Source organism: Paraburkholderia sp. J10-1 (assembly GCF_905220165.1).
GTDB lineage: Bacteria > Pseudomonadota > Gammaproteobacteria > Burkholderiales > Burkholderiaceae > Paraburkholderia.
Genome location: NZ_CAJMYW010000009.1, coordinates 57,672 through 115,342, shown reverse-complemented (window position 1 = coordinate 115,342; position 57,671 = coordinate 57,672). Strand labels below are relative to the sequence as shown.

Sequence of the window (57,671 nt, the reverse complement as noted above, 5' to 3'; positions counted from 1 at the left end):
ACATGGGTGCGTTCGCATAGGCGCGTGTGCTTTTGCGGTGGGCGAGAACCGTCATCAGAGGGGCGCCGCCGTCGAGGTGAGGGCGCGGAAGGCTGATGAACTCCTGCGCCTCGCCGCTCGCGGGGGCGGGCGGCAGCAACGGCGCGGGTTCGTATTCGATGCGTTGAAGCTCGGTCATGGTGTGCTCCAGTCGTTCAGGTTCACGCGGGGCGTACAGCGGCGAGGTCATCGGCATTCGCGCGGGCCGGCGCGCCGGTCGGCAGCACGCTGCGGCCGTGGGTTTCGTTAATGATCTCCGCCGCGGAAAGGTAGAACGCGACGAGTGCTGTAAAGAGCCCGGCATAACCCCCTGTGTGATGGATCAGGAGCGAGCCTGTCCATTCGCTCGCGGCCAGCAGGAAGAACGTGATCCACAGCGCGAGGAAGAGGAGTTGCAGGACCCGAGAGGCGCGCCAGGTGGCAATCCACATGTAAAGGGTGAATACACCCCAGAGCAGCAGATACCAGCCGACAAAAGCCGGCACGACGTGCTCGTGCAGGTACATGAGATACAGCGCCAGCGACCACCAGAACGCGCCATAGGCGATGAAGGCCGTGGCGCCGAACGTATTGCCGCGCGGAATCTCGATCAGGCCCGCTATGGCCTGCGCGCTGCCGCCGAACGCCAGGGCGCAGGCAAGCACGAGACCAAGCGCTTCGCCGCCAAACCATCCGGCATTGATCATGCTGAGCAGCCACGTCGTGAGGGCGAACCCGGCAAGGCCGAGCGCAGCGGGGTTGGGTGCGGAAGTTTTCATGATGAGTGTCTCCTGTTTACGCAGCCTTGCCGAACTGGGCAATGACGCCGGGGTTTTCGACGGTTGAAGTGTCCTGCTCGATGGCTTCGCCCTTCGCGACGGAGCGCAGCAGGCGGCGAACGATCTTGCCGGAGCGCGTTTTCGGCATGGCGTCGCCGAAGCGGATTTCCCGCGGCTTGGCAATCGGGCCGATTTCGTGGCCGATCCAGGCGCGTAAGGTATCGGCAACGCGCTGCGCCTCTTCCTCAACCGGACGCGGGCCCTTGAGCACAACGAAGGCGACGATCGCTTCGCCCGTGGTCGCGTCGGGACGCCCTACCACGGCAGCCTCCGAGACAAGCGGGTGCGCAGCCAGCGCGGACTCGATTTCCATGGTGCCCATACGGTGACCGGAGACGTTGAGCACGTCGTCCACGCGGCCCGTGATCGTGAAATAGCCGGTTTGCGTGTCGCGTATTGCGCCGTCACCGGCGAGATAGAGCTTGCCGCCCAGTTCTTCCGGGAAGTAGCCGGCACGATAGCGTGCGGGGTTACCCCAGATCGTGCGCAGCATCGAGGGCCAGGGCCGCTTGATGACAAGCAGGCCGCCTTGGCCGTTTGGCACATCGTGTCCCGATTCGTCGACGATAGCCGCCTCGATGCCAGGCAGTGGCAGGGTACACGAGCCGGCTACCAGCGGCGTGACGCCAGGGAGCGGCGCGATCATGTGGCCGCCGGTCTCGGTTTGCCAGAACGTATCCAGAACGGGGCAGCGGCCCGCGCCCACATTTTGCGCGAACCAGCGCCACGCCTCCGGATTGATTGGTTCGCCCACAGTGCCGAGCAGGCGCAGTGTGCTGAGGTCGTAGCGAGAAGGATGCACGTCAGGTTCGGCGTCCGCCGCCTTGATGAGCGAGCGGATGGCGGTGGGCGCCGTGTAGAAAATCGAGACCTTGTGGCGCTCGATCATCTGCCAGAAGCGGCCGGCGTCAGGCCATGTCGGCACGCCTTCGAAGATTACCTGTGTGGCGCCTGCCGCGGTTGGGCCGTAGCAGATATAGCTATGGCCCGTAATCCAGCCGATGTCTGCCGTGCACCAGAACACGTCGGACGCCCGGATATCGAAAGTCCACTTCATCGTGAGTGCTGCCCACAGCAGATAGCCGCCCGTGCTGTGCTGCACGCCTTTGGGTGTGCCCGTGGAGCCCGAGGTGTAGAGAATGAAAAGCGGATGCTCAGCGTCGACCCATTCGGGCTCGCATTCGGCTGACTGCGCCTGCTCCAGTTCATGCAGCCAGACGTCGCGCTGCGTGTTCCACGGAATCGGGCCTCCCGTGCGGCGATACACGATCACAGTGTGCACGTTTGCAGCGCCTCCCATCTCGAGCGCCTCGTCCGCGATCGTCTTGAGCGGCAAATGGCGACCGCCGCGCACCTGCTCGTCGGCGGTGATGAGCACACACGCGCCGACGTCGGCCATGCGTTCATGCAGGGACTTGGCGGAGAAACCACCGAACACGACAGAATGCGGCGCGCCAATGCGAGCGCACGCCTGCATCGCAACCACGCCTTCGATCGACATGGGCAGGTAGATCATCACGCGGTCGCCGCGCCGCACGCCGCGCGCACGCAGCGCGTTTGCGACGCGGCATACGCGCGCGTGCAATCCGGCATAGGTGAGCGTCGTGACCTTGCCATCGTCCGCCTCGAAAATCAGTGCGGTGCGCTCGCCAGAACCGTTCGCGAGATGGCGGTCCAGGCAGTTGTACGAGGCATTGAGCAGACCGTCGTCGAACCACTTGAAGAACGGCGCGTTCGACGCATCGAGTGTGCGTGTGAACGGGCGTTTCCAGTCGAGGTGCTCGCGCGCGAGACGTGCCCAGAACGAGTCGGGGTCGCGCTGAGCTTCATCGACGAGCGCGCGATACGCCGACATGCCGTCGATGGTGGCGCCCTTCAGCAAGGGAATAGGGGTCGGCGCGATGCCGTCGAGCGTCGGGTCGGATTGGGACATGGTCTCCTCGCATGCGTAATTCAGGGGCAAGCACGGCACGCCTCTGCGTGTCGTGAGGCTTCAGTCTCGCCGTCCTGTCCCGGCGGGCGATTGACTCAGATCAAGCAGAGTTTGGTTCGAACCAAGGGAGGCGCGTTTGCGCTTTGGATTCGAAATCAATTGACGGAGATCAGGCGACGCCGGGGCAGCCTGCGTATGTTGATAAATGGTGCTTGATTCGAAAGAGCATTTAGACCGTGCACCAGGGAGACCGTCAAATGTCAAAGCCCACCTATGGAACGATTCTTCTGGCAGTCGACGGTAGCGGCTCTGCGCGCCGCGCCACACAGGAGGCTCTCGCTCTCGCGGTGCTCGCTCATGCGCGCGTGCATGCTGTCTACGTCGTGCACAAATGGGGACTTGCACCTTACTCCGGCTATTACGACCCCGAAGCGCTCGGCAGGGTACTCAACGAGGACGGTCGCCTCGCGCTCGACGAGGTCCGGCGGGCAATGAACGCGCAGGAAGTCCGGCTCTCCGTCGAGATCTGCGAGACGCTTGGGAAATCCGACTCGATTGCAGAATGCCTGCAGCGTTGCGCGAAAACTCAGGAAGCTGATCTCATCGTAATGGGTACCCATGGCAGGCATGGAGTGAGTAGGGCGGTGCTGGGCAGCGTCGCAGAGGGTGTGCTTCGATTTTCATCCTGTCCGGTGCTGGTTGTGCACGGTTAGCGCAAGGGTCCCCACTGTTCGCGCGACTCGAAGGCTGCGTACATCCAGGAAGGCGCTGACGTAGTTGCGAGACTCCTTTCGCCGAGATGAGGATACTGTCGCTCAGACAACGTGCGGCATTGATGTGTGGAGGCTGTGAATGCAAGCAATGGTTTTCGACGGCGAGAATCCGCGGCTGCGCGAAGCCGATTTGTTGGACCCGGTGCCCGGCGCCGGCGAACTGCTGATCGATGTCCGTGCGTGCGGCGTGTGTCGCACCGACCTGCATGTCGTCGACGGCGATCTCGAGCACCCGAAAAAGCCCGTCATTCCCGGCCACGAGATCGTCGGCACGGTCGCGGCGCTCGGAGCCGGCGCGGCGGGTTTCGCGCTGGGCGACCGCGTGGGCGTGCCGTGGCTCGGCCATACCTGCGGCCACTGCCGCTTCTGCGCCGAAGGGCGCGAGAACCTCTGCGACGCGCCCGGCTTCACGGGCTACACAATCGACGGCGGCTATGCCACGCGCACCGTCGCCGACGCCCGCTACTGCTTCCATCTGCCGCGCCAGTACAGCGATGTCGAAGCCGCGCCGCTGCTCTGCGCGGGACTCATCGGCTATCGCTCGCTCGCGATGGCAGGCGATGCGCGGCGCATCGGCATTTACGGCTTTGGCGCGGCGGCGCATATCGTCGCGCAGGTCGCGCGTCACCAGGGGCGCACGGTCTACGCGTTCACGCGTCCCGGCGATACCGCGGCGCAGCAGTTCGCGCGGAGGCTCGGCGCGGCCTGGGCCGGCGGCAGCGACGAGCGCGCGCCCGAGGAACTCGACGCGGCGCTGCTGTTCGCGCCGGTCGGCGCGCTCGTGCCCGCCGCGCTGCGCTCGCTGACAAGGGGCGGCACAGTCGTGTGCGGCGGCATCCACATGAGCGACATTCCCTCGTTTCCTTACGCATGGCTATGGGAGGAGCGGCGCATTGTCTCGGTGGCGAATCTCACGCGCGAGGACGGCGCGACTTTCATGGCGATTGCCGCGCGCCACAAGCTCGAAATCGAGACCACGCCGTACCCGCTCGCGCGCGCGAACGAGGCACTGGCCGATTTGCGTGAAGGGCGGCTGAGCGGCGCTGCAGTATTGACAATGACGTGATACCCGCCTCGCCTGAACCGCTGGAGCGTCGCGCTCCCGACAACGGGCTCAGTGCGCGGCAAGACGTTGACACATTGCCGGCGTCGTCCGCGCGGGCGGAAACACGCACCACGAGCCGTCGTTGTGGCGGAAGAAGACTATTGTGAGTGTGCCACTCGAGGTGCGGCCTTCGATCCGCACGAAGCGGCTACGAGTGGCCAGCAAGCGACCCACTTGTGCCACGCGCGCAGGCGCTGAAAAAGTGGGAGCCAGCCACTTGTCCACGAGTGATCGAAGGGTAATTTCGCTGCCGTTCATCGCTTTCTCCCGATTCCGATCGCACTGCGCCGAAGGGGGCGCGCGTCGAGTACATGAAACCATTATTGTTTGCGTTCTGGGGAGGCGAAATCAGTGCGGGCTGAAAGTGTCGTAGTCGTATGTGCGATGTTGTAGGGATTTGCCTACATGCCGCGCTGACGTATTGGTCCGCTTCGATTGATGCACATCAAGAGTCAGCGTGCTCCCGCGCCGAGAATTCAATTGCATGCAATGCCGTGCCCTGACGGCCGGAGACAGGAGACATCAGATGCGTTCGATATTGTTGGGTGCGCCCGGCGCGGGCAAGGGTACTCAGGCTCGCTTCATCGGCGAAAAATTTGGGGTACCTCAGATTTCCACCGGAGACATGCTGCGGGCGGCAGTGAAGGCCGGCACGCCTTGCGGTGTCCAGGCGAAGCGCTACATGGATTCGGGCGAACTCGTGCCCGATGAACTCATCATCAATTTAGTCAAGGAACGCCTGCGCGAGCCCGATTGCAAGAACGGCTATCTGTTCGATGGATTTCCGCGCACGCTGCCGCAAGCCGAGGCGATGAAGCAGGCCGGCGTCACGATCGATCACGTCCTCGAACTCGACGTGCCGTTCGATCAGATCATCGTCCGTATGAGCGGCCGCCGCTTCCATCCGGCATCGGGCCGCACGTATCACGTGAAGTTCAATCCGCCGAAGGTCGAAGGAAAGGATGACTTGACGGGAGAACCGTTGATCCAGCGAGATGACGACACGGAAGAAACGGTCAGGAAGCGCCTCCAGGTCTACGTCGCGCAGACCAGGCCGTTGATCGACTACTACACCGAATGGATGCGGCGCGGCGCCGAGCATGGCCTGACAGCGCCGCAATACCGGCGCGTCTCGGGCCTCGGCAGCGTCGAGGAAATCCGTGCACGCGTACTCGACGCATTGGAGTAAGCCCGCGCGTGCTGGCGAGACCGCAGGCTCTCGTCAGTCACGCGGCCAGTTCTTCTCGATTCGGAGCAGCCGACGTGTTTCCAGCCTATATTTCCCACCCCGATTGCGAGCGTCATGAGATGGGGTACATGCACCCGGAGTCGCCCGATCGTATTGGCGCCATCCATGACATGCTGCTCATGAAGGGGCTCCTCGACTACATGCGGACCTACGACGCGCCGCTTGCCACCGAGCAGCAGCTCGCCCAGGTACACTCCGTCGCGTACATCCGCAGCCTGGTGAGCATGACGCCGATTGAAGGGTATGTGCATGTCGATCCCGACACCAGCATGAATCCTTGTACCTATATCGCTGCGTTGCGCGCGGCAGGGGCTGCTGTGCTCGCAGCCGACCTTGTGATCGGCGGCGAGTGCGATTCGGCATTCTGCAACGTGCGGCCCCCAGGGCACCATGCTGCGATTGCTGCAGCTGGAGGGTTCTGCTTTTTCAACAATGTCGCGGTGGGGATTCGTCACGCACTGAACGTGCACGGTCTCTCCCGCGTGGCACTCGTCGACTTCGACGTGCATCACGCGAACGGCAGCGAAGACATCTTTCATGACGACGATCGCGTCCTCATGTGCTCGATTTTCGGGGATCAGCTTTACCCATATTCGGGACACCTTGCGCGGGGCAGAAACATGGTGAATGTTCCGCTGCCGCCGCGCTCAGGCGGAGAAGCACTTCAGGCCGCGGTCATCGACAAGTGGCTCCCTGCGCTGAACGCCTTCAAGCCAGAGATGATTTTCATCTCGGCGGGCTTCGACGGGCATCGTGAAGACGACATGGGCAACCTCTGTCTGACTGAGCGCGACTATGCATGGGTTACGCAGCGCATCGTCGAAGTCGCCGGGCAACATGCGGCGGGACGTGTTGTTTCGTGTCTGGAGGGTGGCTACGCACTGTCGTCACTGGGGCGAAGCGCCGCCGCGCACGTGAAGGCACTGGCTGGCGTCGATGTTGCCCTTGAGTGCTCCTGAGTCCGGCTCGAGTGGGCGCCTCGCAGTTCAAACATGGGGGAACGCGTATGGAAACGCGAATTCAGCAAGCCTCGCTCATGTCGAGAATCATGCCCGCTGCTGCTGCGGCGAAATTGATTCAACCGGGTATGACGGTAGGCATGAGCGGGTTCACCGGATCAGGGTATCCGAAGGCCGTGCCGCTCGAGCTCGCGCGGCTGATCGAGGGCGCACATGCCCGGGGCGAACGGTTCGCCATTCGCGTGCTGACTGGCGCATCCACCGCGCCGGAACTCGACGGGGCGCTTGCCAAAGTGGGAGCGATCGATTTTCGGCTGCCTTACCAGAGCGACCCCGAACTGCGTGCGCGCATCAATCGCGGCGAGATCGAGTACATGGACATCCACCTCGGGCAGGTGGCACAGTACGCCTGGTTCGGCTTTCTCGGCCCGATCGACATGGCGGTGATCGAGGTGGCCGGTATTCTGCCTGACGGACGCCTGATTCCTTCGACTTCCGTGGGCAACAACAAGACGTGGCTCGATCTGGCGAGCCAGGTGATCCTCGAGGTGAACTCGAATCAGCCCGCAGGACTCGACGGTATGCACGACATCTACTACGGCACTGCGCTGCCGCCGGGGCGTAAGCCGATTCCACTCGTCGCGCCCGGCGACCGCATTGGCGAGCCATATTTGCGCGTCGATCCCTCTAAAGTGGTGGCGGTCGTCGAGACACACGCGCCCGACCGACTCGGCCGCTTCGCAGCACCCGACGCGATCAGCGCGCGCATCGCCGGACATCTCGTCGAATTCTTCCGGCACGAGATCGCGCACGGACGGCTCAGGCCTGAACTCCTGCCGCTGCAGTCGGGCGTGGGCAACATCGCCAATGCCGTACTCAGTGGGTTGCGCGACGGCGGCTTCGAAGGCCTCAGCGCATTCACCGAAGTGATCCAGGATGCAATGTTGGATCTGATCCGTACCGACGCGCTGCGTGTGGCCTCAGCCACGGCGCTCTCGCTGAGCCCGGAGGGTGTCGAGGAATTCCAGCGCAATATCGACCATTACCGCAGCCGTATCGTGCTGCGTCCGCAGGAAATCTCGAACCACGCCGAACTGGTGAGGCGTCTGGGCTGCATCGCCATCAACGGTATGGTGGAGGCGGACATATACGGCAACGTCAACTCCACTCACGTCGCGGGTACGTCAATCATCAATGGCATTGGCGGGTCGGGCGATTTTGCGCGCAACGGCTTCCTGTCGTGCTTCGTGACCCCGAGCACTGCTAAGAACGGCGCCATTTCGTGCATCGTGCCCATGGCAAGCCACGTTGACCACACCGAGCATGACGTGACCGTGATCGTGACCGAGCAGGGGCTCGCGGATCTGCGCGGCCTCTCGCCCAAGCAGCGCGCACGCGCCATCATCTCCCAGTGCGCGCATCCCGATTACCGTCCGCTGCTCGAAGACTACTTCGAGCGCTCCTGCCGCGAGAGCGTCGGCAAGCACACGCCGCATCTTCTCGGCGAAGCGTTGTCGTGGCATCGGCGCTTCGTGGAGAATGGACGCATGCGGTAAGCAGATCGCCGTTCGTGTGCTCCTGGACCAGCATTCGCGTTGATCGACGCGGCATCGTCCGCCAATCAGCAGTCGCTCAACGCAAGGTAACGCCTCGTTCTCGCGCGGGCGGCAGTCATCGAGCGTCGTGCATACAGATCGACTGTAAGCGATCGATCAGGGACGTCCTCCTGGATTCGAGGCTGCTGCTTCAATGCTTTGGACAATCTACACCCGCCATCCTGGCGGCCGGCGAGGCCTTTCGTTGGCCAGCAACGTACTGGTACTGGTGTACGGGCGTGACAACGGATAGTACCGTCGCGGCCGTTTGCCATAGGACTGGCTCATGAAAATGGCACTGTCCCTGAACGGTCAAAGGAAGTGACTACCGCTTCACCAGCGTTTTAGGGTTAGCCCATTTCGCGAGTCTCAATGAGGACAGGGCATGGCGACCTTTCGATGACTATTCCGCAGGTTGACGGATTGGCTCAGTGGCGTAGCCCTGATAGGTGATGATGTCCCATCACAATGACTTCCGCGTTCAGCAGCCGAGCCTGATCGAGGACGATATCGGCAGGATTCCCGGCGCGGAAGTGCTGTTCCACCGTAAGATTCCGGTCGGCAAGTTGGGAGGCTGCGGCCGTCGGAATTGAGTGTACGTTAGATGTCTGCGCGTTTGCGTAGGTGTAGGTCAGGCCATATGGCGTGACACCGTTCTCGCAACCGGGAGGCAGCGCGTAGGGTGGGTCGACAACGCAAAGAAGACGTACGGTCGCTGTACCTTTCGCCGTCGCGCGGCTGGACAGATTGATAACGTGCGCACTCTGAGGCGAGCCGTCCAGGGGAGCGAGGAGGATATTGAACATGATGCGAGATGCCTGTCGAAGATGCAATTGACGTGCAGCATGTCGTCGCCAGCGGGAGACGTTCTTGCACGATGCGAATCTTCACGCGACGTGCCTCCGCCACATGACCGCAAGCAGGTGGCACGAGTGCGGGTTCTGTCGCGCTAACGCGGTGGAGTAGAATCGCTCGAACCAAAACGCATGACGAGCATGATGGCGAAGACGAAGATGCCACGCAAGACGCTGCCTACCGGCATTGGCAAGGTACTGAAGCGACTGCACTATCCGCTGGATGTAATCCTGTTGTGCGTGCGCTGGTATGTGGCGTATTCGCTGAGCCTGCGCAACCTCGAGGAAATGATGGCCGAGCGGGGGATCGAGGTGGATCATTCGAGCGTGCACCGTTGGGTTATCAAGCTGTTGCCGGTGTTCGAAAAGGCATTTCGCCGTCACAAGCTCCCGGTGGGTAGGAGCTGGCGCGTCGACGAGACCTACGTCAAGATCAAGGGCCAATGGAAATATCTGTATCGCGCCGTCGACAAGGCGGGCAATACGGTCGATTGCCTGCTGCGCGCCCATCGCGACAAGACCGCAGCCCGGCGTTACTTCGAAAAGGCGATTGACCGGAATGGCGAGCCAGAAACGATCACGGTGGACAAGAGCGGCGCTAATCTGGCGGCGCCTTGAGGCGCTCAACGCTGAGCGGCCAACGCCGATCAAGATCCGGCAAAGCAAATACCTGAACAATGTCGTCGAGCAGGACCACCGCGCCATCAAGCGCATCATCAAACCGATGATGGGGTTCAAGGACTTCCGCTGTGCGCGCATCATCCTGTCCGGCATCGAGATTACGCACATGATCCGCAAGGGACAAATGTGTGACGATGGCGTTGCATCGACTGCTGCCGAGAAATTCTATTCTCTCGCGATGTAAGTAATCCTCTACATCACGTGTGCTTGCTTACCCCATCACCCTTAACGCGACACAACCCTGCTTAGGCGTCAGTTCAGCGAGCGGAAGAAATCGCGGACATCCGTGATGATAGTCTGCGGCTCTTCCCACGCCGCGAAGTGTCCACCGCTGGAGTGATACCGCCTCTGCTTGAGGTTGTAGTACCGCTCGGCCCAGCGGCGTGGGGCGCAGCATATCTCTTCTGGCAACACCGAAATGCCGACTGGAGCCTCGACTACGGGCACGCGGTCGTGCACCGGCGCCCACGGATCGTGTGCAGCCTCGTAGTAGTAGCGAGCCGATGTGCCGTAGCTCTGCGTGATCCAATAGATCATGATCGTGGTCAGCAGATCGTCCTTGTTGAACCGGGTTTCAACGTCGCCGTTACAATCGCTCCAGCTGCGTTGCTTTTCGAGTATCCACGACGCCAGCCCCGCAGGTGAATCGTTGAGCGCTGCGGCGATGGTCTGCGGCTTGGTGCTTTGCAGCGCCGAGTAGGCCGACTCGGTGGCGAAGAAGTTCTGCAAGCGTGCGGACAACGGCGCTTCGTCTGCGTCGTAGTCTTCGGGCGCCGGCACTCCGCCGCTGAACAGATCCAACGGTAGCGTCATCGGGAAGTGGACACCCATCACGCGCTCGGGATAGCGATGACCCAGGTCGGCCGTGATAAGCGCACCCCAATCGGCGCCGTGTGCAGCAAAACGCGGATAGCCCAGCCGCTCCATAAGCGTCACCCAAAGTCCGGAAGTGCGCCAGAAATTGACGCCAGGCTTGCGCAGCGGCGTGGAGAACCCGTAGCCAGGCAAAGACGGCACCACGAGGTCGAAGGCATCGGCGGGATCGCCACCGTGTGAGCCGGGGTCGCTGAGAGGACCGATCACTTTGTGGTATTCCCAGAATGTCCAGGGCCAGCCGTGGGAGAGGATCAGCGGCTTGGGGTGAGGACCGTTGCCGCGCACGTGGATGAAGTGGATCGGCACTCCATCAATCTCAGTGCGGAACTGCGGATAAGCATTGATCGCGCGCTCGTGCTCGCGCCAGTCGTAGCTCGTGATCCAGTAAGAGACCAGATCCTTGAGGTAGGCGGTGTTGGTGCCATACTGCCAGCTTTCGTTTGCGAAGTCGTCGGTCCAGCGCGTGAGCTTGAGACGTGTCAGTAGATCATTCAGCACATCGTCGGGTACTTCGACGCGAAACGGTTCCATGTTGTCTCTTTCCTGTGGTCGAGTGGGCGGATGCTCCGGAGGCTCCACAGACGATGCTTCTTCCATGGAGCTTCCTCGTGCTGATTAGGCGCGCAGCGGCCTGAAGCCCGCGCGGACCTCTTCCGAGAAGATCGCTGGTTGTTCCCAGGCCGCGAAGTGGCCACCGCGGTCGACCTTGTTGTAGTGGATAAGCTTGGGGAACGCCCGCTCCGCCCAACTCCGCGGCGTCGGATAGAGCTCGTCAGGAAAGACACTCACGGCAACCGGGATCGTGACGCCCTTGACACCGAAATACGTGAGCTTGTTCTCCCAGTAGAGCCGGGCCGAAGAAAGCGCCGTGTCTGTCAGCCAGGCGAGCGTGATGTTGTCGAGGATGTCATCCCGGGTGAGACCGGCGGCCTGCCCCGCGAAGACCCGAGAGATCAGCCGATAGCTGCGCTGGTCGTGGTCGAGGAAATAGGCGGCCAGACCGACCGGCGAATCCGCCAGAGCGTACAGGGTCTGCGGGCGCAGCCCCATCTGGTAGCCGTAGCCGATGCCCTTCTGGTAGACAAATTGCAGGCGCTCGTAAGCGAGCTTCTCGTCGGCCGAGAGATCGGATGGCGCTGGCGCACCTGAGAACGCCGCCTTGTCGATGCCCACAGGAACCGAGCCGGGCATGTTGGTATGAATGCCCAGCAACTCCGGAGCCGCCTGAACACCCATCTGCTCGGTGATGACCGCACCCCAGTCGCCCCCTTGAGCCACGAATTTTGTGTACCCAAGACGCTTCATGAGGACGACCCATGCGCGCGCAATGTGTTGGGGGTCCCAGCCAGTGTCAGTCGGTTTACCTGAAAAACCGTAGCCCGGTATCGACGGGATTACCAGGTGAAACGCATCCGATGCGCTGCCGCCATGTGCGGTGGGATTGGTAAGGGGTTCGATAATTTTCATCTGTTCGATGATCGATCCGGGCCACCCGTGCGTGACAATGAGCGGCAATGCGTTCTCATGCGTCGAACGAACGTGGATGAAGTGAATGTCCAGTCCGTCGATTTCGGTCACAAACTGTGGCACAGCGTTCAGCCGCGCCTCGACCTTGCGCCAGTCGTAGTCCGTTCCCCAATAGCGCGCGAGTGCCTGAATCGTGGCGAGCTGAACGCCTTGCGAGTCGTCCGTAACCGTTTCCCGTTCGGGCCACTTTGTCGCGTTGATGCGTCGGCGCAATTCGTTAAGATTCGACTCCGGAATACTGACGTGAAACGGACGGATGGCAACTCCGTCGGTACCCATCTGTTGTGCAGCTTGACTCATGGCACGACTCCTATCTGAAAAACTGAGAAAACCTAGCGTGCTTGCAGCGGCTACCGCTGCAGCTCCGAAAAAGAGACGACGGCGACCGAAGTCTGGCGTCTGTTGCATGGCGAACTCCTTGGCAACGGGTGGTTGCACTCGGGTGTGACCGCAAATGTTCACAACCCGGGAGTGAGAATGCCGGACACCGTCGTTGGCTTGTATTGCGCCGTGGTCGAGCGGGTTGCCCTCTTTGGTATCGACGCGCAGGGATACCGGGACGGAAACGCGGGTGGTCTTAAACCAGAGGGCTGAGAGCCTGCGCACATGGCTGGGTGCACTGAACGTTGGTTTAGCAGAGAGCCGGCAAGACGCTTGATCAGCTGACGAGAGGCAGGAGTGCGTCCCGAGCGGTACTCCACCCGTTGACGCAGCAGGCTATAAATTGGACGGTGAGCGCCACCGCGGGCGAGCTCAACAACAGGCGGTCGACTTGCGGGCTGCGAGCGACTCCGGTCAGGCACCAGGAGCAGAAATGCTCGCAGTTGTTGCGAAGTACATCGTAGGCGTCTTCGCCTATGCGAGAGCAGGCACGCGCTACGATTTCCATGCCGGAGTACGTCACGTCCACATCACTGTGCAGACACACCGGGTAGCCATTGGAGAACTCGGCGAGGCTAACCTTCGCGACGGGACCGCGGCGCAGTGACGAAGACAGGCCGTCGTAGTGAACGACCTGGCCCGCTCCGACGTAGATGCCGTGATGCGTGTACCAGCGGCGAGGCGTCACGATGTGCGCGCCGAGCGGAAAATGCTCGTCTTGCGCAACGGTCGGAGCAGTCGTCGCGTTGGTCGTGTGGGTTTCGCGAAATATCGGTTGGGGGTCGCGGCCTGCGTTTGCTCTCACTTCGACCGCGTTCGCCGACGGCGTCTGTTGCATGGCCAACTCCTCGGCAACCTATGGTTGCGTTCGGTTGTGACTGCAAATGTTCACAGCCCGGGAGTCAGGATGTGCCGCGCGGCGGTTGGCTTGTATTGCGCCGTGGTCGATTGCTTTTGAGCTCCTGGTATCGACGCATGTGATAGCAGCAGGCGAAACGCAGGTGGTCTTGAACCTGCGAGCCGAGAGCCTGCGCACATGGTTGGCCGCTCTAAACCTTGGTTCAGGAGAGGGCAGGTAGCGTGAATTTGAAAGCCGCGCCGCGCGGCCGATGGGCGTCCGCCCACAGTTTTCCGCCGTGGGCGTCGATGATGGAGCGGCAGATTGCGAGGCCGATTCCCACTCCGCCAGCCTTGGTGGTGTAGAAGGATTCGAAAACCCGCTCGCGATCCTCCGGTGTGATGCCGGGGCCTGAGTCCCCGACCGTGACGAGCAGGCCCCGCGACGGACTCAATTCGGTGCAAATCACCAGTTTCCGCGCCTCGGCATCGACGCCGGCCATGGCCTCGATCGCGTTGAGGATCAGATTCAGCATCACTTGCTGCAATTGAACTCGATCTCCGCGAACAGACGGCAGTCCCTCCGCTAGTTGCATCTGGACCGTCACGCAATTCTTCGACAACTCGCCTCGCACGAGCGCAATCACATTGCCGATGGCATCGTTCAGGTCGACGCTCTCCTGGCGGGGAGGTACTTTTCTGACTTGATCGCGGATTCTGCTAATGATGTCGCCAGCCCGGTAGGTATCGGTGACCACGCATTCGAGCGCTTCACTGACTTCCGCCAGGTCTGGTGGCTCTCTCTCGAGAAAGCGCAGCGCCGCATGAGCGTTATTGCGTGCTGCGCCGATCGGCTGGTTGATTTCGTGGGCGATGGAAGCCGCGAGCTGTCCCATGGTGGCCAGGCGGTTCGCGTGCGCCAGTTCCGCCTGCACCTCGCGCATGGCGTCCGCAGCGCTCTTGCGCTCAGTCAGGTCGAGCACGAATGCTACACCTTGGTGCACATCCCCTTCGAAAGTCGCGGCCCCGATCAGGACAGGGACGCGGCCACCGTCCTTGCGGAAGAACTCCTTCTCATAAGGCTGCACTCGACCCGTCGCCTTCAGTTCTGGATCGAAGGTTTGATCATCACGATCCCGCCACTCCGGCGGCGTCAGTTCCGTCAAGCGGATACGCCCTGAAGAGACGTCATCACGGTCGTATCCCAGCATGCGAAGAAAGGCGCTGTTTGCCTCGAGAATCCTGCCGTTGAGATCCCAGAAAAAGATCCCGATGATGTTGGCATCCACGAGGCGCCGGATTCTGCCCTCGCGTTCGGCAAGGTCACAGTACAGGCGCGCGTTCTCCATCGAGATGGTGGCCTCCGATGCCAGCAGCTTGAGGACTGCCATTCGAGCGGGTGTAAAGGCACCGACCGTCAGATTGTTTTCCAGGTACAGCACCCCTAGCAGCCTCGTCTGCTTCAGTATCGGCAGGCAGAGTACCGACCTCGTGCGGTGCTCCCGAGTGTAGTCATCGTCGGAGAATGGATTCTGGGCCGAGGCATCATGCAGCAGCACGCTTTCCTTGGTACGCAGGACGTAACGGAAAACGGATTCGGGCAGATCTGCTGCGGTGAGGTTCGTTCGTGGGAGATGGACCTCCATCTTGTCACCGCTGGTCGTGACTTCCGCTTCTATCCAATATCTATCGCCTCCCGGAAGAATGAGTACACCTCGTTCGGCACCGGCATGCTCGACGGCCGTACGCGCCAGCGTGCCGATCAGGTTCTCCAGGACGATCTCGCCAGAGAGCGCTTCCGAGACCTTGATCACAGTCGCAAGATCCAGGTGCTCGACAGGTGCCACCATCGTGCTCGTGATGTCGGTAGTCGGCTTGTCCATCCTGAGCTGTGGATACAACTGTTCGAGCTGTTGAACCTTTCCGTCAGCTCCCCAACGAAGGTAGCAGTTTCTTGCGTCGCGCAGGTAGGTGTTTGCAATCCTTTCGAAGCCACGCGCCGCGTAAAAGCGCCCCGCGAGTTCATTGGCGATCGCTTCGTTGTGGACAAAGCCGTGCATTTGGGCCGACCGGGCGGCCTTCTCAAAGAGCGCCTCGGCTTCCAGCGCGCGACCCTCGATTCGCGCGATTTCGGCGCCAACGCTTGCTGTGCGGTTCTCGAAGGTTACCGGGTTAAGCTTTGCCCATGCTTCGAGCTGTTTGTGGTGGGCTGTCAGCGCTTCGAAGTGCACCTTCTTCTGGTCGGAGGAAGCCTGATCCCAAGCTGCGGCGCGTGCAAGCGCACCATAGAAATGAAATTCCGCACTTTCAAAATTCAGCGTCGATGTCCAGAGCAGACGCTGCGCGTTGCGCGCGGCATCAACAGCCGATGCATAGTCTCCCGCAAAAAACCGTGCCTGCAATTTACGGCACCAATAATAGAATTCGGCGAGCGCCAGATTAGGATTGCTGGCCAGATGATGTTCGGTCGCGAGCTCACTCTCTTCGTCGTGATCCATCTGTCCGAATGCCGCAGTCAGACCACGGAGGGTTCGGATCAGCCCAAGGTGCGCACTGCAGGCGGCACTGACAAGACCCAAACGTGCCTTGCTGGAAAACGCAACACCTTCTTCGGCCACCTGTTGCGTATCTGCGAGATGATCTCCTACCGCCAGACAAATGGTGATCGACGTGTTCCAGCTATAGCCGGAATAGGTAACGTCGCCAAGCCGACTGGATGCGTCGAATGCTCGGCGCATCAGCTCGCGCCCACTGGCTGGGTGGTGCGTCCATGGCATCACAAGAGCGCCGACACACAGGTAGGTTCGCGCCTGATAGCGCTGCAGGCCGCGCTTCTCAACCAGGTCGTAGCCCAGTTGGCCAAACCGGAAGCCGTCGCGGTAGTTGCCAAAACGCGGTCCGGCGACAATCGCCATCCAGACATAGGCGAAGCACGACGCATCGCAGTTGCCGTGTTCGAGGCTGAGAGTCACCATGCGGCACACGATAAGTGATGACAGGTGCTCGTCGAAGAAATTGGATGTCGCGACTGCTTCCGTGAAGACGTCCAGAGTGTCAAGAACATCCGGGTCCGTTGCCAGTGGCAGTTCGACCAATTCTTCAATTGTCCGACTGCCGAGCAGCAGCCAGATTCGTTCGTATTCGCGCGTCGCATCCTGGCGGGTCGGATGTTTCGGCCACACGGTTCCTTCACGGCGTAGCCACTCTAAAAAGACCTCCAGACCTCGATCGCTCTGGTCCAGCGCGGTGTAGAGCCTGATCTGCAAAATTGTCGCAGCGCAGAAGTCGTGGCGGCCTTTTGCCCGCTCGGCCAGGCGCGCAAGCCGAGTCTCGGCGAGCGACATATCTCCCGTCAACATTTCGCACTCGGCCATCAGGTACTCGATGGAGAACATGAGCGTGTAGTTGCGCTCCCACGTCTGCTCGGCAAGGAGGACGCTACCCGCCTTCAGGTACTTGAGTGCCGAGACATAGGCGGTCGATATCTTTGCGTGCCGACCAGCGATCAGGTTGAGTTCGGCAACTTTCTCCCACTCATCGACCGACGTGATGAGGTGGGAACCGCGGTTCAGTTGATTGACGATCTCGAATATGGCCTCGTCCCGCCTCCCCACCGGCATGTGCTCGGCCAGATGCATGCCAAGGCGCAGATGCGTCTCGGCGCGCATGTTTTGCGGGATCAGTGAATAGGCAGCCTCCTGCACGCGGTCGTGCAGAAAGCGGTACTCGTCGTTCGAGCGAACGATCAAACCAGCGCGAGCGGCCTCCCACAGGTGATCGTGCAATACCTCGATCGGTTCCTGACAAGCCATCTGCAGCAAGTCGAATTCGGCGCTGTTTCCCAGACAGGCGAACTGACGCAGCACCTCCTGTGTTGCCAACGGCAAGCGGCTCAATTTTCCGACCATCAACTCCACGACGTTGTCCGTATAGCCCTTGGCATCGATGAGGTTCAGGTCCCATGACCATCGCCCTTCACCGTAGTCAAAGGCGAGCGCCCCTTCGTCTACCAGCATGGAAATGAACTGGATCGCGAAAAATGGATTGCCAGACGTCTTCTCGTCGATCAATTGCGCCAACGGAACGACGTGCTCTGGATCGCAACGAAGAGAGTCCGCCAGCAGTTGCACCAGGTCGTCGCGAGCCAACGGGGCGAGGACGATTTCCCGCAATGCCACTCCGGCTTGGCGAAGGGCTACCAGCTTGCGTACCAATGGGTGGGTGGCGGTGACCTCAATGTCGCGATAAGCGCCGATCAGCAAGAGGTGCTTCAGATCAGAGCGTGTGAGCAAGTCCTCTAGCAGGTCGAGCGTGGCTGCGTCCAGCCACTGCAGATCGTCGAGGAAGAGCGCGAGCGGATGCTCAGGCCGCGCTAATACGCCGATGAATCGCCGTAATACCAACTGAAAGCGCGCCTGCGCATCCTGCGGAGGAAGCTCAGGCACCGGGGGCTGTTCCCCGATGATGTGCTTCAGTTCGGGGACGAGCTCGACCATGAGGAGTCCATTCGGAAACAGCGCTTCGCGAAGCGCGTCACGCCATCTGCTCAAGTCTTCTTCGTTTTTACTCAGGAGCGGACGGATCAGTCCCCGGAGCGCCTGCGCCAGCGTGGCATACGGAATGTCACGCTTGTACTGGTCGAACTTGCCTGACGCGAACAACCCGCGAGAGGGAACTAGCAGCTTCTGGAGCTCGTTGACGACAGCGGATTTGCCGATGCCCGAGTATCCGGAGACGAGCACCAGCTCGGCCATGCCTCCAGCAACGATGCGATCGAACGCGGCGAGAAGCGTGTCGACCTCCGAGCTGCGCCCGTAGAGTCTCTCGGGGATCATTAGGCGGTCTGGCGTGTCATGTTCGCCTGGCGCGAAGTCGTGGATGCGGCCGGTCGCGTTCCATTCGGTGAAGCAGTGCCGAAGGTCGCTCTCGACACCCGCCGCCGTTTGATATCGCTCCTCGACGGTCTTGGCGAGCAGCTTCATCGTGATCGCCGAGATGGCGAGCGGAATACTCGCCAGTCGCTCGCTGGGGTTTGTTGGCTGTCGCGCGATGTGACAGTGCACCCATTCCATCGGCTCGGATGCCGTGAACGGAAGACCGCCTGTCAGCATTTCGTAGAATGTGACGCCAAGCGAGTACAGGTCGCTTCGCGAATCAATCGAGCGGTTCATCCGTCCGGTTTGCTCGGGCGCCATATAAGCGAACGTTCCGGCGATGAACTCAGGGGGTTCGAGCGACTGGCGCTCGCGCGGGAGGCGGGATGCAATGCCGAAGCCGGTGAGCCAGACGCGCTCCGTTTCCGAATCCACAATCACATTGGAAGGCTTGATGTCCTTGTGTATCAGCCCGCCTCCGTGAAGCCGACTGAGTGTGGATGCCATGGCTGGTGCCAGGCGGAGAAACCGATCGATTTCCATGGGCTGACGGATAAGGCGATCGAGCGGGATGCCTCCGGAAAACTCGACGAATAGCGATGTCTGTCCCTGCTCCTGCACGAGTTCAACGGGCCGCAACGCCCACTCCGCGTCGAGAGAGTCCCTGAGTTCGTATTCGTGCTTCAGGCGGCGGGATACGTCGAGCATGGCCTGCCCGTCGTCGGAGCGCGTTGGCATGAAAGCATATCGATCACCTTCGGCATCAATACGCCTAAGTCTGTAGAAGACGCGCTCGGCGTCCTCCCACAGCACTTCGGGAGAGTCATTGTCCAAATCGCCGTCGAGCGTATTCATGGTGCGACTCGTGGCACCTTGCCGCGCGCGAAGGCGCGGCGGAGGCAATCGATCAGGACGGCCTCGTCCAATGGCTTGTGCAGGTAGCCGCCGACTCCCAGACTCAACATGCGTTGCCGGACGCTATCTTCCGGATAGGCCGTGATCAGGATCGTTGGGATGGCGTGCCCGGTTGCGGTCAGATGCTCGTAAAGCTCAGCACCCGTCATCGCGGGCATGTGTATGTCAGCGACGAGGCAGGCGGTTGCGAGCAGTTGGGTAGACGCGAGGAATTCGGCCGCGGACGTGAACACCGCGACGGTGTAGCCGTGCGACTTGAGCAGTCTTCGCATGGAGTCGCGAAAAGACTGGTCGTCATCGACAATGGAAATCAAGGATGGCTCGGGCACGGCAGTTTCCGGTGCGTCACTTGCAGCCTCGACGACGAGCCCAACCAACAGCTCGACCGAGTACTGCTCTGCTGACAAGAGTACTCCCGCAGCGAGGCTGGATCTCTAAGCCTTGGTTTAGGTGTGACCGGGCGGGCACCCGGAGAAACGCCCCCCCGAGATCCCGGCGACTACGAGCGCTCAGCTCTCTTCGGCAGAAGGTTGAGTCTGTCCGCCATCCGGCAGAGTTCAGGGAGCGATGCGGCCTCGATCTTGTGCATCATGTTACTTCGATGAACCTTCACCGTGGTTTCGGTGATACCCATATCGTCGGCGATCTGCTTATTCAGCCGACCCTGCACGACCTGGAGGAGAATCGCGCGTTCACGCGGCGTGAGTTCTTCGAATCGGGCCCTGAGCGCGCTCAGCGATTCTTCGTTCTCGCGGCGTGCGCGGTCTCGAGCGAGCCCTACGTTCACGGCATCCAGAAGATCCTGATCCCGGAACGGCTTCGTCAGAAACTCGATGGCACCCGCCTTCATCGCCTGCACGGTCATCGGAATGTCACCATGCCCGGTGATGAAGATAATCGGAAGCGCTGAGCCTGCCGCGGCAAGATCGCGCTGAAACTCCAGACCGCTCCTTCCTGGCATTCTCACATCCAGAACGAGACAGGTAGGACAATCAGGCGGCCCGGATTTCACAAACTCGGCTATCGAATCAAACCCTTGCGCGCGCAGACCGGCCGACCGCAAGAGGCGTTCGAGCGATTCTCGAAACTGCGTGTCGTCGTCGATGACCACAACGCATGTATCTGAATTCGGCACCACTTTGGTCGGCGATTGAAGGTTCATCGGAATGAATTTCATGATATTCCGCAAGCCATGGGCGGTCAACGTCCCCTCTGCGGGATGAAGGGCCGAGTGGTAGCGCGAGCCGGCTACGTTGCTCTCGCTTTCCTTCATCGTCGCTCCTCGAGTCAGGCCGCAAGGCGATGTAGGGCGCAGAGCTTGTTGCCATCTGGGTCGCGCAGATAGGCGAGATACAGGCTGCAAAACGGGGCTTCGCGCACGCCGGGCGGAGCCTCGGCAGATTGGCCGCCATGTGCGACCCCGGTGGCGTGCCAGAGATCGACCTGGCTGGCCGACTGGCTGATAAAGCCGACTGTTCCTCCATTGGCGTGGGTAGCTGGCTGACCATCGAGCGGCTCGGTAATGATGAAAAATCCCATGTCCGCGCGATATACATAGCGCCGGCGCCGCTCGTTGTCATCGCTGACACCTTCGCCATAGCCGAGCGCGCCTAGCACGGCATCGTAGAAGCGCTTTGCTTTTTCAAGGTCGTTGGTGCCGACCACCACGTGACTGAACATTGTCTACTCCTCCCCTGGTAGATGAACCATGTCTCCTCCGACGCTGTGACCGGCGCGCATGCGGAACGACGATGTGCGACGATCCAGCGACGGAGGGATGCGCGATCTAGTGACGCGCAAAAAGGTTGTCGCGCGACGTCGCGGCGGCATGACTGCCCGCCTGGGAGTATCCGGCGACTACCCCGGTATATGCCTCTTGCGAGTCCGCTACGGCGTCGCGCCCGGCGGCGAAGGTTTGCGCGCTCTGACCGCGTTGCGACGCTGGTGCGCCAACCGCGGGCCGGTAAAACGGGGCGGGGCCGTAGCCGCTGGCGAATGCGGGAGCGGCGGCGGACGCCGAAAAGGCGACGAGCAGTGCAACGATGAGCCTGGTCTTCATGATGGAAATTCCCTGACAGATGTTCGGTGAGAGGCGCAAGCCTTGCCGGATTACGCCGTGATGACGTTCACCGCGAAGTCGATGTTGCCGTGCACAGCCTTCGAGTACGGGCAGATCTGATGTGCCGAGTGCGCGATGGCTTCGGCGAGGTCTTGTGCAACGCCGGGCACGCGAACGTTGAATCGGGCCTGGATGAAATACTCGTCGCCGGTCATGCCTAGATCGACCTCGATCTCAACGGCCAGGTCGGGTGGCAGCGTGACCTTCTTCGCCTTGGCCGCTAGGCCGAGCGCGCCGGTGTAGCAGGCCGACCAGGCACCCGCGAACAACTGCTCCGCGGTCGGATGCATCTGGATCGCGGTGAACACGATCTCGTTACCAGCCTTGCCAGGGGTCGAGAGTTGGATGTCGAGCCGTTCATCGCCGCGGGAAGCACCTTTGCCGCGGCTGGCAGTTGTCTGAGTTTTGCCCGTGAGCAGCACGGTCTGGATCTTGGTGGTCATTGCAAATTCCTCATAGGTTAGCCCAGTTGTCTAAGCGCCGACACTCGTTGCGCCGCGCACCATTGCCGGCGCGATAGGGCGTAGATCGCGCGCCGGAATCGGGTCGAGCCCGACCACTCCGCTCGCGCTCCAATCCATCTCACGGATGAGCCTCGGGAAGCGGCAGCTGGCGAACTCGGGAAGCGGTGTCGTTCAGGTAGGCATCAGCGCGGCGTACACCGCGTCTTCATAGGCCTGGGATAGGAGGTCTTCAATGCCGAAGAAATCGTCCATGTTTTCTTCCCGCCGGATCCGGCGAAGCTCTTCACAGCGATCACACAGGATGGAGAGCGCGTGGCCCGGGTGAAACAGCGACGCGACGTTGAACTGGGGTAAGAGCCCAGGCGCCGTTGAGGGATCCACGACGTTTATGGCTCGCTCCTGTCCTTCAACGATTGCCGCTGCAGTTCCCCGGAAGAGAGGACGACTGAAACCGGGCATCTGATCCATGACAAACTCCTTGGCAACCAGTGGTTGCGTTCGGGTGTGAATGCAAATCTTCACAACCCGGGAGTGAGCATGAGGCGCGCGGCGGTTGGTTTGTATTGCGCCGTGGTCGATCGATTCAAGCTCTTGGTATCGAGTCGCACGATTGCCGCACGCGAAACGCAGGCGGTCTGCACCCAGCGGGCCGAAAGCCTGCACACATGGTTGGGTGCTCTAAACCTTGGTTCAGGGGAGGGCTGGCAGCATGAGTTCGAAACCGCACCGCGAGGCCAGTGGAGGTCTACCTACGGTCTGCCGTCGTGTGCATCGGCATTCCATTTGCCATGCCGCCACTTCTGCAGCGGGCGGAAGCGCAGCTAGTACTCAAAAAGTCGCTTCTTGGCCTGCGATCGATAAATCGTGGGCAACTCGTTGTGCGCTATTGACATGGCTGGATTTCTGCATAGAGGTTGTACTATGGCAAGATATAAATCGCATACGCTATTATCGTATACGATTTAGTCAAACTGAACTGGGACATCAGGGCTATCTGGAACGCAATCCCGATGGATACACGTGCCACTTCATTCGGGCACACTGGAAACTGCCTGATCGGAGATGAGGATGCAGTAAAACTCTGGGATTATCTGGAAAGGCAGCGCGATCCCGGAGACGAGCGCCAGGTGAGGGTCAGTCTCACGAAAAACGGTCGAAAGCTTTCATCGTCGAGATCGGCCTGAGTGCCGAACGCGTTTTCACCGAGTTCGGATAGCGACTGATTCAGTTTCGCGGTCGCGAGCGATGGTCACAACACGAGCGCCTTTAGCGATCGAAAGCTTCGCTGCAGTGAACCCGATACCGCTGTTGCCATCAGTGGCGAGCGCCGCCTTTCCAGCAAAACGCGCATCCTTAACCTATGTATTAGACCTCGAGACCGTGTCCAAAACCGCGCCTGCTCGCGACGCGAAATCCCCGAAGGAAATCTCTCTTAAGCAGCGCAGCACGCAGTGGCATCGCACGCCGCGTGTAAGCCGCAATTGGCTGCATGACTGAAGGGGCAAGTACGTTGATACCCACCGATTTCCGCGAGCCGGGACTTCGATCAATTCTCCATTTCCAGTTTTGGATAATCCGTGTAGCCGGTTTCCCCTTCGGCGTAATACGTCGAAGGATTGGGCCGATTCAAAGGCGCGTTGAGTTCAAAGCGACGCGGCAAGTCCGGGTTGGCGATAAACAACTGACCCCATGCAACGGCATCCGCTTCGCCTGCATCGAGTACTCGCTGTGCCGATTCTCGGGTGAACCTCTCGTTCGCGATATACGGACCGCCGAACGCGGCTTTCAGGTGCGGACCGAGACGCTTGTTGCCGAGCGATTCACGGGCAGCGATAAAGGCGATGGCGCGTTTGCCGAGTTCGCGCGCGACATAGCCGAATGTAGCCGCTGCGTCCGAATCGCCCATCGTACCTATGTCGCCGCGCGGCGCGAGGTGCATGCCGACGCGACTAGCGCCCCAAACTTCGATGCACGCATCGGTTACCTGGAGCAGGAGGCGGGCGCGGTTTTCAATCGAGCCACCGTATGAGTCAGTGCGATGGTTTGTGCTGTCCTGCAGAAACTGGTCGAGCAGATAGCCGTTCGCACCGTGCACTTCGACACCGTCGAAACCAGCGGTCTTGGCGTTTTCGGCGCCCGTGCGGTAGGCATCGACGATGCCTGGAATTTCGGCCAGGTTAAGCGCGCGCGGCGTGACATACGGCCGCTGCGGACGCACGAGGCTCACGTGGCCTTGCGGCGCGATCGCGCTCGGTGCGACCGGCAGACTGCCGTTCAGGAAGATCGGGTCCGACACGCGGCCGACATGCCAAAGTTGCAGGAAGATCTTGCCGCCAGCGGCGTGCACGGCCTCGGTGACGAGCTTCCAGCCGGCGACCTGTTCTTGCGACCAGATGCCCGGAGTCGCGGCGTAGCCAACGCCTTGCGGCGTCACGGAAGTGGCTTCGGTGAGAATCAGCCCGGCGGAGGCTCGCTCGGCGTAGTACTTTGCCATCAGCGCATTGGGCACGCGTTGGTCACCGGCGCGCTTACGGGTCAGCGGGGCCATGACGATGCGGTTCGGCAACGTGAGGTCGCCAATCTGGAGGGGAGCAAAAAGAGTCGGCATAGAAGCTTGTTTTTCCTGGCGGACACAGAGTCCGCAACAATGAAAACAACGTGTTGAACGAGCTGACTGAAGTCCAGTTTTCAGCGAGCGGCTATCCATGAAAGGCGTTGTTACGACTTGATGTTTCCGGCATCCTTGACGTCACGGCCAGGCCCGGCAGGCCATTCCGTCGCGAGCGGGCGAGCGCGCGCGCGACGCGACGGACGAACGCTCCGCTGCCCTCAGCGTGGCGCTGGTTCGTCCAAATAGACACCTGCCGACAACCCGGCCTTCACCTGCCGCGTGAAGTCGTCGGTGGACACTTCCTCCGCCCCCGACTCGATCGCGTCGAAGGCTTGGCGTACCACGTCGGCCGGCGTCGCCTTTGGTACTTCCAGCCCGCGCGCCAGATCCGTATCGATGAAGCCGGCATGCAGCCCGACGACCTGCGTGCGCTGCTCGCGCAGCGAATGGCGCAGGCCGTTGGTCAGCGCCCACGCGGCAGATTTCGAAACGCCGTAGCCCGACAACATCGGCCGGTTCACCCAGCTCGCGACCGACAGCACGTTCAGGATCGCGCCGCCGCCGTTGGCAGCGAGCTTGCCCGCGAACGCGCGTGACATCGCCAGTATTCCGAACACGTTGGTTTCAAAGTGATCGCGCAATGCGTCGGGTGCGCCGTCGTCAATGAGGTTGCCAAACCGAGCGATGCCCGCGTTGTTGATCAGCAGCGTGACGTCGAGCGCTGCGTCGGCGGCCGCCGCCACGGCCGCCGGATCGGTCACGTCGAGCTTAACGGGCACCACGCCCGGCAACGTCACGCTGGCCGGATCGCGCGCGCCCGCATAAACCTTGCGCGCTCCTCTTGCGAGCGCCTGCTTCGCGAACTCGAGGCCAAGCCCGCGGTTCGCGCCCGTTACGAAAACGACAGCACCTTCGATCTTCATCTTCATTCCTTTCGCGTGATGAATCGCATGCGCGCCGATTTGCCGTGCGCGTGGGATCCAGTGAGAACAAGCCTTCAACAGAAACCCGGTGTCTGTTGCATGCCGAACGCCTGAACTGCCCGTAGTTGCGTTCGGGTGTGACTGCAAATTTTCGCAACCACGGAATAAGGATGCGGCGCGCGGCGGTTGGTTTGTATTGCACGGTGGTCGATCGCCTCTACCTGCTGGTATCGACGCGCAAGATTGCCGCATGCGAAACGCACGCAGCCCACAACCAACGGACCAGGAGCCTGCACCATGGTTGGTCGATCTAAACCTTGGGTCGATCGCGGAATCGTCGAAGCGTCGGTGGGAAGAGTGGGATCGGCGCTGGCTGAATGACGAACTGAAGTCGATCAACGGCCAACCGCAGATTTAAAGTGATCAGGCATGCCAACGAATACGTGTTCAGGACCAATCTAATAACAGGGAACAGGAACCTTCCACGATTGCGCATCAACCCAACCTCATTGCCTCAAGCGACCGCAGTGAAGAGCAATTGCTGGATTCAGGAAAAGTGCCAGGAGTTAGCGTGCAGCGTGAGACACTTGAACGGCTCTACTGGCAGAAGGAGACACTGGCGCAGGCTAGTATAGCGTCGACATCGGTGAATTTCATGATGCACGCGACCGCTTGCGCAGGGTCTGCTGGGGAGCGCACTAATGGGCGCGGAATCCAGAAGCTCGGCCACACTGTCCGGCTGATGGCCTCGCAGTATGTGAAGGCTGAGAACCGGCCAGCGATTTCATCACTTGAATGTCCATGGCAGTGCGAGAAGCGCCGTACAAGTCGCCGGATAATGACCGTCTGCAACGGGTCGACGAACGAAGCCGCTCGCGCGGTAGAGGGCTGACGGTCGGTTGGGAGGAGGTCATAGTGCGGCTCCTGTTGAAGAACGAGGCGGATTGCCTCATTCGTCAACATAAAACCGCGCGACCGGCCTCTCCCTGACCTCTAGCGTCGGACCGCAGCCCCCTACCGCGCGAGCGGTTTCGTTCTTCGACCCTTCTCGGACATAGTGGGGCGCGCAACCGAACGGCAGTAATTCAATGTCTAGCCGACCTATGATCAGCTCGATCAGCAATTGACTTACTCTCTCACTTTATGAATCTCGAGGAAATGCGCGGCTCCGCACATCCATCGTTAGTCAGTCTCGACATCATGTGATCGCCCCATGACAACTTTTCGCTCCTGTCGAGATACTCCTTGAAATTGATTTACGAGGCGTATTCATTCCGAAATCGGAGACCGCATGATCGGACGATCAATTCTGATCATCGTTGCCAGCTTGTCGCTGGCCCAGCTAGCCGAAGTCTGCCCAGTCGCGGCCTATGCTCAGATGCCGAACGCGACGAGCGGTGCAGACAATGCGGCGAGCGGGGCGTCGGTAACGCAGGAAAGCTCGCAATCTGCGTGGCCGCGAGCGACCGAATCACAGATTGGACGGCTGGTCGCCATCCACCGAGGGCAAACGACTCCGCTTCCTGGTATTGATCAGCGTGCGGACGTCGAAGTATGTGTCGCACGAAGCTTGCATGCGGTAGACCCAGGCAACCGAACCTGGAATCCGAACGATTCACGATGGGACACGATGCGCACAGTTATCTCTCAAGACTGTGCGGCACAGTCCGATCGCATCAAGAACAAGGTTGCGCCGGTGGTCACGAAAACGTATTTCGACGTACTCCCTCGGAGTTACGCAGCTCACCTGAGCAGCTCAGAGGCGGATGATTTGATTCATTTTTATGAGTCGGATATGGGCCGCAGGTACCTCGCGTTTCAGGAACGGCTAGCGGCTGCAAGTATGCAGGGCGCAGCCCGAGTGTTTAATGAGAAGACTGTTCAGGACCTTCGAGCAGCAACGCCCGATACCATGGAGGCGAGAGTGCAAATCCTTCGCCTTTCGACCTCAATGGCCATGCTGATCGTGGCGACTCAGGACGCACATCACACCGGAGGCGACTCGGACTCGAGCGGTGCCCTGGTAACCCGCTTGATGATGAATGTGACAGCCGCAAGCCAAGGTGACGAGCTTGATCGGATCGGGCGAGCGTATGCATCCGACTTGCATGACTTTGGCACGTTTGTCGATTCACCCGCAGAAACTGACGAACTGCGTGCTCTTCATGAGGCAACGGATGCTGCGGGTAAAGCTATAGGGACGTTCGCCATGGAAGTGAGCCCTGAGTTGAACGGAAACTTGAAGAGATGGCGGGATCTCTACCGATCGCTGCCACACGACGAAGCAGCTTCATCGGTCCCAAAATGATGTCTGAAATTGCGGCGTGAGCAAACGCGAAATGCACTGACTCGAATCTGCGCGAAGCCATTGAGCATCTGCGTGGCGATCTTGCCATACAGTGTCGGGCGCCAACCGCGATAAAAGTATCGTAAGCGGGAGCTTGGTTATCTTATCGCGTATCGATGGTGCGTCTTCCAGTTCCCAGAACCCACCACTCACCACTAACGTGATACGTTTCCGCGTGCAACCAAAAAACTTCGCTGCAATTCATGCGTCGACCCGCGTTACCTCCTGCCACGCGCCGTAGCTGCGTCCAGCAAATGCAGCGCTGACCTACGTGACTCTGGCACACCTTATCGAGACCGCGCGTCATCAATCTCACCAAGCCCGGCGACGGCGGCCAGATAGCGGTACGTAGCGGCATTGAGCGCTGTCGTCAGCAGCAGTAGTTCGTCGGGCCTTTCAGGATTGCCGCCCACACGAACGCGACGCTGGAACTGGCCTCGAGCGGCCGCCAAGGCTTGGTACGCGGTACAAAACTCCTCAAGATCGCGCATAACTCAGACCTCGTGATGTGATGCACAGGAATGCGCGCGTAGTGCCACCCGATCATAGTCGACAGCACGCAGAAAAGAAGGCACGCCGACGGCGTTGGTGGACGCCAGCCGGCTTCCGCTTGTGTGAGTGAACTGCACTGGCCGGTGGCGGCCCGGCGCCTGGTGTCGCCATGCGTTCCACTATGGCAAAGATCGCCTTCAATCGGCTTTCGCCAATACTGCTTTCTGGTGGCATACAAGGCGATCAGCGGGGCGGCGGAGATTTGGGAGTGCCTGATTGCGCATGCGTGAAATACCTGCAATTATTTTTGCGACCACAAACGGGTAGTGATGGATGGCGACGATGGAAGGAAAAGATGGATTTCGCGGGCCGCCGTGGACAGACCGGCGCGCTATCGCCGCGGAGATGCTGGAAGCGGGGCAGAGCATCCAGCAGGTAGCGGCGGCACTTGATCTCAGCCCTGCCACGGCTCGCCGCTATGCTGCCCTGTTCAAGGCCGGCGGCAAGCGGTCGCTCTTACAGTTGAGCGATGTCGGACGTCGCAGGCAGCTTCCTGCAGAGGGGTTGAGCTGGCTCGTCGCTGCAATCAAACATGCACCTGGACTTCAGGGATTCGCGACGCCGCGCCGGACCAGGGAGGCCATTGTCGCACTCGTTGAGCAGAAATTCGGCGTCCGGTACTCACGATCGCACATCAACCGCCTGATTCGCGATCATGGGCTGCAGGAACACTTTTGAGCGCCGTGAAAGCTTTGGACGATGAAGCTCGCGCCGAGCTCCTGTGCTTTCTCGTGATCGGCCTGCTCTTCACGTTTGCGCGTGAGGGTGTCTGGTTGCGCACGGATTATCTGATCGAATCGGCGCAGATCTGGTTGCGTTCGAACGGCGCAGAATGCGACTGGCTGGAGCGCGCGAGGCTGGTGGAGATGGCGCGTACGATTGCGGAGCGGGAAAGTGCACGTCCGTTTCCGAAGGATGACGCCGACCTGCACAAGCTTTTCAAGCTGCGCACCGGATGGTATCTCGATTACCGCTCGCCGGTTGTCCAGCGAATTCACTCGCTCTGTACGGCCCGTTTGAAACGTGGAAGCAATAGCGGACGCACTACCTGAAAAAAGGCCGCCGCATTCGAGGAAATACGGCGGCGTTGAAGCGCTGCCTTCCAGCATTCGGAGTTGCTGGAGGTTGCAGAGTATCGATGCAACCTGGTTGAAAGGTGCCAGGTCAGCTGCGATTCGTCCGTGGATATTTGCACGCGAAACGGTCGTCATGATTGCCGCGGCCCTGCCGGCTGGCACGCTCTGGAACGCGCTGGCAGGCAAGCCGGAACCGAGACGCCGATCGGGCGATTTCGATCAGATTGACCATGCCATTGACCGTTTCCGTGTGCACTGCCCGCGTACTCAACGGTTTCTCGGTATTCTCGTTTTCAATGCTTTCCAACGCGTCTGGCATGACAAGTGTCGGATATCCGCCAATCTCGCGCCGGGAAGTCTGGCAGACATAGCCTTCGCTCGAATGCGGGTCACACGGGATAGCTCGCATCCTCGCGATAGGCGAGGTGGCAAGCAGTTGGATCGCGCCTCAGGCGCTCGAACCGACCCGGGAAACTCCTGGACTCTCCAAAATCTGAGGCAAACTTTCGCGTTTCGACGTTTGCCTCAAAAGGCCTTTCTGCGCGCCGTTAAAACAGGTGCGGCGCGAGCGGTCGCAACTTCCCGTCGCGTAGAGCGTTCACACATGATCCGAAGTCGAATGATGGCGGAGGCGAAACTCGCACTCGCCGTGCGATACCGGCGTCTGCCTCCTGGGAATCCGGATGGAGCAGAGGGTATGCGCTGCATTGTCGCACCTCCCGCACGACTGGCAGGCTGGCTTGATCTGGATCAACTCACCGCAATAGCTTGATTCATAGGGTATAGCCATGCGCAGCGCATAACAAAGGGCGCAATCCGCCCACATAAGCAGAATCGGGGAAGCAGGTGAAGCCGGAACAAGATAAGTGGCCACAGGCCATTACGCAGTTGTGGGCAAGGTCGTCCGGTGTGGTCCGGATGCTCGTCCGGTTCTTTTCGACGGCGGCGAAATCCGTCCTGACACCAACTGGGTTATTGTGTTGCAGCATAACGCTCTGGTTGGGCACGGCGGGAATCGGTGTCGCGATGCTCCTGGGGTCACGAGCCGACGCCTATGATCGCGCCGTCCAGAACGCAAGCAACCTCACGCTGGTGCTGGAGCGGGACATCCAGCGCAGCATAGAACTCTATGACCTTTCACTGCGCGCCGTTGCCGAGGGAGCGGCAGACCCGGGGTTAATGTCTCTCACACCGAAATTGCGCCATCAGGCACTGTTCGATCGTGCGGCGACCGCCCGCTACCTTGGTCCAATTACCGTCCTGAACTCAAAAGGAGATCTGCTTGTAAGTTCGGATGACGCACCAATGAAGCGAAACGAACGGACAAACTGGACATCATTGCCGGATCACTCAAGTGTCACTGACTCCGGACTCTATATCAGCCGCCCCTATGTTTCCACCGCGGCGGGAAATACTCTTGTTATCGCACTGGCTCGACGCATCACGCGCCCAGATGGAGCATCAGTGGGTACGGTCGTGGGGCGGCTGGACGTCGATTATTATCATGATCTCCTCGACGGCCTGTCGATTGGACCGGGCGGTACGGTAGCGGTGTTCGAGACGGACGGCACGCTGATCGCGAGGCTTCCTTACGATCGTGGCATGGTGGGAAGAAGTCTTGCGAAGACGGCTGTGTTCGGGCGCATCATGACAGGGACGCAGGGGGCGTTTGCTGGCACTGCCAGCATTGACGGGGTACGCAGGCTATACGTCTACAGGCGCCTGGCGGGATTGCCGATGGTTGTCGAAGTCGCGCCCGCGATGAGCGAAGTTTTCGCCGACTGGTGGTCACGAGCCAGGTGGTTTGCAATGCTGATGACTGTCTTCACCGCGGTCAAGGGGGCCGGAACCTGGATGCTCGTCACGCAATTGCGCCAGCGCCAACGCACCGAAGCCGCGCTGCGGCGCATGGCGCAACGCGACGCCTTGACCGGACTGGATAACCGCGGCACGCTTGACAAGATCATGGCCACCGAGTGGCGCCGGGCCAGGCGTAAGGGTGCGCCGCTCTCGCTACTCTTCATCGACATCGACAATTTCAAGGCCTATAACGACTGCTATGGGCACCAGGCCGGCGACGAAGCGCTGAAGGCGGTGGCACAAAGCGTATCGACCAGCATCACGAGGCCTTGCGACCATGTGGCGCGCTACGGCGGTGAAGAATTTGTCGTGGTCCTGCCTGAAACCGGCACGGCCGGGGCGCTGTGCGTTGCGGAGCGAGTTCGCCGTGCAATCGAGGATCTGCAGGTCGAACATGTGAAAAGCCCGTTCGGCTACGTTACGGTGAGCATCGGCGTTTCGACCACCGGCGCGCCGGGTACTGTCGACGTTCGCACGCTGGTGAAAGCCGCAGACGAAGCGGTTTACGTAGCCAAGGGGATGGGGCGCAACCGGGTATGCGCTGGCAGGCATCACGATGCGCAACCTGTCTCAAGTTCTGCGGATTCCCCCTTGACGCAGGGTGTCATCGACATGCATGATGCCGCTCCCGCGGGTACAGCGAATCAAGCGACGCGGCACGCCGCGCCGGCGCGCAACGCTGATCTGATCCCTGGTTGAGCGTCCCTGCCGACTGGTCATCCGGACTTATTGCCGGAATGCCTGGCGCCGCGATCGCATCCATTGGCAATACTCCTGGTAGTCCAGTTTGCGCAGAAGATCAGTTCGTCGTCACTCACGCTGATAATCGACCATGAGAAGACCGCGATCGCCGCCACAAAGACACGTGTCTCCGCGGATTCCACGACCGGCCGCACTCCTCTGGTGGTCGTTGTCGGATTTAGCGATAGTCGCTGGTATCGCGGCAAGTCCGGCCGGTTCAGCCGCCAACGCGCGACACGCATGAATGACCGATGGCGCAATGTCGGTCCGGTCGGTTCAATCGGTGACCTGTTCGGCGGGTTCTGTAGCACGCGAAGCCGCCACGCGAGTCTCAGCGACATCCACGCACGTGGCGCGCGCCGCTAGAGCGTTCAGTATCTCGTGATCAGGAGCACTAAATAAACAAAGAAGGTGATCAGTCGCCGCAAGCTTGAGCGTTTGCTCGACGGTAAGCCCGGTCAGCATATCGGCGATCTGCTCCGACAGGCCTAGCCGGGATATCCCCGTCCGACGGTCCTCGCGAAGCATGCGCTGCGCAAGGGTGATGTATGAAAGATTGACTTCCCCGATTGCCTGCAGCGTGTCGTAGTCGCTCATGATATGTCACCGTTGCTGGGTGGCATGAATGCCACCGATCGATACTCACCTTTGGCTGAGCGTATTTCGCGCATTGCCAAACGTTTGCCACGAGGGCCGGAGTGGTCAGCGACTACGGCGAACACTGGCGACGCCTGGTGTGATCAGACTTCCAGCCAGTTCAACCAGAAGATGCTGTGTGAGGGCACCCGCGTCGCCTCTGGCGATGCCGAGCAACTCGATAAGGGCTTTCGCGATCGCGGTCATGCTTGCCTCCGTCTGCCAGCGGTGGGCCACTGAAAACCGGTTGAGGCCACATGTAGCGCTGTCGTGACGGAAGTATTGCCCAGATCGGTAACGATTCAAGTCAGCGACTGCGGAACTTTGCGTAGGCGCAGGCGCCGCGCTGTCAGCGATTTCCTACGTGACCTGGTCCTCGGGTAGTGAAAGCAGCACGGATCCCGTTGACTGGACGTTCGGTTGGTGGCTTTCTCGTAAGGGCTGCGGGCACCATGCCGGGCCTCTGGTACTGCGTCATGGACAAGATCGTAACCGGTCAGCATGATCGGGTAACAGATTTCCTGAGCCAAGGCGCCGGCGAGCGTCAACGAATTTGGTGTATGCCACGTGTCCATCCGGGGAACGACGACCTGCCGTCAGTACGCCATCCCTTTCGGGCACTGACCATGACGTATGCCGGCCAGGGATACTGGGCCGCCTGGCTGCGAAGTGGCTACGTACAGTTCGCGCAGTTTGCTGGCTGTCCACCAGACGATTTCAATCGTTGTGCCGCTAGCGGGGTAGGGTTTCCGCGGATGAAGACCTGTCGCGTCCCGCATGAATAGCCGGTGCGGCGCGAGATGGTTCAAATGGGGTCAATATTGCATGAACGGCCTGTCTTGTCAGATGAAATGTGGCGCCTATACTTTCCCAATCACCTGAGGATTATCCGGTAGCTGGATTACCCCCTGATTCGGTGGGGCCGTGCGCCACGGGCGGCTCGGCCGGACTGATCGCTTGCGAGCGGGCCGGTACGCCGGAGCCATCGGCGAAATGGCAGTGAACCCCAACGGGAGACCGCGCATGAATGCCACGATTGCTGCGCGCGAGCAGCAGGCGATGATCCGGTGCGTTACGAAGGTTTATGCCCGTTTTCTGCTGGTCGGCTTTGCGCTAATGCCCGCCTATCTGATTGCCTATCTGTTTTTCTTCCAGGATCCTGGGATCAAATTCGAAGATCATCTGTTCCACGAGATCGCGATCGCGGCCGCAACGCTCGAAGGGCTGTTTGTCGCCTACGTGACATGGCAGTGCTACCGGTCATCCGGCGAGCCGTTGTTGCGCTGGCTGACGCTGGGCTTTCTCGGCTTCGTGCTTGTCTATGCCCTGCATGGTGCTTTCACGGGCATGGCACATCACGATCTCTGGCTGTTCCTGCTCTATGGTCCGGCGTCGCGTCTCGTAATGTCGGCTCTGCTGCTGGTCGGTCTTCTGTCGTACAGCCGACCGCCCGATCCCGTCGCGAAGCGATGTGAAAGGCGCGGCTGGCTGGTGTGGATCGTGGTGTTCGTTATCGCCGACCTGGCGGTTGCGTGGCTGGCGCACACCAGGAGCGCAGGTAGCCTGGCAGTGCGCCTGTCGATGGAAGGGGGCGCCCTGGTACTCTCCACGCTGAACGTCGCGGTACTGATGCTGCGGCGGATCAGCACGCCGCTGATGGTCATCTACGGTATTTCGGTCACGTCGTTTGCGCTGGCGTCGCTCGCCTTCATCCTTGGACGACCATGGAACCACATGTGGTGGCTCGCTCATGCGATTTTCGCCGGGGGCTTCTTTCTGCTTAGCTATGGCGTGGTACAGGCGTACCGTACGACGCGCTCGTTTGCCACGATCTATAGCCAGGAAGAACTGATGGCGCGGCTTGCCCAGGCGACCGCGCGTACTGAGAGCGCACTGCAGGACCTGCAGCGGACCAATGAGAAGCTCAGGCACCTTGCTGCCACCGATCCGCTTACCGGCGCGGCCAACCGGCGCCAGTTCATCGAGTCTGTCGAGGCCGAGATCGGCCGCGCCCAGCACGGTGGAGCGTCCTTTTCCCTGCTGGCGCTCGACATCGATCGTTTCAAGGCAATCAACGACGCGTACGGGCACCAGGCGGGCGACGATGTGCTGCGCGAATTCGTGCAGAAATGCCTTGATGCGATTCGCCCTTACGACGGCGTCGCGCGCGTCGGGGGGGAGGAGTTCATGGTGCTGCTGCCGCAGGCAGGTCTGGACACCGCCCTCGCGATTGGCGAGCGAATCCGCACGACGATCGCTGGCAGTACGTTCGAGGCTGGCAGCGGGCGCCGCGGCGAAGTGACAGTCAGCGTCGGCGCATCCCAGTTCGGCCGCGACGGCAAGACGATCGACACGATCCTGCGTGCAGCCGACGAGCGGCTCTACAGCGCGAAACATCTGGGTCGCAACCGTGTCGTCGTCGCTTAAGCCTAGCTGCATGCATCGGGACAGTTTCCGCCATGTTCCACCCGCATTCGGGATGGACTCGATCAGACCAGGCATCTGTGAAATGAACAGGCGCTAGAACAAGAGCTGTCATGTCGCGCAAGCGCGCCGGCCGTTACCTGGGTGACGAAAGCGGCGCGGTGATGAAGGCATCGACCAGCCACAGGCAACACGAAGGGGCTCCATGATGACTTTGCTCGACCAGGAAATTGCACATATTACCCACGCGGTGCGGTCCTCTCTTTGCAGGGATGCGGCGAGTTCAGCCTTGCCGGCCGACTACTGGAGACGGCGGCTCTACGAGCTGTTTGACTCGGGGCATCTGACGAAGGCCCAGTTGCGTGAAATCGACGCCCTGTTGTTTGATCTCGACAGGTGGGATACGCGAACCCGGGAACCAGAGGGACGCGCAGGACAGACCACTAGCGGGACATAGACCAGACCCATCCCCGATGGCCATAAAGGCGGCGTGACCGGAACCGAAAATGGTAGCGAACGGAGTGGCGGATAGCTGCTGCCGGGAACCGACGGACGACCGTGGTAAAGCGATTTTGCGTTCTTCGTCAGGGTAACTTACGCGACTGGCCCAACAACCTGACAATGCCAATTGCGAGACATGTCACATCGCTGTCCCGGCAGTCGGGTCTCAAATTGCGACGTCTCGAACTCACCTCGAACACGGAGGCGACATGATGTCGAAAGCTGGTTCGAAGTCGCACGACCCTTCTGACTACATTGCCCAACTTCAGCAGCATTTCGCGACATCGTCGCAGAGCGACAGCTAGCCGTCACGCGATTCCCGATCATCGACCGGCAACCAAAACCGGATCGCGTGCGTAGCTCGTCGGTCGGGTTCTCGGGCTATTACAGCCATTCCAACCACAGCATTCCGTAGCCACATAACGACCGGTGGTGGCCGAACCCGGAAGTAGGGGGGCGATGATCCGAGTATCGGGGGCGCCGTGACCCTGAACTTCCGTAGACGACCCACTTCGGCGGTTGAAACTAGCTGGACATGAACGCCGGTTTCAGAGGTCCAGAGGTCATCCACGCATGCGTGTTGCCCGTCAAGTCACCGGCCCAAACTGCCGCCGGTCGTCGCAGCAAGACGAGATCGTTCGGTAGAGCCTTCGAAAGCCTTCGCGACCCAGCGAGGCGCCCCATGCCGCCTCGCGCGTCACGGCTTTTTGTTGTGCTTGGACTGCCACTGTGTCATAAAGGCAATCTCCTCCTTTTGCGCCTTGATGATGTTTTCCGCCAGCGCCTTCATTTGTGGATCTTTGCCGTACTTGAGCTCGACTTCGGCTTGATTCACCGCTCCCTGATGATGCGGGATCATGTGCGCCACAAAGTCCGCGTCTGTATCTCCGGTGTATCCGGGTGCGCTCATGTTTTTCATCATCTTTGCCGCGTTGTTCTCAAAGGCCGACGTCGGCGCAGACAGCCGCCCACCGGTTTCTGCAGGCGTATCCATTTTTCCAGTAGACACGTTCATCCGCCCATTTGCCATGGCAGTGGCTTGCTGCGCGCTCGCGTTGAGTGTCATGCCACACAACACGATTCCGACGTTGATCGAGAGGACGGTGAATAAATGGTTGGCTTTCATCTGAATATGCTCGATAGGTGGGTAACTTGATCGTTTGTGGGTGACTACGGTCCTAGTCAGGATCCGCGTATTGATCATCACCCTTCCTATCGTTGGAAGGTCAAGCGTCCAGGGACCAGCGCACACTTTTGCAGAGACCGAGACATGTAGTTGCGCGAAGGGCTGCTTTGCCCGACGACTTATCGGATCGAATCCGTACCTGAATGGCCGGTACTTAGGGCGAGGTCAGCCTGATGTAGTCGTCCCTGGTCGACCGTAGCAGTCCTCGTCAGTGACGACGAGTGTATGGCCGCTTTTTCCGCCCAGATCGGTCTTCCAAGCGTCGAAGTGGTGCAGCAGTTTGCGCCTTTTTCCACACCAATTGCAGGTCCGTTTGGCGATAGTGTTCATCGCGCCACCAAGGCCCGGACCGCCGTCACGACGCCAATATGAATCACTGCCTCTTCCAGCCGGAACTGGCGACGGCGGCAATCGATGCCGATCTGGACGATGCGACTTAAGCGAACACTGGCGACATCATGCCGCATACAAAATGCTTACATTAAAACATATAGTTGATTTGTCAACTTGATGCGCGAATGGGGTGACTATATTACCCGCTGCTTCTCGCTATCGGTGTTACCGCTGTTCTCTCTCGAGTCCGCCCGATCCTGGAGACACGCATGTTGGCAGCAGTTGCCCGGGCCCGGCTTACCCATCATTTGGGCCCTGTCATGAGTTCACTCTCCGCTCCTGTCGCCCGACGGGCACTTTCTTCCTTACCTCGTCCCTTCGTCCGTGTTATTCCTGCAGTGTTCGATAGCCGGAGAATAGCAGTTGTGACAACGGCGGTTGTCGGGACGCTGACCATCGTCTTGTTGGCTGGTATCGCGTTTGGATTTGTGCGCGCCCAGATCATGCGAGAGGAGTTTGCAAAGCTAAACGTGATAGCGGCAGAGGTCCTGGAGCGCAGTGAGCGCTCGAGTGCTCAGGTGCGCGCTGCGATTGCTGAGCTGCAAGCACACGATGCGGCTCCCTGCTCCCCAGAGCAGCTGGCGCTGATGGCAGAGCTCAACCTGAAATACGGGCAACTGCAAGGAGTGGGGTACGTCGCGAACAACCGCCTTATGTGTTCTTCCTATGGACGCCATGGTGACGGCATCCTGTTGCCCGTCCCGACCTCTCAGCACACCGCGAGAGGGCTGCTCCAATTGCGCAAGGCTAATCTTTCTCTCGCCAGCAGTGTCAGATCACAACCTGTGATCATGGTCACGTCTGCCGCAAATGGATACACAGCCATCGTTTCTCCCTCCTTGCCGATCGATGTCGATACAAAGGACCCTAATGTCGCGCTAGGCACGGTGCTCTACAGCTCCAACGAAGTCAGAATGTCTCGCGGAAAGTTCAATCCGAACTGGCATGCTATGCTGGGTGACGGTCAGCATGCGGAATTTATCGCGGACGACAGGATCGTTTCGCTGTGGCGCTCCCCGAGGTACGACTACTTCGCATTTGCCTCGATTCCTGCGGATGCAGCGAACGCGCGAATTCACCAGGCCGGCATAGTGCTCATGTCGTGCGCAGTTTGCGCGATGGTAGTGTTGATGTTCCTGACGTGGCGGTCGGCGCGTAAGGCGCTGCCGCTCTCTGAAGCGATCCGCGAGGGGCTCAGAAGAAAGGAATTCTATCTGGTCTATCAACCCCTGGTCGATCTGAAAACCCTCCGGTGGGTGGGCGCCGAGGCCCTGCTGCGCTGGCGTCGGAGCACCGGGGAGCACGTTCGACCGGATATTTTCATCCCTGTCGCTGAAGACTGCCACCTAATCGAGGAGATTACCGACCACGTGTTCGAGCTGGCCGCAACGGATCTGGCTGGGTTTTTCGAGAAATACCCCGATTTCCATGTTGCCATCAATCTGTCGGCCTCCGAAATGCAGTCACCTCACGTCGTGCCACGCCTGAAGAATTTCATTGAACGCGTAACAGGAGCGAGGGCACGCAACTTCGTGTTCGAGGCCACGGAGCGCAGCTTGATCAAGCCTGACCAGGCAGGGCCGATTCTGGCGGAAATACGGGGGATGGGTTCGACTGTTGCCATCGACGACTTTGGCACGGGTTACTCGAGTCTCTCTTATCTGCAGACGCTCGGCACCGACTACCTGAAGATCGACAAATCGTTTGTTGACGCAATTGACACCGCATCTGTCAAGAATCATGTCGTCGCGCACATCATCGGACTCGGCAAGGATCTGCGACTTCGGCTCATTGCAGAAGGCGTGGAGACTGCGGAGCAGGCCAGGTACCTCAGCGACCGGGGAGTCGAGTTTGCCCAAGGCTGGCACTTTGCCAAGGCCATGGCGATCGGCGAACTGGCAGATTCGCTCAACCGGCAGGTCGCGTAATCACCGTGCCGATACAACCGGACTTACCGCAAAGTAAAGTTGCCGACCAACCCACCTTGGCGCGCCGGCGGCAGGAAAGCGTCCGGGTTGACCACACGAACGAGAAGGTCCTGTATTCGGTGGAGAGCCGCTGCCCAAATTCCGCGAAACGGCAATCGCGACGGACTGAAGTTGGCCGATGACTGCCTGACGGCGTAGGCATGATAGCCCGCCCGCGTGTTCAGATGATGCCGCCGGGCGCGAGCGTTGGGCAAGCTTTCGGCGTCAGTTCGCGGGTGCTGGTGGCTATTGAGGCGACCCGATAAGCGTTCTACTCGTGATCAAGCCGTGGCAGGTCCGCGAGCGTTCGGCGCGTATCGGAATCAGCGACCACCATTTCGATGCCTTCGCGTCCGGCTTCGTCGACGATGCGGCGGACCTCCGGACCAGCAACGCGCTGTCCATCCAGCGGAAATACTGTTACGACGGTGTCGCCCTTGGCCAGTGCATCTACCACTTCGATTACAGGCGATACGTGCAGAGCGACCTCGAATTGTTCCCCGCTCACGGACACCAGCCCCCAAAGCACGTGTGTGACTCTTTTCGAATTCCCATCCGTCCGAACTGCCGTAATAGCGTGCACTGCCATCGCTTTTCCCCCTTCGTTGGGGAAATCCTAGCATGAGCAAAACGATCAGCCGCTTGGGCACTTATCGATGCCGGGATCCGGCGGCGCACCCTTTGCCGACCGTTCGGACGAAGCCGAGTGGACCATCGCAGGCTGACGGTCAGCGGAGGGCAGGCCGCACTGGTTACTTTTGTCTGGCAGCCGCACACGTGACATTTCTAGTGAGGTCCACGCGCACCTCTCCCCCTAGTACGCCGGAGAAAGGTCGTAGGCGATCTTGGAGGTGCAGTTCACATCAGAAACGCTTGGGATCCGATCGTACCAACCGGGGTCTTCCAACCATCGCTCACAATGGCAAGGTGTCGTATGGACTGAGGTGCGGTCGACTCGAATGCGTCGAACATCGACAAGAGGTCATCCCTCGATTGCAGATTCCAACTCGTATGCTCGACAACATGCGGTACAGCCAAATACGCGTACCACGGATCTACTTCGGTGCGTTCAAGCTGCCGAAGCGCGATGCCAGGATACCCTGCGCTGGGCGCAATTTCGATTCTCATCCTATGGTCTCAATGGATCGCGTAATTTACACAATCCGGATCGCACGGGATTCTTCGTACCTGCCCCGATTTCTGCGCGAGAACCGTGTTCAGCGCACGGCTGTTCGACTGCACGACGTCGAGGCTGACCGGATGGCGCTCCGTCGAATAGCTATCCAGCGCGCCCGGTTTTTCGCGGCAAGTGCCATGTCGAGAGCCAGGAAGTCATCGCACGGAGACTCGCAGATTTATGGATTGAGCCTCGTAATTCGTTGGCCTTGTACGCCAAGCCCGGCCATTAACCCCTGCTGGCCAAAGATAAATGCATAGACATCTGCCTGCAATGTTGTGGTATTCATCGACCTACCTGCACCTGCATCCATGACTACAACGGTCGGGCCTACGCCAACGGCCCAACCACTGCTATCGAAAGGTTGGCGCGCGGCTCTATCGGTCATCAGAAACAGCGCCTCCGAGAGCGTCTGCGCACCAGCCTGCAGGCCCCATGAAACCCCCGTGTTCCTGAAATAGCCAAGGACTTTGCCGTCCGGACCGAACAGTACGCCTCTTCCGCCTTGCGCACCCACCCCGAGGCCCCCCCGGAGGATGTTCGGAAACACGAGAACTGCCTTCGCCCGATCATGAAGGTCCCTGGCGCTGGGCGCCGTGTCAAACAGTTGCTGAAGCGCCGCGCGCGCTTGAGCCTCCAGCTCTGGATCACCCATTCCAGCCGACGCAGTCTCCTGCGTCGAGCAGGCCGCCGCGAGAAGCAAAAGCGGGACCACGAGAAAAAGCCGCAGGTACTTGCTCATGACACGCCCTCCATTCGAAACGCGACCTCGCGGTATCAAACGAACTCCCGCATCTGGACCTTCACGGGTCATATCAATAGTGATCCTTGCTTGCCGTCAGGGCAATTGGACCTTGGTCCAATTGCGGCGTGGCAGGTCCCTTAAGCCATCCCGGACTCGCGAGTCGGCCTGCTCGCTGCACGATACGCGTTTCGTCAAGGCAGTGCGTTCCCCAATCGGGAAGCGCTACGTGGTCCGATGACTAGACGAAGGTCCAGACAACGGTTTGACGGCCGGGTGAGACCTCCCAGGCCGGTATCCGGAAGAAACCGTCCTTCGAATGTCACCGCTAGAGCGCGGGCCAATGACCGATAGCGGCGGCTACAGGCCGATGCGGTTGGTCGTGGCGGGAGCTGGAGGTGTCGCGGCGCGATCAGGCCGTCCCGAGCATCGTGCCCCGGCAACGCCTGGCGCCACAGCGGCACGCGTACTTCTGGAGTGACCCGGTCCTGCCTTTCGGCGGAACCTCGAGCGCGTAGCCTATGAATTCTGTGTTCAACCACAGAAGATGAACAGCTCCTCGCCGGGCTGGACGTCCCTGAGAGCGTTGATGTAGACGCGGCCTGATTGCTCGATCGCCTCGCAGTTCGCCTCGCACGCATGATTGAGCCACCTTGCGCCGTTACCGCCGCGGCCGCCATCAATGACGCGCCCGTCCGACAATCCAAAGAGGAAAGTGTGCCCGGCATTGGCGCGCCGCGCGTACGTGCGGGTCGCTTCCCGCCAGGTGGTGACAAGCCCCTTGTACTCAAAGATGCGCTCGCCGACGGAAAGCGCCCGCAGGGCAAAGACGCCCTTTCCGTGAATGGGAGCGTGCCGGACGGAAATGCGCTTCATGCCGGGAAAGTTTGAGGAAGGGAGATCCGGAGTGTAGCGGCGCCAATGGCTCCCAACATGTGACGGTGGATCGTAGCGGGTGTCTGGTCATGTGCCGGCACATATGGGCCACTCGGCGCTCACTTCGTCGTCGCAAACGCGCCGGCTATCTGCCTCTTAAGTTTGACCTCGTCGCTGTGCATATTTTGAGGTCGTTGAGGCCGAAGCGTGCCGCAATTGTGGCGCACCGTTGTGAGTTCCGCGCGGCTTAGGGATCCCGCAAGCAGTGCATGATTGGCCTCGATGACGATGGCGGCGGCCTGAAAACAAAAAGCCCGCTCGGCGGGCTTCCTGTCAACGTCGCAGCGGGCCTCAGGCTGCGGCGGCGTCCTTCAGCTTCTTCAGCGCGCGAATCTTCAGCTTCACCGTTGCCGGCTTTGCATCGAACCAGCGCTCCTGACCCGTGAACGGGTCCTTGCCGAAGCGCTTTTTCTTCGCCGGGACAGCCTGGACGCCGATTTTCACCAGGCCCGACAGAGTGAACTCACCTGCACCCTTCTTATGCACCGAGCCCAGAATCGTGTCCTCGAGCGCAGCCAGAACGGCTTTGGCTGCTTTCGGATCGACACCGGCTTGCTCGGCAACGTGCGTTGCCAACGAGGCCTTCGTGAACGTTTCCTTCAGCGGCTTGAGTACGCCATTGGTCGCAGCCTTCTTCGCCGGAGTAACAGCCTGCGGCGCGGCCTTCCTGGCTGCCTTCGGTGCGGCCGATTTTGCAGCCTTCGGGGCTTTCGTTGCGGTCTTCGTTGCCATGAATAATCCTCTATCAGGTTGAGAACCGCTTAAGACGGTGCACGACGCCTCGCGTTACTGCACCGTCTTAAGCTGGCGCTAAGCGTATCAACGGATTTCGCGATTCGCAACAGGAAAACGCCTTCTGGCAAGCCGTTTCTTCATCGCCAGCGAAGAAAGCCCATGACGTACGTCCGATTTCGCGGCGGCCGCGCGTGAGAGCCGCGACTGAACAGGAAGAACCGCGTAGTCCCACTGCACGCATCTGCGTATCGGTATGGCAGGCAGCTACCCAGGTTACGGCGCTTTGCGGCTTCGCCGAACGGGACACGCGTGGCATCTCAGGACCACCTCAAGCAGCGCGCGGAACAAAAAGGCCGCCGAGGATGGTTGACTGCCCAGCTCCCAACGGACTTCCGCTCAGAAAGGCGGCCGTCTACATGGCCAATGCCATTCACACGGACTGGAGAAAATGCTCGCCAGCCTGAGCGGGTGGTGCGCGCGATCAGCTACTGCGTCGTCAACACGACAACGCGACAGTGCTTCTGGAAGGCCTCCCTGGCTGCCCCTCCATGGGTCGAGGGGGCGGTCCAGGTTGTTCGGGGCTGTGAGCTCAGTCGTTAGATAGCGCCCCCAGCAATGTCGCAACCTTCGCCTTGCTGGTTTTCTGCAATCGGGCCATGAGGGCGTGATCGATTCGCTTCAGCCCGTGAGTTTGGGCGATGTCGTGCTGCAATCGGCACCATAGATGGCTGGCGACCTCAGCGTCAACCATCGCCCGGTGAGCACGACCCGATTTCGGTAGCCGAAGCATCTCCGCCAAGCTAGACAGGCGGTGACTCTGGGCGTGTGGATAGACCCGCCTGGCGACGAGCATCGTGCAAGCAAATGAATGCTCCGCTGGCACTCCAAGCAGCCCCAGTTCTGCCTGCCAGAACCGCTTGTCGAAACCGGCGTTGTGGGCAACGACGGGATGGTTTCCAACAAACGCTGCAGCTTCCCTCATGACTTTCGATACAGAAGGAGCGGATGCGATCATGTCGTTCGTGATGCCGGTGAGAGCAACGACATCGGACGGGATGCGCCGTCCTGCGTTCATCAGGCTCTGGTAACGATCAACAATCTGGCCGTCACGCAGAAGGATGACGGCGATCTCGGTAGCGCGGTCGCCCAGATTCGGCGAAATCCCGGTTGTTTCGAAGTCGAGTACCGCAACGGTTTGCATGTTTCTTTCGTTCACTGATCAGTTGATGCCGTACTACGCACGCTTCCCCACGCCTGACGAGCCACCCAGGCAAGACGCCCCTATCCCGATGCCTGGCTGCATGGAGAACATCCTTGTGCAAAGCCAAATGGAGCGCTTCGTTCTTTCTTGCCGTCAAGCTGACAACGCCTTTCCTTGTTCGCCCGGCTGCCGCTCAGGCCAGTTCGCCAACCAGCGACACACCCAGAGCCTGGATTTTCAGGTTCGTTGCGATGCGCCCGGAGCCGGATGCGTTGAATGATTGGCGGCGTATTCTACGCCTCGTGAACCGATATTTTTCATATCGGCTCTAACGCCCGCGCGAGTTACCGGGGCGAACGTGGAGGGTTGACGGATGAAACGCCTGGACTGACGCGAAGCTCAGGCGCTGCGCTTTCATCTCGCTGGAGTTTAGGATTGCGGATTCACCGGCATCAGGCAAGCCGACGGGTTCAGCGGAGGGCGGGCCGCGGGACCCCATCCGGCGATTTTTGAAGTTGCGTAGTTTGATAGAAAAATGGATTCCTTGTGATAAGAAGGATTATCTTTATAGTGATGTTGTGCATCGCGTTTTCGCAAAAAACTGGGGCTTAGTCGACATCCAGATGCCGGCAAAAGATAGTTTGAGGCGACGCGTGGCGCACGCATGTTGTTCATAGTCGCTGTCTGTCTTGCGGCGGCGTGTCACGTTTTACGAGACGATAGGACTGCCACCGTTAGCTGGTGGCAGCTGAGCGGGCCCCCGCAACATGTCTGCCCGAGTACGAACAGGTGCTCCCCGCGCAATCTGGCAGTTAGCGCGCTGATGACGTTGTCGGTGCTGGCCCTACTGTGATTATGGCGAAAGGGCGCAAGGACTTTCGGGTCCCGTTCGCCGGCACCGATGGCGCAGACGATTGTCTGCCCGGTCATGACCATCAAATCGGCGAGCTGTAGGTTCATCTGCAACAGCGCCTTCTGCATGCGCTCGATCCAGTTGCCCCCGCTCAGTGAGCAGCAACTCACGCTGCCGGATTGGCGCGCGTACTACGCAGACTTCGCAAGCAGGCCGCCAAGCGGCGCTCAGCAATTCGAGACTCTTCAGCTTCTGCGGCTACTGACAGTCCTACACGTCACTCATGTGGCCGAGGGCGTAATCCATCTGGCGCGCATCAACGAGCCAGACCGCGAGGCCGCGCCGCCCGAGTAGCTCGTAGTCCGGGATCCAGTACGCGAAGACCGACCGGATCGATGCGATCAAGCTGGTGATCAACTTGCGCTCGTGGTTGCGCGGCGAGCGCGGTCGGATCCTCGTGGCGTACCGTCATCGCAGGACAAGGGATCGCGTCAGTGGATGCGCGATTGCGGACAACTGCGGAAGGAAGTGCTGTAGGACTGCGATCTTGACAGGAGCCTTCTTCATAGAAGCGTGATTCACAGTTGACGCTTGCTGCGACGTCGCCCTCAGGGAACTCGGATGCGCCAAGACCGAGAACCGATCACGATTGACACGGAAAGGAATATCAGTCCATGGCGCTTTCTCTGGTATTGCGTTGTGCGTTCAGCGATTGAGGATTTGCTTATCGATCCGAGGCGAACGTATTGCCGGACATTTTGGGCAACCAGCCCTTGCTTCTTGGGTGTGTTGGCCGGCGGCGCCCGGCCCAAGGCCCTGCCGACGTCGCATTCTAATTCCTTTCTCCGGATAAACCCGAGCTTTTATGCCCTTGCGGGTTCTTTATCGTGGCTGGGCGGCGGATCGCAATCGTTCTGGGTGACTGCGAAGAGCAAGACCACCGTTGGTGAGAGTGATTCTCACGATCCTGAGAACAGAGAGAAGGGAATATTGCATGAAGAAGCGACCACAAAAATCTGATGATTCTGGAATCGATACGTCTTCAGTTGACGAGCCTGAGGTAGCTGGGCGTCGTGGGTTCCTGCGAGCGGCTGGGCTTGCGACAGCGGCATTCGGTGTCGGCGTCCATGTACCTACAGCAAATGCAGTCGACCGATCGCAGAGCGTGCCGTCCACTTCTCGCAGTATGCCGCGCGTCGCACCTTCCGTACCGCCGCCCGGATATAACATCTTGTTCATTCTGACGGACCAAGAGCGTTACTTTGACAAGTGGCCGTTTCCAGTACCGGGTCGTGAAACATTGCGGCGCGAAGGGATCACATTCACAAATCATCAAATCGCATCGTGCGTGTGTTCGCCGTCGCGTTCGGTGATCTATACGGGGCAGCACACACAGCACACGAAAATCAACGACAACGCGGGAATGCCGTGGCAACCCGATATGTCGACGGATATCCGGACTGTAGGGCATATGCTTCATGACGCAGGGTACTACTCCGCGTATCTCGGCAAATGGCACCTTGGCGGAGACATGCGCAAAACGAATAGTCCATATAATGCGCCTGTGGAAGCCTACAACCGAACTATGGCGGAGTATGGGTTCGACGACTATTTTGGTGTCGGCGACCTCGTTGGCGCGGCTCGTGGCGGCTACAACTATGACGGCGTCACGACCGAATTGGCCGTCAGTTGGCTTCGAAACCACACGGCGAAGCTTGCCGCAGAAAAGAAGAACTGGTTCTTGGCAGTCAACATCGTGAATCCTCACGACGTAATGTTTTTGAACACGGACCCCACTGGCCAACAGGAACAGACCAACAGTCAACATTTGTTACACATAGCGCCGGTGCCCAATGACGCGACATATTACGCGTCTTGGAATCAAGTTCCGCTCGCTGCGTCCCGACATCAGCCATATGATGAACCTGGACGCCCAGCCGCGCACGGCATGTTCCGAACGGCCATGGAGCACATCACGGGAGCGTTCCCATTTACTGATGATCGAATCCGAACATATCAAAACTACTATTTCAACTGCGTTCGCGATTCCGACGCACACGTCGTGCGCCTGCTTGAAACACTTGCTGCGTTGGGGTTGCGTGACAATACGATCGTTGTGATGACTTCGGATCATGGAGACCACGTAGGCGCGCACCAACTCGTTGGCAAGGGCGCAACCGCGTATGCCCCCCAGAACCACGTTCCACTGGTCATTCGACATCCCGCGTATCCGGGGGGGACAAGCTGCCGCGCACTGACCTCTCATCTGGACATTGCCCCGACTCTGCTTGGGCTAACTGGGGCGGATGCGGCCACCGTGACGCGGCTTGCGGGCGATGCTGCTCACGGGCGCGATTTCTCCGATCTCCTGTCGCGGCCGCAGGCGGCGCCGATTGACGCAAAACGCAAGGTATCGCTGTTTAACTACGCGATGCTCAGCAATTACGACAGTGAGTGGATGGTACAAGAGTTTCAAACTCTTTCGATGAAAGGTGCCTCACGGGAAGTCATACTGAAACGTATGCAAGACCTGCAACCAGACTTCCGCTTTAGAGGCGCGATTCGCAGTGTGTTCGATGGGCGTTATCGATTTTCCCGTTATTTCTCGGTTCTCAATTTCAATGAGCCCGTTTCCCTAGAGGCACTTTTCGAACATAACGACGTGGAGCTTTATGACACGCTGAATGATCCTGACGAGGTTCGCAATTTGGCGAGAGATCGGAAGGCACATGGCGAACTTTTGCTTGAAATGAACAGTCGTCTAAATACGGTCATCCGCGACGAAGTGGGCGACGACTCGATCGCTTCTTTGCCGATTCGAAATGGCAAGGTGGAAATTCTGAACGCGAACGGCTCCGCCTGAAAAAGTAGGTCGCGCAGCATTTCGCTGCGCTCACATAGCGCATTCGGCAGTTTGCGCTACAAACAATAAATGCAGGTCGCTTTTCGCACCGTGCAGCCGGTTCAACCCACGAGTTTGCCGGGACTATATAAATCTGGAGACGAAAATGTTTTATGGAGCCCGCCGCAAGGCGACTCTCAGGCTGTCGATTTGCGCGAGCGTGGGCGCTCTGTCCTTTGGCGCGCAAGCCCAAAGTAGCGTCACCTTGAGTGGCATGATCAACTCTGGTGTGCTGTATGCAAACAACGCTGGGGGGCATTCGCAATGGTTGGCTACTAGTTCCCAACTCACACCTACCCGTGTCATCTTCCACGGGACTGAAGATCTTGGTGGTGGGACATCGGCGGTGTTTCGTTTGATGAGTCCATTCAATATTCAAACAGGGGGCGGATCTGGACGGGCATTCAATGTTTCGTATGTCGGGTTCGAGCGAAGGAACTCGGGTCGGTTGACATTCGGGCGACAGTTTGAGGCGCTTTCAGACATGACCGAAGGTCTGGCGAGCACCTCAACGTGGTCGGGCAATATTGGTGCTCACATCGGCAATGCAGACAACCAAACTCAGCCATTTAAGTCCAGCAACGCGATCAAATACTTAAGCTCCGCCTGGTGTGGGCTGTCATTCGGTGTAACGTACGGCTTTAGCAATTCCACGGAATTTTCGGAAAATCGCTTGATGAGTGCTGGTGTGACGTACCGGCCGGGTCCGTTTCGGGTTTCACTTGGTTACATGCAGGCCGATCGTCCGGATTCACAGACGGCAGGCGCCGTGGGGACCTCAGGGCCTGGTATCAACGACGACTACAAGAGTCCTTTTGCCCAGAGTGTACGTGGAGCTGGCGTGTTCCGTCAGAGGATTAGCGTAATTGGTGCGAGTTATGACTGGCAGGCGATTAAGATCGGGGGCGAATATACCCACGTGCAATACGACTATCTAGATAGCACTGGACTCAATCTAGACACATTTGAGGCCAACTTGCGGTGGCAGATGTCGCCCTTTTGGATGTCGGGCGTGGCATACATTAGAAGCGACGGGAAGTACAAGGGCGGCAGCGGCGCACAACGTCAGCCGTCATGGGACCAGATCGATGCAACCATACAGTATGCGCTATCGAAACGAACGTTCTTGTATTTCCTCGCGGTTGCGCAACAAGCTCACGGTGCTAAAGCGCAAATCTACACCCTCTCCGCGTCATCCTCGAACCGTCAGTTCGCGGTAACATCAGGAATTCAGCATAACTTTTAGCCCAACGCGCTGGAGGAGTAGTTACTTGGCCATGCGAGAGACAGAACTTCTGAATCTTGCGCACCTACGGGCTTTTTCCACGATTGTGTCTGAAGGGCGGCCAAGTGCGGCCGCACGGAAGCTCTCTCGTGCGCAAACGTCGCTCATGCGGATGATGCGCGAGCTTGAACTATCCATCGGTGAGCCATTGCTCGAGAGGCATTCGTGCGGCGTATTGCCGACTCCCTCTGGGAAGACGGTACTACAGCGCTCCGAGCGTATTTTTTCTGAATTGGAAAAGCTTACCGCTTGGTGCACATCTCTACGCACTGGTCGTTTCGAGACTGAGGGGGTAGTTTTACCCGATTGGTTGCTCAACACGCGCCGGTTGCAGATAGTGGTATCGCTAGCGCGCGAGCGTCATATGCCAACCACAGCAGTCGCTCTCGGAATCACCCAACCAGCGGTTAGCCGAGCGCTTCAGGTATTGGAAACCGGTAGTGGACTATCGTTGTTTGTGCGAGGCCGCTCGAGAGATCGACTCAAGCTGACAACGGAAGGGGAGTCGTTCGTACCATACGTGCAGCGTGCGCTCAGCGACCTGCGTCATGTACACGCTGATCTCGCGGCATCGCACGGCACCGTAACGGGTACAGTCATTGTCGGTTCTCTACCCTTGGGCCGTGCACGCATTCTTCCTTCGGCAATCGCCGCGGTAACTCGCGAGTATCCCAATGTGAGGATCGTGACAGCAGAGAACGCATATGCGGTGATGGCAGCATCGCTGCGTTGCGGAGATATGGATGTAATGCTCGGACCAGTGCTCACTGGCAATCAAACTGACGGACTCGCCGTTGAGCCGCTACTCGCGGACGATATAAAACTCATTGTACGAGCCGGGCATCCCTTGGCAGCTCGGAATGGAAGTTCTCTTGCAGACCTTGCCGGCGTGAAATGGATTTTCCCGCGGCTTGGCTCGCCAGCTCGGGAAACTGTGGACGCAGCGTTCGCGCGTATCGGCTTACCTTTTCCAATACCCTCCGTCGAAACGGCGGACATCAGTACGATCCGAGGCTTGCTTCTTAATTCAGAGATGATTGCGGCGCTGTCCGCGGAATCGCTCTATACGGAATTGCAGGCGGGCGCACTTGTGACGCTTGATATTTCGCTTCCTGATACGCGACGTAGCGTTGGATTGTTTACCCGCGCTGAATCTACTCCGTCGCCCGCGGCTCAGCTGCTTATTACCGCCATACTGAGGACGGTACACTCGGAACGGTCCACGACGGACGCCCATAAACTGTATTAGATCCAGAATTGCTTTTGCGATCACGTACCGTGAGGTCCGTTCTGATCGCCTTTTGGCTTTCTGTTAATCTGTCGGGCGGCGCAGGCGGTAACGTCGACGATGGATCCGGCTGAAATCCGCCAACTTGCGCCTCATTGTGTCCGCGAGCTCAAGGCCTTCTCTGTGATGCAGGCCGTGCGAGCTCCGGTCCAACCTGTCATGTCATCACACTCGATGCCCACGTTAACCTTTGGACGTGTGCCGTATTCGACTCCTTGTCTGGTAGCAGTGACGCGTCACGGCGCCGCCGCCCCCTTCGACTTACTAACCCAGGTCGTCAAGAGCGTGAACAGATAGCGGCAGCGACAAGGGATAGCATCGCGGCTTGAATGGCGAGGCGAGGCTCTAGGCGAACGCGCAGTTTGCCGAAGCCGGCAACCAACCATGAGTGCGCTCGACGGTCCAGCGGTGGTGCCCGGCCGTTCTTTGCCCTCAACGCCGCGGCGGCCAGAGCGCGCCGTGATCCCTCTTTTTTCAGGTACTGCTGACAGGATGCAAAGTCGTAGCGCTTGTCCACCCCGGGTAACCGCACACGTGGGAGGGGTGCCTGTGTACCGTGTCGTCAACTCGACCCACTCACTGCGGAATTGCGGTGTCCCCAGTTGCTTCATGTTCTATTGTCAGGGAGTTTGCGGGCACCCAGTTAGTGACGCGGTGAAGGGGCGCCAGTGAGGCATTGGATCGGGTTGATTCCTCCCGACAGAAGGTTCAGAAAATTTGCAAAATTGCAACGCAAGATTTCAAATCTGAACACGCCGCGCTGGGCATGGCGCGGTCCTGCCGCGAAAGCACGAGCTTCAAGTGCTTGGCGGCTACCTGGCGCATTCCTTGCTCCGTTACTGCCCGCTTGAAGAGGCGGCCACCAATGAGTCCTGGTTACGCATTGGAAACGCTATTCCTTAATGTAAGGAGGGACGCAGCAAGATGAATAATCGTTACGAATCGGAGCAGCCTGTTGCCACAGGCAGCGCGGACTCTAACCCTTCTCCGAATCGATTCACGCCAGTTCAGGCGCGTGCGGTCAAGACGTGCCCGAACTGGGCATGGGCGACTCTGCAGGGGCAATATGACTGGATGGATTCCAATTCGCCTTTCATTGACCCCGCGTAATGGCTAGGGATCCCCGCCACTATTCGAGACAAACCAACCGTGCGAAGCACGCAGCCGTAGACGATCCGACCGAACAGGCCGCGTAGTCGTGCGTCTATTTCAAGGCGTGCGCGCATCGTCATACTCGGGCGATTGTTTGGCATCGAGCGAAGTTAGCGGAGCCGTGTCGAGGGCTTGGGGCAGCTTGGCTGTCTCTTTTGCTGGCCCACGTGGCGTCGTTGGCGTGGGGTCCTTCCTCACTTTCGCCTTTAAGTGGATTTAGGTCGTCAAGGCCCGTTTTGACCAGGCCGGCGCGAGCCGACACATCATGAACCACAAACCTATCAAGTCACTGCTCATTGCCAACCGCTCGGAAATCGCGATCCGCGTCATGCGTGCCGCCGCCGAGATGGACATCAGAACGGTCGCCATTTATTCGAAGGAAGACCGTCTTGCGCTGCATCGATTCAAAGCCGACGCGAGCTATGTGGTGGGCGAGGGCAAGAAGCCGCTCGCGGCTTACCTCGACATCGAGGATGTTCTGCGCATAGCAAGAGCGGCGAACGTCGAGGCGGTCCATCCTGGCTACGGTTTTCTGTCCGAGAACCCGGATTTCGCCCAGGCAGTAGTTGATGCAGGTATGCGCTGGATCGGCCCCACGCCCGAAGTTATGCGCATGCTTGGCAACAAGGTGGCCGCACGTAACGCGGCGATCGCTGCGGGCGTACCGGTGATGCCAGCAACGGACCCGTTGCCGACCGATCTCGACGAATGTAAGCAGCTTGCTTCCAGTATCGGCTATCCGCTGATGCTCAAGGCAAGCTGGGGCGGCGGTGGCCGAGGCATGCGCGTACTGGAGAGCGAACAGGATCTCGAGCCTTCGATTTCGGCGGCGCGGCGAGAAGCGCTCGCGGCATTCGGCAACGACGAAGTCTACCTCGAGAAGCTGGTACGCAACGCGCGCCACGTGGAAGTACAGGTGCTTGGCGACTCGCACGGCAACATCGTGCATCTGTATGAGCGAGACTGCACGGTGCAGCGCCGCAACCAGAAGGTCGTTGAGCGCGCGCCGGCGCCGTACCTGGATCATGCGGGCCGGGCCGAACTCTGCGAAGCGGCACTGCGCCTCATGCGCGCGGTGGGCTATACGCATGCGGGTACGGTCGAGTTCCTCATGGATGCAGATACGGAACGGTTCTACTTCATCGAAGTCAACCCGCGTATTCAGGTCGAACACACGGTGACTGAAATGATCACCGGCATCGACATCGTGAAGGCGCAGATCAGGATCACAGAGGGCGGCCGCATTGGCCTCACCGAAGATTCCGTGCATGAGACCGGTGGCATCGTCGAACGCGCGGCTGGTGTGCCCGCGCAGGCCTCGATTCCCTTGAATGGCCACGCGCTTCAATGCCGGATCACGACGGAGGATCCCGACAACGGCTTTCTGCCCGACTACGGGCGGCTTACCGCCTATCGCAGCGCATCGGGCTTCGGTGTCCGGCTAGATGCGGGGACGGCCTATGGCGGCGCTGAAATCACGCCGTACTACGATTCCCTGCTGGTAAAGGTGACAACGTGGGCGCCGACATCGACTGAAACGATTCGCCGGATGGATCGCGCGCTGCGTGAATTCCGCATTCGGGGCGTCGCGTCGAACCTACAGTTCCTCGAGAACGTCATCAACCATCCTGCGTTCGGCAAGGGGGAAGTAACGACCCGCTTCATCGATCGCACTCCTGAACTGCTCGCGTTCACCAAGCGTCGCGACCGCGCGACCAAGCTGCTGCGCTATCTCGGCGAAACGAGCGTGAACGGTCATCCAGAGATGACGGGCCGTTCGCTACCGGCCTTGCCGCTGCCCACACCCTTGCTGCCAAAGGTCGATACGTCCAAGCCGCTGCCAGTGGGAACGCGCGATCGCCTGCGGAATCTGGGCGCCGAAGGGTTCGCGCAATGGATGCTCGAGCAGAAGCGTGCGCTCCTGACCGACACGACGATGCGCGATGCCCATCAGTCGCTGTTCGCAACGCGCATGCGCACGGCAGACATGTTGCCGATTGCGCCGTTCTACGCGCGTGAGCTCCCTGAGCTATTTTCGATGGAGTGCTGGGGTGGAGCGACCTTCGACGTGGCGCTACGCTTCCTCAAGGAAGACCCGTGGCAGCGCCTCGCGCAGTTGCGCGAGCGAGTACCCAATATCCTCTTCCAGATGCTGCTGCGCGGCTCGAACGCCGTGGGCTACACGAACTACGCTGACAACGTCGTGCGCTTTTTCGTGCAGCAGGCGGCCAGCGCGGGCGTGGATGTGTTCCGCGTATTCGATTCGCTGAACTGGGTCCGCAACATGCGGGTGTCGATCGACGCGGTGCGCGAAAGCGGCGCGCTGTGCGAGGGCGCGATCTGCTACACCGGTGATCTGTTTGACGCCGCGCGCAAGAAGTATGACCTCACGTATTACGTGGGAATTGCGCGCGAACTCAAAGAAGCGGGTGTGCACATCCTGGGAATCAAGGACATGGCGGGCATATGCCGTCCGCAGGCCGCAGCGGCGCTCGTGAAGGCGCTCAAGGAGGAGACCGGGCTGCCGGTCCACTTCCATACGCACGACACGAGCGGCATTTCGGCGGCTTCCGCACTCGCGGCAATCCAGGCAGGTTGCGATGCCGTCGACGGCGCCCTTGATGCGATGAGCGGCCTGACCTCGCAGCCTAACCTCTCCAGCATTGCAGCGGCGCTCGCGGGTACGGAGCGTGATCCGGGGCTCAGCCTCGACCGTCTGCATGAAGCATCGACGTACTGGGAGGGCGTGCGGCGCTACTACGCGCCGTTTGAATCGGAGATCCGCTCCGGCACGGCGGACGTCTATCGTCACGAAATGCCTGGCGGGCAATACACGAATCTGCGCGAGCAGGCCCGGTCGCTCGGCATTGAGCACCGCTGGACCGAGGTGTCGCGCATGTATGCAGATGTCAACCGGATGTTTGGCGACATAGTCAAGGTCACGCCGACTTCGAAGGTCGTGGGCGACATGGCGCTCCTGATGGTGGCGAATGACCTGAACGTTGCGGACGTCTGCGATCCGGCGAAGGACGTCGCCTTCCCCGAGTCGGTCGTGTCGCTGTTCAAGGGCGAACTCGGCTTCCCGCCCGATGGATTTCCCGAAGCGCTGTCGCGCAAGGTCTTGCGCGGCGAACCGCCGGCGCCATACCGGCCCGGCGACGAGATTGCACCGGTCGATCTGGATGCGTGGCGCGTGAAGGGGGAGGTCGCATGCGGACACCAAATGGACGACCGGCAACTTGTTTCGTATCTCATGTACCCGAAACAGACAGCTGACTTCTACGCGCACCTGCGTGCCTACAGCGATACGTCCGTGCTCCCCACCACGGCCTTCTATTACGGACTGCAACCGCAGGAGGAAGTTGCCGTCGATATCGACGCGGGCAAGACCTTGCTTATCTCGCTACAGGGCCAGCATGCCGACGTAGATGATGGCATGGTGAAAGTCCAGTTCGAGCTGAACGGTCAGTCACGTACGGCCGTAGTCGAGCAGCGCAGCGCCGTTCAGGCGTCAACAGCGCGCAAGGGACGCCCAATCGCCAACCCAGAAAATCCGCTGCATGTGGCCGCACCGATGCCGGGCTCGATCGTGAGTATTGCGGTACATCCCGGGCAGACCGTGCGCGCAGGCAGCACACTGATTGCCATGGAGGCCATGAAAATGGAGGCGCACATCACAGCCGAACGCGACTGCGTGATCGCGACGGTGCACGTGCAGCCTGGCGATCGCGTTGCGGCGAAGGACTTACTCATCGAGCTCGAAGCGGCAGACGGCTGAGAGGCAGCTGGCGCCGCGTTTGTACCAGAGCCGTTCGCGGCACCGCAGCCTCGTAGACGCCAAACGGAGTGCCGGTCAGTGTGCATACTGACCGGCGCAAGCCGTCACGACGCATCCCATTGCTGCGATTGGTCAACACTGCCCCCCGATTCGCAGCGATCGCGGCTACGACTCCGGCACACGTCGCCAGCGCTTTGGCGAACTCAGTCTGGAATGCCGCTCTGAACGCCACTAGCGTTCCGACCTGTTTTGTTCGGCAATGTGCTAGCAAGACAGCGCAAAGCGAGCAACATGCGCGGTATTTTTTTGCGTCAAAAGCGGGAAAAATAGACTGACCGAAACAGCTTGAGGGAACCCCTGTATGACCCGCTTTCTAGACGTTCAATCGATGTCAGACCTCATCGCCGACATTGGGTTGAGTAAGTTCCTCGGAGAGTTGTCTCATGAGATTCGTGCGGACTTCATTCGTTGGCAGGAGTTTGAGAAGTCTGCTCGTGTCGCAAATCACAGTGATATCGGCGTTATCGAGTTGATGCCGGTGTCGAACGCGCGCCGGTATGCTTTCAAATACGTGAACGGTCACCCGAAAAACACCAACCGAGGTCTCTATACCGTAATGGCATTTGGGGTTCTCGCCGACGTTGAGACGGGCTATCCAGTTCTATTGTCTGAACTGACGCTCGCAACGGCGCTGCGGACGGCCGCGACTTCGCTGATGGCCGCCCGGGCGTTGGCGCGACCGGAATCGCGTCGGATGGCGCTCATTGGAAACGGCGCCCAGAGTGAGTTTCAGGCCATTGCCTTCCACGCACACTTGGGAATCAAAGAGATTGTGGTGTACGACGTCGACCCTGCAGCAAGCGAGAAGCTTGTACGCAATCTCGCCGCGTTCCCGAATCTGCGAATCATCCGGGCTGATTCGGCTAAGGAGGCCGCCCAGGGTGCCGACATCGTGACGACGGTCACTGCGGACAAGACATACGCAACCATTATCACGCCGGATATGCTCGAGCCAGGCATGCATCTGAATGCAGTTGGTGGCGACTGCCCGGGAAAGACCGAACTGCACGTAGATGTCCTGCGCAAAGCACGTGTGTTCGTTGAGTACGAACCGCAAACGCGAGTTGAAGGCGATATTCAGCAATTTGGCCCTGATTTCCCTGTGGTTGACCTTTGGCGTGTCCTGAACGGAAGCGAGGTCGGCAGGCAGGGCGCTGATCAGGTGACGGTGTTCGATTCGGTCGGCTTTGCGTTAGAAGATTACACCGCACTGCGCTACGTGCACGAGCAAGCGCTCGCGAGGGGGATTGGCTCAGCTATCGAGCTCGTGCCGAACGCGGTGGATCCCAAGGATCTCTTCACGCAGACCAGTCGAGGTAGGGCGCATGCACCTGTGCGTCGCGCTGCCTGAGTCTTTCATTGGCGCCGTGCGGTCCCGAGTGCGGTGCCTGAGCGCATCATTCCCCGAGCAACATCATCGTCATCAGCTCGGCGGTTCTCTCAATCGCAAATTTCTGCCCGATTCTCTGGTTGATTGAGAACCCGTCGAAAGCCATCCACAGTATCCGGGCGTAGACGCCATCTGACACGAGGTGAGTGCGCTCCTTCGGGACTATCCGCATCAGGATGGCAGTCACCATTGCATCAAGCGTGTGCAGCAGATCCCGTGGCTTTCGAGTGTCCGGAGGCGTGCTGGCGAGCGCCTCTATGAGGACGTTGGCGAAATGCCGGTCGGCGAGCGGGATATCGCTCCATAGTCCGATGAACAGGCGATGAAGCTGTTGCCTCGGACCGCGCAACGCAAAAACGTTCTTCTGAAGTGCTTCCACCTGCAGCAGCAGCCATGGTTCGTAGAGTTCGTAGACCACGGCAAGCTTCGATTCGAAATAAACATAGAGATTGGGACCGGTCGTCCCTGCGTTGCGGGCAATCTCACTAAGCGTTGTAGCCGCGTAGCCTTTGCGGCTGAACAGGTCGAACGCTGCGGTAAGCATGGCTCCCCGCATGTCCGCCTTTTTTACCTGAACCACACAAATCTCCTTGTTTTCATCAGGCGGTGTGCCTGCCCGAATGAGCACACCATCCTACCAGAACGCAACTAAAATTTTAATCTTAGAGTTTTTGAGCTGGCATTGTGCTCAAAACATGAGCGCGCAGAACGCTTCCCCACCCAGAATTCCACAGCGATCTGCAGATTTGATGTGTATTGCTAGATAGGTGCGGAAATCGCTTGACGGCCACTTTTTGTCAAAAAATAATTGCATTAAATATTGAGTGTGGCGCGTCGAGGGTGATCACCGGTCCGAAACCGGGTCGGTATGCCCCGCGGTTTCCATTCACTGGGGCTTTCCGTGGACGAAGTTGACAAGGAAATTATTGGGCTGTTGCGTGCCGACTCGCGGCTAA

General features: G+C 59.8%; 47 protein-coding genes and 4 pseudogenes (2 of these 51 cut by a window edge). 22 read left to right on the top strand and 29 right to left on the bottom strand.

Going from position 1 to position 57,671, the window contains the following annotated elements; genetic code table 11:
- The 3 genes in view from U5A65_RS25795 to acs are tightly spaced (at most 22 nt apart) and all read right to left on the bottom strand, a layout consistent with a single transcriptional unit that may run on beyond the window.
- Nucleotides 1–178, bottom strand: partial view of a nitroreductase family protein gene (locus U5A65_RS25795; RefSeq protein ID WP_321948129.1) — the start only. Its footprint begins 473 nt before the window's first position; the window shows 178 of its 651 coding nt (coding positions 1–178); its start codon is at nt 176–178; its stop codon lies off the left edge, out of view.
- 22 nt (nt 179–200) lie between these two features.
- Nucleotides 201–797: an acetate uptake transporter gene (locus U5A65_RS25790; protein WP_321948127.1), complete on the bottom strand. Its 597-nt coding sequence runs from the start codon at nt 795–797 to the stop codon at nt 201–203.
- 16 nt (nt 798–813) lie between these two features.
- Nucleotides 814–2,790, bottom strand: coding sequence for an acetate--CoA ligase (gene acs / locus U5A65_RS25785; protein ID WP_321948126.1), 1,977 nt, complete (start codon nt 2,788–2,790; stop codon nt 814–816).
- Nucleotides 2,791–3,047: 257 nt separating this feature from the next.
- On the opposite strand from acs, the gene U5A65_RS25780 reads away from it, so the two are divergent.
- The 5 genes from U5A65_RS25780 to U5A65_RS25760 all read left to right on the top strand — a co-directional run bounded on the left by U5A65_RS25780 (nt 3,048) and on the right by U5A65_RS25760 (nt 8,432).
- Complete coding sequence (locus tag U5A65_RS25780; protein WP_321948125.1) at nt 3,048–3,503, top strand: universal stress protein; 456 nt, start codon at nt 3,048–3,050, stop codon at nt 3,501–3,503.
- 139 nt (nt 3,504–3,642) lie between these two features.
- A complete protein-coding gene (locus U5A65_RS25775) occupies nt 3,643–4,629 on the top strand; it encodes a zinc-dependent alcohol dehydrogenase family protein (protein WP_321948124.1) in 987 nt (328 codons plus the stop codon).
- A gap of 565 nt (nt 4,630–5,194) precedes the next feature.
- Complete coding sequence (gene adk, locus U5A65_RS25770) at nt 5,195–5,857, top strand: adenylate kinase (RefSeq protein ID WP_321948122.1); 663 nt, start codon at nt 5,195–5,197, stop codon at nt 5,855–5,857.
- Between the two features lie 74 nt (nt 5,858–5,931).
- Nucleotides 5,932–6,876, top strand: coding sequence for a histone deacetylase family protein (locus U5A65_RS25765; RefSeq protein ID WP_321948120.1), 945 nt, complete (start codon nt 5,932–5,934; stop codon nt 6,874–6,876).
- Nucleotides 6,877–6,923: 47 nt separating this feature from the next.
- Complete coding sequence (locus tag U5A65_RS25760; protein ID WP_321948118.1) at nt 6,924–8,432, top strand: acetyl-CoA hydrolase/transferase family protein; 1,509 nt, start codon at nt 6,924–6,926, stop codon at nt 8,430–8,432.
- Nucleotides 8,433–8,899: 467 nt separating this feature from the next.
- On the opposite strand, the gene U5A65_RS25755 is transcribed toward U5A65_RS25760, so the two are convergent.
- Entirely contained in the window at nt 8,900–9,277 is a 378-nt protein-coding gene (locus U5A65_RS25755) for a universal stress protein (protein ID WP_321948117.1), read from the bottom strand.
- Nucleotides 9,278–9,469: 192 nt separating this feature from the next.
- Here U5A65_RS25755 and U5A65_RS25750 point away from each other — a divergent pair.
- A protein-coding gene (locus tag U5A65_RS25750) for an IS6 family transposase (RefSeq protein WP_321948467.1) occupies nt 9,470–10,190 on the top strand; the annotation gives its coding sequence in 2 pieces (ribosomal slippage) (nt 9,470–9,937 and nt 9,939–10,190; 720 coding nt in all).
- A 68-nt stretch (nt 10,191–10,258) separates the two neighbouring features.
- Here U5A65_RS25750 and U5A65_RS25745 read toward each other — a convergent pair.
- The 10 genes from U5A65_RS25745 to U5A65_RS25700 form a co-directional block, all read right to left on the bottom strand.
- Nucleotides 10,259–11,413 (bottom strand): epoxide hydrolase, encoded by a 1,155-nt coding sequence (locus U5A65_RS25745; RefSeq protein WP_321948114.1) that lies wholly within the window; start codon nt 11,411–11,413, stop codon nt 10,259–10,261.
- An 84-nt stretch (nt 11,414–11,497) separates the two neighbouring features.
- Nucleotides 11,498–12,817, bottom strand: a complete 1,320-nt coding sequence (locus U5A65_RS25740) for an epoxide hydrolase (RefSeq protein WP_321948112.1) — start codon at nt 12,815–12,817, stop codon at nt 11,498–11,500.
- 250 nt (nt 12,818–13,067) lie between these two features.
- Nucleotides 13,068–13,628 (bottom strand): lecithin retinol acyltransferase family protein, encoded by a 561-nt coding sequence (locus tag U5A65_RS25735; protein ID WP_321948111.1) that lies wholly within the window; start codon nt 13,626–13,628, stop codon nt 13,068–13,070.
- A gap of 223 nt (nt 13,629–13,851) precedes the next feature.
- Nucleotides 13,852–19,356 (bottom strand): AAA family ATPase, encoded by a 5,505-nt coding sequence (locus tag U5A65_RS25730; RefSeq protein ID WP_321948109.1) that lies wholly within the window; start codon nt 19,354–19,356, stop codon nt 13,852–13,854.
- Nucleotides 19,353–19,823, bottom strand: a complete 471-nt coding sequence (locus tag U5A65_RS25725) for a response regulator transcription factor (RefSeq protein WP_321948108.1) — start codon at nt 19,821–19,823, stop codon at nt 19,353–19,355. Before U5A65_RS25725 ends, U5A65_RS25730 begins: the two co-directional genes overlap by 4 nt.
- Nucleotides 19,824–19,915: 92 nt before the next feature.
- A complete protein-coding gene (locus U5A65_RS25720) occupies nt 19,916–20,689 on the bottom strand; it encodes a response regulator transcription factor (RefSeq protein WP_321948106.1) in 774 nt (257 codons plus the stop codon).
- Nucleotides 20,690–20,703: 14 nt separating this feature from the next.
- Entirely contained in the window at nt 20,704–21,096 is a 393-nt protein-coding gene (locus U5A65_RS25715; RefSeq protein WP_321948104.1) for a VOC family protein, read from the bottom strand.
- 106 nt (nt 21,097–21,202) lie between these two features.
- A complete protein-coding gene (locus tag U5A65_RS25710) occupies nt 21,203–21,475 on the bottom strand; it encodes a hypothetical protein (protein WP_321948102.1) in 273 nt (90 codons plus the stop codon).
- A gap of 50 nt (nt 21,476–21,525) precedes the next feature.
- Nucleotides 21,526–21,978: an Ohr family peroxiredoxin gene (locus tag U5A65_RS25705; protein WP_321948100.1), complete on the bottom strand. Its 453-nt coding sequence runs from the start codon at nt 21,976–21,978 to the stop codon at nt 21,526–21,528.
- A gap of 192 nt (nt 21,979–22,170) precedes the next feature.
- Nucleotides 22,171–22,467, bottom strand: coding sequence for a hypothetical protein (locus U5A65_RS25700; protein WP_321948098.1), 297 nt, complete (start codon nt 22,465–22,467; stop codon nt 22,171–22,173).
- Nucleotides 22,468–22,972: 505 nt separating this feature from the next.
- Between U5A65_RS25700 and U5A65_RS40985 the strand changes: the two are divergent.
- Nucleotides 22,973–23,065, top strand: a pseudogene (locus tag U5A65_RS40985) (peptide-methionine (S)-S-oxide reductase); the annotation flags it as partial.
- Between the two features lie 22 nt (nt 23,066–23,087).
- A pseudogene (locus tag U5A65_RS25695) lies at nt 23,088–23,162 on the top strand (MarR family transcriptional regulator); the annotation flags it as partial.
- A 383-nt stretch (nt 23,163–23,545) separates the two neighbouring features.
- Here the strand turns inward: U5A65_RS25695 and U5A65_RS25690 are convergent.
- Both U5A65_RS25690 and U5A65_RS25685 read right to left on the bottom strand, forming a co-directional pair.
- A complete protein-coding gene (locus U5A65_RS25690; RefSeq protein WP_321948466.1) occupies nt 23,546–24,607 on the bottom strand; it encodes an alkene reductase in 1,062 nt (353 codons plus the stop codon).
- Nucleotides 24,608–24,828: 221 nt separating this feature from the next.
- Nucleotides 24,829–25,533: an SDR family oxidoreductase gene (locus U5A65_RS25685; protein ID WP_321940226.1), complete on the bottom strand. Its 705-nt coding sequence runs from the start codon at nt 25,531–25,533 to the stop codon at nt 24,829–24,831.
- 1,291 nt (nt 25,534–26,824) lie between these two features.
- Between U5A65_RS25685 and U5A65_RS25680 the strand changes: the two genes are divergently transcribed.
- A complete protein-coding gene (locus U5A65_RS25680) occupies nt 26,825–27,841 on the top strand; it encodes a DUF2059 domain-containing protein (RefSeq protein WP_321948096.1) in 1,017 nt (338 codons plus the stop codon).
- A 326-nt stretch (nt 27,842–28,167) separates the two neighbouring features.
- On the opposite strand, the gene U5A65_RS25675 is transcribed toward U5A65_RS25680, so the two are convergent.
- Entirely contained in the window at nt 28,168–28,371 is a 204-nt protein-coding gene (locus U5A65_RS25675) for a hypothetical protein (RefSeq protein ID WP_321940474.1), read from the bottom strand.
- Nucleotides 28,372–28,714: 343 nt separating this feature from the next.
- Between U5A65_RS25675 and U5A65_RS25670 the strand changes: the two genes are divergently transcribed.
- The 3 genes from U5A65_RS25670 to U5A65_RS25660 all read left to right on the top strand — a co-directional run bounded on the left by U5A65_RS25670 (nt 28,715) and on the right by U5A65_RS25660 (nt 32,067).
- Nucleotides 28,715–29,110, top strand: a complete 396-nt coding sequence (locus U5A65_RS25670; RefSeq protein ID WP_321948094.1) for a winged helix-turn-helix domain-containing protein — start codon at nt 28,715–28,717, stop codon at nt 29,108–29,110.
- Complete coding sequence (locus U5A65_RS25665) at nt 29,107–29,484, top strand: hypothetical protein (RefSeq protein ID WP_321948092.1); 378 nt, start codon at nt 29,107–29,109, stop codon at nt 29,482–29,484. Before U5A65_RS25670 ends, U5A65_RS25665 begins: the two co-directional genes overlap by 4 nt.
- A 942-nt stretch (nt 29,485–30,426) precedes the next feature.
- Complete coding sequence (locus tag U5A65_RS25660; RefSeq protein WP_321948465.1) at nt 30,427–32,067, top strand: diguanylate cyclase; 1,641 nt, start codon at nt 30,427–30,429, stop codon at nt 32,065–32,067.
- Between the two features lie 318 nt (nt 32,068–32,385).
- Here the strand turns inward: U5A65_RS25660 and flhD are convergent, their stop codons facing one another.
- Together flhD and U5A65_RS25650 are read right to left on the bottom strand one after the other, a co-directional pair.
- A complete protein-coding gene (flhD, locus tag U5A65_RS25655) occupies nt 32,386–32,706 on the bottom strand; it encodes a flagellar transcriptional regulator FlhD (RefSeq protein ID WP_321948091.1) in 321 nt (106 codons plus the stop codon).
- 105 nt (nt 32,707–32,811) lie between these two features.
- Entirely contained in the window at nt 32,812–32,952 is a 141-nt protein-coding gene (locus tag U5A65_RS25650; RefSeq protein WP_321948090.1) for a hypothetical protein, read from the bottom strand.
- 816 nt (nt 32,953–33,768) lie between these two features.
- On the opposite strand from U5A65_RS25650, the gene U5A65_RS25645 reads away from it, so the two are divergent.
- Nucleotides 33,769–35,172, top strand: coding sequence for a GGDEF domain-containing protein (locus U5A65_RS25645; RefSeq protein WP_321948089.1), 1,404 nt, complete (start codon nt 33,769–33,771; stop codon nt 35,170–35,172).
- Between the two features lie 1,195 nt (nt 35,173–36,367).
- Here U5A65_RS25645 and U5A65_RS25640 read toward each other — a convergent pair.
- Nucleotides 36,368–36,796, bottom strand: a complete 429-nt coding sequence (locus tag U5A65_RS25640) for a DUF305 domain-containing protein (protein WP_321948087.1) — start codon at nt 36,794–36,796, stop codon at nt 36,368–36,370.
- Nucleotides 36,797–37,081: 285 nt separating this feature from the next.
- Between U5A65_RS25640 and U5A65_RS25635 the strand changes: the two genes are divergently transcribed.
- Both U5A65_RS25635 and U5A65_RS25630 read left to right on the top strand, forming a co-directional pair.
- On the top strand, nt 37,082–37,228 hold the full coding sequence (locus tag U5A65_RS25635) for a hypothetical protein (RefSeq protein ID WP_321948085.1): 147 nt from the start codon (nt 37,082–37,084) through the stop codon (nt 37,226–37,228).
- 230 nt (nt 37,229–37,458) lie between these two features.
- Nucleotides 37,459–39,177: an EAL domain-containing protein gene (locus U5A65_RS25630; RefSeq protein ID WP_321948083.1), complete on the top strand. Its 1,719-nt coding sequence runs from the start codon at nt 37,459–37,461 to the stop codon at nt 39,175–39,177.
- Nucleotides 39,178–39,487: 310 nt separating this feature from the next.
- Here the strand turns inward: U5A65_RS25630 and U5A65_RS25625 are convergent, their stop codons facing one another.
- The 7 genes and pseudogenes from U5A65_RS25625 to U5A65_RS25595 all read right to left on the bottom strand — a co-directional run bounded on the left by U5A65_RS25625 (nt 39,488) and on the right by U5A65_RS25595 (nt 45,277).
- Complete coding sequence (locus U5A65_RS25625) at nt 39,488–39,745, bottom strand: hypothetical protein (RefSeq protein ID WP_321948082.1); 258 nt, start codon at nt 39,743–39,745, stop codon at nt 39,488–39,490.
- Between the two features lie 826 nt (nt 39,746–40,571).
- The gene (locus tag U5A65_RS25620; RefSeq protein WP_321948081.1) at nt 40,572–41,135 is read right to left on the bottom strand and encodes a YSC84-related protein; all 564 of its coding nucleotides are present in this window, start codon (nt 41,133–41,135) and stop codon (nt 40,572–40,574) included.
- Nucleotides 41,136–41,547: 412 nt separating this feature from the next.
- Nucleotides 41,548–42,011, bottom strand: a pseudogene (locus U5A65_RS25615) (SET domain-containing protein).
- Nucleotides 42,012–42,362: 351 nt separating this feature from the next.
- Nucleotides 42,363–42,803, bottom strand: a complete 441-nt coding sequence (locus U5A65_RS25610) for an HU family DNA-binding protein (protein ID WP_321948080.1) — start codon at nt 42,801–42,803, stop codon at nt 42,363–42,365.
- Nucleotides 42,804–43,395: 592 nt separating this feature from the next.
- Complete coding sequence (locus U5A65_RS25605; protein WP_321948079.1) at nt 43,396–44,007, bottom strand: 3'-5' exonuclease; 612 nt, start codon at nt 44,005–44,007, stop codon at nt 43,396–43,398.
- 702 nt (nt 44,008–44,709) lie between these two features.
- Nucleotides 44,710–44,988: a hypothetical protein gene (locus U5A65_RS25600; protein WP_321948077.1), complete on the bottom strand. Its 279-nt coding sequence runs from the start codon at nt 44,986–44,988 to the stop codon at nt 44,710–44,712.
- A 142-nt stretch (nt 44,989–45,130) separates the two neighbouring features.
- Nucleotides 45,131–45,277 carry a hypothetical protein gene (locus tag U5A65_RS25595; RefSeq protein WP_321948075.1) on the bottom strand — a complete coding sequence of 49 codons (147 nt, stop codon included), beginning with the start codon at nt 45,275–45,277 and terminating at the stop codon, nt 45,131–45,133.
- 204 nt (nt 45,278–45,481) lie between these two features.
- Between U5A65_RS25595 and U5A65_RS25585 the strand changes: the two genes are divergently transcribed.
- The 4 genes from U5A65_RS25585 to U5A65_RS25570 all read left to right on the top strand — a co-directional run bounded on the left by U5A65_RS25585 (nt 45,482) and on the right by U5A65_RS25570 (nt 50,296).
- Nucleotides 45,482–45,880 (top strand): hypothetical protein, encoded by a 399-nt coding sequence (locus tag U5A65_RS25585; RefSeq protein ID WP_321948072.1) that lies wholly within the window; start codon nt 45,482–45,484, stop codon nt 45,878–45,880.
- Nucleotides 45,855–47,723, top strand: coding sequence for a sulfatase-like hydrolase/transferase (locus U5A65_RS25580; protein WP_321948070.1), 1,869 nt, complete (start codon nt 45,855–45,857; stop codon nt 47,721–47,723). Before U5A65_RS25585 ends, U5A65_RS25580 begins: the two co-directional genes overlap by 26 nt.
- Before the next feature lie 145 nt (nt 47,724–47,868).
- Nucleotides 47,869–49,008, top strand: coding sequence for a porin (locus U5A65_RS25575; protein WP_321948068.1), 1,140 nt, complete (start codon nt 47,869–47,871; stop codon nt 49,006–49,008).
- Nucleotides 49,009–49,039: 31 nt separating this feature from the next.
- Nucleotides 49,040–50,296: a LysR family transcriptional regulator gene (locus tag U5A65_RS25570; RefSeq protein WP_321948464.1), complete on the top strand. Its 1,257-nt coding sequence runs from the start codon at nt 49,040–49,042 to the stop codon at nt 50,294–50,296.
- Nucleotides 50,297–50,612: 316 nt separating this feature from the next.
- Here the strand turns inward: U5A65_RS25570 and U5A65_RS25565 are convergent.
- Nucleotides 50,613–50,849 (bottom strand): annotated as a pseudogene (locus U5A65_RS25565) (IS5/IS1182 family transposase); the annotation flags it as partial.
- 903 nt (nt 50,850–51,752) lie between these two features.
- Here U5A65_RS25565 and U5A65_RS25560 point away from each other — a divergent pair.
- Together U5A65_RS25560 and U5A65_RS25555 are read left to right on the top strand one after the other, a co-directional pair.
- Nucleotides 51,753–55,265: a pyruvate carboxylase gene (locus tag U5A65_RS25560; protein WP_321948067.1), complete on the top strand. Its 3,513-nt coding sequence runs from the start codon at nt 51,753–51,755 to the stop codon at nt 55,263–55,265.
- A 361-nt stretch (nt 55,266–55,626) separates the two neighbouring features.
- Nucleotides 55,627–56,676 carry an ornithine cyclodeaminase gene (locus U5A65_RS25555; protein WP_321948065.1) on the top strand — a complete coding sequence of 350 codons (1,050 nt, stop codon included), beginning with the start codon at nt 55,627–55,629 and terminating at the stop codon, nt 56,674–56,676.
- Nucleotides 56,677–56,722: 46 nt separating this feature from the next.
- Here U5A65_RS25555 and U5A65_RS25550 read toward each other — a convergent pair whose 3' ends face one another.
- Nucleotides 56,723–57,295 (bottom strand): TetR/AcrR family transcriptional regulator, encoded by a 573-nt coding sequence (locus tag U5A65_RS25550; RefSeq protein ID WP_321948063.1) that lies wholly within the window; start codon nt 57,293–57,295, stop codon nt 56,723–56,725.
- Nucleotides 57,296–57,616: 321 nt separating this feature from the next.
- Between U5A65_RS25550 and U5A65_RS25545 the strand changes: the two genes are divergently transcribed.
- Nucleotides 57,617–57,671 carry the beginning of an Lrp/AsnC family transcriptional regulator gene (locus U5A65_RS25545; RefSeq protein ID WP_321948061.1) on the top strand. The gene runs 365 nt beyond the window's last position, so only the first 55 of its 420 coding nucleotides appear in the window; its start codon is at nt 57,617–57,619; its stop codon lies off the right edge, out of view.

Bases quoted from the DNA above. Each gene is read 5' to 3' on its own strand.
- U5A65_RS25790 (WP_321948127.1), bottom strand. From the start codon at position 797: ATGAAAACTTCCGCACCCAACCCCGCTGCGCTCGGCCTTGCCGGGTTC.
- acs (WP_321948126.1), bottom strand. From the start codon at position 2,790: ATGTCCCAATCCGACCCGACGCTCGACGGCATCGCGCCGACCCCTATT.
- U5A65_RS25780 (WP_321948125.1), top strand. From the start codon at position 3,048: ATGTCAAAGCCCACCTATGGAACGATTCTTCTGGCAGTCGACGGTAGC.
- U5A65_RS25775 (WP_321948124.1), top strand. From the start codon at position 3,643: ATGCAAGCAATGGTTTTCGACGGCGAGAATCCGCGGCTGCGCGAAGCC.
- adk (WP_321948122.1), top strand. From the start codon at position 5,195: ATGCGTTCGATATTGTTGGGTGCGCCCGGCGCGGGCAAGGGTACTCAG.
- U5A65_RS25760 (WP_321948118.1), top strand. From the start codon at position 6,924: ATGGAAACGCGAATTCAGCAAGCCTCGCTCATGTCGAGAATCATGCCC.
- U5A65_RS25755 (WP_321948117.1), bottom strand. From the start codon at position 9,277: ATGTTCAATATCCTCCTCGCTCCCCTGGACGGCTCGCCTCAGAGTGCG.
- U5A65_RS25745 (WP_321948114.1), bottom strand. From the start codon at position 11,413: ATGGAACCGTTTCGCGTCGAAGTACCCGACGATGTGCTGAATGATCTA.
- U5A65_RS25740 (WP_321948112.1), bottom strand. From the start codon at position 12,817: ATGCAACAGACGCCAGACTTCGGTCGCCGTCGTCTCTTTTTCGGAGCT.
- U5A65_RS25735 (WP_321948111.1), bottom strand. From the start codon at position 13,628: ATGCAACAGACGCCGTCGGCGAACGCGGTCGAAGTGAGAGCAAACGCA.
- U5A65_RS25730 (WP_321948109.1), bottom strand. From the start codon at position 19,356: ATGAATACGCTCGACGGCGATTTGGACAATGACTCTCCCGAAGTGCTG.
- U5A65_RS25720 (WP_321948106.1), bottom strand. From the start codon at position 20,689: ATGAAGGAAAGCGAGAGCAACGTAGCCGGCTCGCGCTACCACTCGGCC.
- U5A65_RS25715 (WP_321948104.1), bottom strand. From the start codon at position 21,096: ATGTTCAGTCACGTGGTGGTCGGCACCAACGACCTTGAAAAAGCAAAG.
- U5A65_RS25710 (WP_321948102.1), bottom strand. From the start codon at position 21,475: ATGAAGACCAGGCTCATCGTTGCACTGCTCGTCGCCTTTTCGGCGTCC.
- U5A65_RS25705 (WP_321948100.1), bottom strand. From the start codon at position 21,978: ATGACCACCAAGATCCAGACCGTGCTGCTCACGGGCAAAACTCAGACA.
- U5A65_RS25700 (WP_321948098.1), bottom strand. From the start codon at position 22,467: ATGGATCAGATGCCCGGTTTCAGTCGTCCTCTCTTCCGGGGAACTGCA.
- U5A65_RS25690 (WP_321948466.1), bottom strand. From the start codon at position 24,607: ATGCCGACTCTTTTTGCTCCCCTCCAGATTGGCGACCTCACGTTGCCG.
- U5A65_RS25685 (WP_321940226.1), bottom strand. From the start codon at position 25,533: ATGAAGATCGAAGGTGCTGTCGTTTTCGTAACGGGCGCGAACCGCGGG.
- U5A65_RS25680 (WP_321948096.1), top strand. From the start codon at position 26,825: ATGATCGGACGATCAATTCTGATCATCGTTGCCAGCTTGTCGCTGGCC.
- U5A65_RS25675 (WP_321940474.1), bottom strand. From the start codon at position 28,371: ATGCGCGATCTTGAGGAGTTTTGTACCGCGTACCAAGCCTTGGCGGCC.
- U5A65_RS25670 (WP_321948094.1), top strand. From the start codon at position 28,715: ATGGAAGGAAAAGATGGATTTCGCGGGCCGCCGTGGACAGACCGGCGC.
- U5A65_RS25660 (WP_321948465.1), top strand. From the start codon at position 30,427: ATGCTCGTCCGGTTCTTTTCGACGGCGGCGAAATCCGTCCTGACACCA.
- flhD (WP_321948091.1), bottom strand. From the start codon at position 32,706: ATGAGCGACTACGACACGCTGCAGGCAATCGGGGAAGTCAATCTTTCA.
- U5A65_RS25650 (WP_321948090.1), bottom strand. From the start codon at position 32,952: ATGACCGCGATCGCGAAAGCCCTTATCGAGTTGCTCGGCATCGCCAGA.
- U5A65_RS25645 (WP_321948089.1), top strand. From the start codon at position 33,769: ATGAATGCCACGATTGCTGCGCGCGAGCAGCAGGCGATGATCCGGTGC.
- U5A65_RS25640 (WP_321948087.1), bottom strand. From the start codon at position 36,796: ATGAAAGCCAACCATTTATTCACCGTCCTCTCGATCAACGTCGGAATC.
- U5A65_RS25635 (WP_321948085.1), top strand. From the start codon at position 37,082: ATGGCCGCTTTTTCCGCCCAGATCGGTCTTCCAAGCGTCGAAGTGGTG.
- U5A65_RS25630 (WP_321948083.1), top strand. From the start codon at position 37,459: ATGTTGGCAGCAGTTGCCCGGGCCCGGCTTACCCATCATTTGGGCCCT.
- U5A65_RS25620 (WP_321948081.1), bottom strand. From the start codon at position 41,135: ATGAGCAAGTACCTGCGGCTTTTTCTCGTGGTCCCGCTTTTGCTTCTC.
- U5A65_RS25610 (WP_321948080.1), bottom strand. From the start codon at position 42,803: ATGGCAACGAAGACCGCAACGAAAGCCCCGAAGGCTGCAAAATCGGCC.
- U5A65_RS25605 (WP_321948079.1), bottom strand. From the start codon at position 44,007: ATGCAAACCGTTGCGGTACTCGACTTCGAAACAACCGGGATTTCGCCG.
- U5A65_RS25600 (WP_321948077.1), bottom strand. From the start codon at position 44,988: ATGCAGAAGGCGCTGTTGCAGATGAACCTACAGCTCGCCGATTTGATG.
- U5A65_RS25585 (WP_321948072.1), top strand. From the start codon at position 45,482: ATGCGCCAAGACCGAGAACCGATCACGATTGACACGGAAAGGAATATC.
- U5A65_RS25580 (WP_321948070.1), top strand. From the start codon at position 45,855: ATGAAGAAGCGACCACAAAAATCTGATGATTCTGGAATCGATACGTCT.
- U5A65_RS25575 (WP_321948068.1), top strand. From the start codon at position 47,869: ATGTTTTATGGAGCCCGCCGCAAGGCGACTCTCAGGCTGTCGATTTGC.
- U5A65_RS25570 (WP_321948464.1), top strand. From the start codon at position 49,040: ATGCGAGAGACAGAACTTCTGAATCTTGCGCACCTACGGGCTTTTTCC.
- U5A65_RS25560 (WP_321948067.1), top strand. From the start codon at position 51,753: ATGAACCACAAACCTATCAAGTCACTGCTCATTGCCAACCGCTCGGAA.
- U5A65_RS25555 (WP_321948065.1), top strand. From the start codon at position 55,627: ATGACCCGCTTTCTAGACGTTCAATCGATGTCAGACCTCATCGCCGAC.